Source organism: Domibacillus indicus (assembly GCF_023715895.1).
Classification (GTDB): domain Bacteria; phylum Bacillota; class Bacilli; order Bacillales; family Domibacillaceae; genus Domibacillus; species Domibacillus indicus_A.
Genome location: NZ_JAMBOO010000001.1, coordinates 461,374 through 519,044 on the forward strand (window position 1 = coordinate 461,374; position 57,671 = coordinate 519,044).

General features: G+C 44.6%; 54 protein-coding genes (2 of these 54 only partly in view). 11 read left to right on the forward strand and 43 right to left on the reverse strand.

From position 1 onward, the window contains the following. The 19 genes from M3221_RS02455 to M3221_RS02545 form a co-directional block, all read right to left on the reverse strand. Positions 1 to 1,828: the 5' portion of a bifunctional aldolase/short-chain dehydrogenase gene (locus M3221_RS02455; protein WP_251269958.1), read on the reverse strand. The gene continues 239 nt to the left of window position 1, outside the view; 1,828 of the gene's 2,067 nt are visible here — the first part of the coding sequence; its start codon is at positions 1,826 to 1,828; its stop codon lies off the left edge, out of view. Positions 1,829 to 1,977: 149 nt separating this feature from the next. Further along, positions 1,978 to 2,757 (reverse strand): SDR family oxidoreductase, encoded by a 780-nt coding sequence (locus M3221_RS02460; protein ID WP_251269959.1) that lies wholly within the window; start codon positions 2,755 to 2,757, stop codon positions 1,978 to 1,980. Between the two features lie 438 nt (positions 2,758 to 3,195). Next, complete coding sequence (locus tag M3221_RS02465; RefSeq protein WP_242231781.1) at positions 3,196 to 4,296, reverse strand: ABC transporter ATP-binding protein; 1,101 nt, start codon at positions 4,294 to 4,296, stop codon at positions 3,196 to 3,198. A 115-nt stretch (positions 4,297 to 4,411) separates the two neighbouring features. Beyond that, on the reverse strand, positions 4,412 to 5,296 hold the full coding sequence (locus tag M3221_RS02470) for a PucR family transcriptional regulator (RefSeq protein WP_251269960.1): 885 nt from the start codon (positions 5,294 to 5,296) through the stop codon (positions 4,412 to 4,414). A gap of 428 nt (positions 5,297 to 5,724) precedes the next feature. Further along, positions 5,725 to 6,693, reverse strand: a complete 969-nt coding sequence (locus M3221_RS02475) for a sugar phosphate isomerase/epimerase family protein (RefSeq protein WP_251269961.1) — start codon at positions 6,691 to 6,693, stop codon at positions 5,725 to 5,727. A 14-nt stretch (positions 6,694 to 6,707) separates the two neighbouring features. Beyond that, positions 6,708 to 7,745 (reverse strand): Gfo/Idh/MocA family protein, encoded by a 1,038-nt coding sequence (locus M3221_RS02480; protein ID WP_251269962.1) that lies wholly within the window; start codon positions 7,743 to 7,745, stop codon positions 6,708 to 6,710. Positions 7,746 to 7,762: 17 nt separating this feature from the next. After that, positions 7,763 to 8,788: a Gfo/Idh/MocA family protein gene (locus M3221_RS02485; protein WP_251269963.1), complete on the reverse strand. Its 1,026-nt coding sequence runs from the start codon at positions 8,786 to 8,788 to the stop codon at positions 7,763 to 7,765. Between the two features lie 5 nt (positions 8,789 to 8,793). Continuing rightward, entirely contained in the window at positions 8,794 to 9,513 is a 720-nt protein-coding gene (locus M3221_RS02490) for a ThuA domain-containing protein (protein ID WP_251269964.1), read from the reverse strand. Next, on the reverse strand, positions 9,510 to 10,544 hold the full coding sequence (locus M3221_RS02495) for a LacI family DNA-binding transcriptional regulator (protein ID WP_251269965.1): 1,035 nt from the start codon (positions 10,542 to 10,544) through the stop codon (positions 9,510 to 9,512). Before M3221_RS02495 ends, M3221_RS02490 begins: the two co-directional genes overlap by 4 nt. 179 nt (positions 10,545 to 10,723) lie before the next feature. After that, on the reverse strand, positions 10,724 to 11,542 hold the full coding sequence (locus tag M3221_RS02500; RefSeq protein ID WP_251269966.1) for a carbohydrate ABC transporter permease: 819 nt from the start codon (positions 11,540 to 11,542) through the stop codon (positions 10,724 to 10,726). Continuing rightward, positions 11,542 to 12,402 carry a carbohydrate ABC transporter permease gene (locus tag M3221_RS02505; protein ID WP_251269967.1) on the reverse strand — a complete coding sequence of 287 codons (861 nt, stop codon included), beginning with the start codon at positions 12,400 to 12,402 and terminating at the stop codon, positions 11,542 to 11,544. Before M3221_RS02505 ends, M3221_RS02500 begins: the two co-directional genes overlap by 1 nt. Positions 12,403 to 12,489: 87 nt before the next feature. After that, positions 12,490 to 13,782, reverse strand: coding sequence for an ABC transporter substrate-binding protein (locus M3221_RS02510; protein WP_251269968.1), 1,293 nt, complete (start codon positions 13,780 to 13,782; stop codon positions 12,490 to 12,492). 258 nt (positions 13,783 to 14,040) lie between these two features. Further along, positions 14,041 to 14,592, reverse strand: coding sequence for a 6-phospho-3-hexuloisomerase (gene hxlB / locus M3221_RS02515; protein WP_251269969.1), 552 nt, complete (start codon positions 14,590 to 14,592; stop codon positions 14,041 to 14,043). After that, positions 14,589 to 15,209: a 3-hexulose-6-phosphate synthase gene (gene hxlA, locus M3221_RS02520; RefSeq protein ID WP_251269970.1), complete on the reverse strand. Its 621-nt coding sequence runs from the start codon at positions 15,207 to 15,209 to the stop codon at positions 14,589 to 14,591. Before hxlA ends, hxlB begins: the two co-directional genes overlap by 4 nt. A gap of 64 nt (positions 15,210 to 15,273) precedes the next feature. Next, entirely contained in the window at positions 15,274 to 16,266 is a 993-nt protein-coding gene (locus tag M3221_RS02525; protein WP_251269971.1) for a LacI family DNA-binding transcriptional regulator, read from the reverse strand. A gap of 41 nt (positions 16,267 to 16,307) precedes the next feature. Next, positions 16,308 to 17,606, reverse strand: a complete 1,299-nt coding sequence (locus M3221_RS02530) for an MFS transporter (protein ID WP_251269972.1) — start codon at positions 17,604 to 17,606, stop codon at positions 16,308 to 16,310. Further along, positions 17,587 to 18,567 carry a sugar kinase gene (locus M3221_RS02535; RefSeq protein WP_251269973.1) on the reverse strand — a complete coding sequence of 327 codons (981 nt, stop codon included), beginning with the start codon at positions 18,565 to 18,567 and terminating at the stop codon, positions 17,587 to 17,589. Before M3221_RS02535 ends, M3221_RS02530 begins: the two co-directional genes overlap by 20 nt. After that, a complete protein-coding gene (locus tag M3221_RS02540) occupies positions 18,564 to 19,307 on the reverse strand; it encodes a hypothetical protein (protein ID WP_251269974.1) in 744 nt (247 codons plus the stop codon). The genes M3221_RS02535 and M3221_RS02540 overlap by 4 nt, the downstream gene beginning before the upstream one ends. A gap of 706 nt (positions 19,308 to 20,013) precedes the next feature. Then, positions 20,014 to 21,042 (reverse strand): oxidoreductase, encoded by a 1,029-nt coding sequence (locus M3221_RS02545; protein ID WP_251269975.1) that lies wholly within the window; start codon positions 21,040 to 21,042, stop codon positions 20,014 to 20,016. A gap of 159 nt (positions 21,043 to 21,201) precedes the next feature. On the opposite strand from M3221_RS02545, the gene M3221_RS02550 reads away from it, so the two are divergent. The 4 genes from M3221_RS02550 to M3221_RS02565 are packed head-to-tail and all read left to right on the forward strand — an operon-like array spanning position 21,202 to position 25,633. Further along, positions 21,202 to 22,818, forward strand: a complete 1,617-nt coding sequence (locus M3221_RS02550) for a diguanylate cyclase (protein ID WP_251269976.1) — start codon at positions 21,202 to 21,204, stop codon at positions 22,816 to 22,818. Then, complete coding sequence (locus M3221_RS02555) at positions 22,815 to 23,861, forward strand: HEAT repeat domain-containing protein (protein ID WP_251269977.1); 1,047 nt, start codon at positions 22,815 to 22,817, stop codon at positions 23,859 to 23,861. The genes M3221_RS02550 and M3221_RS02555 overlap by 4 nt, the downstream gene beginning before the upstream one ends. Further along, positions 23,861 to 25,258, forward strand: coding sequence for a glycosyltransferase family 2 protein (locus tag M3221_RS02560; RefSeq protein ID WP_251269978.1), 1,398 nt, complete (start codon positions 23,861 to 23,863; stop codon positions 25,256 to 25,258). The genes M3221_RS02555 and M3221_RS02560 overlap by 1 nt, the downstream gene beginning before the upstream one ends. 21 nt (positions 25,259 to 25,279) lie before the next feature. Beyond that, positions 25,280 to 25,633 (forward strand): response regulator transcription factor, encoded by a 354-nt coding sequence (locus tag M3221_RS02565; protein ID WP_251269979.1) that lies wholly within the window; start codon positions 25,280 to 25,282, stop codon positions 25,631 to 25,633. 30 nt (positions 25,634 to 25,663) lie between these two features. On the opposite strand, the gene M3221_RS02570 is transcribed toward M3221_RS02565, so the two are convergent. The 3 genes from M3221_RS02570 to M3221_RS02580 form a co-directional block, all read right to left on the reverse strand. Further along, complete coding sequence (locus tag M3221_RS02570) at positions 25,664 to 28,783, reverse strand: hypothetical protein (RefSeq protein WP_251269980.1); 3,120 nt, start codon at positions 28,781 to 28,783, stop codon at positions 25,664 to 25,666. Then, entirely contained in the window at positions 28,770 to 31,535 is a 2,766-nt protein-coding gene (locus tag M3221_RS02575) for an ATP-binding protein (protein ID WP_251269981.1), read from the reverse strand. Before M3221_RS02575 ends, M3221_RS02570 begins: the two co-directional genes overlap by 14 nt. Before the next feature lie 189 nt (positions 31,536 to 31,724). Further along, positions 31,725 to 32,894: an FtsW/RodA/SpoVE family cell cycle protein gene (locus tag M3221_RS02580; protein WP_251269982.1), complete on the reverse strand. Its 1,170-nt coding sequence runs from the start codon at positions 32,892 to 32,894 to the stop codon at positions 31,725 to 31,727. Between the two features lie 205 nt (positions 32,895 to 33,099). On the opposite strand from M3221_RS02580, the gene M3221_RS02585 reads away from it, so the two are divergent. Further along, on the forward strand, positions 33,100 to 33,420 hold the full coding sequence (locus tag M3221_RS02585) for a thioredoxin family protein (protein ID WP_251269983.1): 321 nt from the start codon (positions 33,100 to 33,102) through the stop codon (positions 33,418 to 33,420). Between the two features lie 36 nt (positions 33,421 to 33,456). Here M3221_RS02585 and M3221_RS02590 read toward each other — a convergent pair whose 3' ends face one another. From M3221_RS02590 to M3221_RS02595, 3 genes are all read right to left on the reverse strand, one after another. Next, on the reverse strand, positions 33,457 to 34,362 hold the full coding sequence (locus M3221_RS02590; RefSeq protein ID WP_251269984.1) for a CobW family GTP-binding protein: 906 nt from the start codon (positions 34,360 to 34,362) through the stop codon (positions 33,457 to 33,459). Between the two features lie 108 nt (positions 34,363 to 34,470). Beyond that, on the reverse strand, positions 34,471 to 34,605 hold the full coding sequence (locus M3221_RS26210) for a hypothetical protein (protein WP_285878672.1): 135 nt from the start codon (positions 34,603 to 34,605) through the stop codon (positions 34,471 to 34,473). A gap of 81 nt (positions 34,606 to 34,686) precedes the next feature. Then, positions 34,687 to 35,001, reverse strand: a complete 315-nt coding sequence (locus M3221_RS02595) for a winged helix-turn-helix transcriptional regulator (RefSeq protein WP_242231801.1) — start codon at positions 34,999 to 35,001, stop codon at positions 34,687 to 34,689. Positions 35,002 to 35,162: 161 nt separating this feature from the next. On the opposite strand from M3221_RS02595, the gene M3221_RS02600 reads away from it, so the two are divergent. Then, positions 35,163 to 35,777, forward strand: a complete 615-nt coding sequence (locus M3221_RS02600; RefSeq protein ID WP_251269985.1) for a nitroreductase family protein — start codon at positions 35,163 to 35,165, stop codon at positions 35,775 to 35,777. A 59-nt stretch (positions 35,778 to 35,836) separates the two neighbouring features. On the opposite strand, the gene M3221_RS02605 is transcribed toward M3221_RS02600, so the two are convergent. The 4 genes from M3221_RS02605 to M3221_RS02620 form a co-directional block, all read right to left on the reverse strand. Beyond that, entirely contained in the window at positions 35,837 to 36,865 is a 1,029-nt protein-coding gene (locus M3221_RS02605) for a LacI family DNA-binding transcriptional regulator (RefSeq protein WP_251269986.1), read from the reverse strand. Positions 36,866 to 36,965: 100 nt separating this feature from the next. Next, complete coding sequence (locus M3221_RS02610; protein WP_396120231.1) at positions 36,966 to 37,958, reverse strand: ABC transporter permease; 993 nt, start codon at positions 37,956 to 37,958, stop codon at positions 36,966 to 36,968. A 19-nt stretch (positions 37,959 to 37,977) separates the two neighbouring features. Continuing rightward, a complete protein-coding gene (locus M3221_RS02615; protein WP_251269987.1) occupies positions 37,978 to 39,498 on the reverse strand; it encodes a sugar ABC transporter ATP-binding protein in 1,521 nt (506 codons plus the stop codon). Positions 39,499 to 39,727: 229 nt separating this feature from the next. Then, on the reverse strand, positions 39,728 to 40,681 hold the full coding sequence (locus tag M3221_RS02620) for a sugar ABC transporter substrate-binding protein (protein WP_251269988.1): 954 nt from the start codon (positions 40,679 to 40,681) through the stop codon (positions 39,728 to 39,730). A gap of 440 nt (positions 40,682 to 41,121) precedes the next feature. Here M3221_RS02620 and M3221_RS02625 point away from each other — a divergent pair, with 440 nt between their 5' ends. The 3 genes from M3221_RS02625 to M3221_RS02635 are packed head-to-tail and all read left to right on the forward strand — an operon-like array spanning position 41,122 to position 43,744. Then, positions 41,122 to 41,580, forward strand: coding sequence for a hypothetical protein (locus tag M3221_RS02625; protein WP_251269989.1), 459 nt, complete (start codon positions 41,122 to 41,124; stop codon positions 41,578 to 41,580). 60 nt (positions 41,581 to 41,640) lie between these two features. Continuing rightward, positions 41,641 to 42,324: a response regulator transcription factor gene (locus M3221_RS02630; protein ID WP_251269990.1), complete on the forward strand. Its 684-nt coding sequence runs from the start codon at positions 41,641 to 41,643 to the stop codon at positions 42,322 to 42,324. Beyond that, entirely contained in the window at positions 42,308 to 43,744 is a 1,437-nt protein-coding gene (locus tag M3221_RS02635; protein WP_251269991.1) for a sensor histidine kinase, read from the forward strand. Before M3221_RS02630 ends, M3221_RS02635 begins: the two co-directional genes overlap by 17 nt. A 27-nt stretch (positions 43,745 to 43,771) precedes the next feature. On the opposite strand, the gene M3221_RS02640 is transcribed toward M3221_RS02635, so the two are convergent. The 6 genes from M3221_RS02640 to M3221_RS02665 all read right to left on the reverse strand — a co-directional run bounded on the left by M3221_RS02640 (position 43,772) and on the right by M3221_RS02665 (position 48,314). Further along, positions 43,772 to 44,734: a siderophore ABC transporter substrate-binding protein gene (locus tag M3221_RS02640; RefSeq protein ID WP_251269992.1), complete on the reverse strand. Its 963-nt coding sequence runs from the start codon at positions 44,732 to 44,734 to the stop codon at positions 43,772 to 43,774. A gap of 15 nt (positions 44,735 to 44,749) precedes the next feature. Further along, positions 44,750 to 45,508, reverse strand: coding sequence for an iron ABC transporter ATP-binding protein (locus M3221_RS02645; protein WP_251269993.1), 759 nt, complete (start codon positions 45,506 to 45,508; stop codon positions 44,750 to 44,752). Continuing rightward, positions 45,508 to 46,455: an iron chelate uptake ABC transporter family permease subunit gene (locus tag M3221_RS02650; protein ID WP_251269994.1), complete on the reverse strand. Its 948-nt coding sequence runs from the start codon at positions 46,453 to 46,455 to the stop codon at positions 45,508 to 45,510. The genes M3221_RS02645 and M3221_RS02650 overlap by 1 nt, the downstream gene beginning before the upstream one ends. Next, positions 46,448 to 47,398 (reverse strand): ABC transporter permease, encoded by a 951-nt coding sequence (locus M3221_RS02655; protein ID WP_242231811.1) that lies wholly within the window; start codon positions 47,396 to 47,398, stop codon positions 46,448 to 46,450. Before M3221_RS02655 ends, M3221_RS02650 begins: the two co-directional genes overlap by 8 nt. A 103-nt stretch (positions 47,399 to 47,501) precedes the next feature. Then, positions 47,502 to 47,930 carry a MarR family winged helix-turn-helix transcriptional regulator gene (locus tag M3221_RS02660; RefSeq protein ID WP_242231812.1) on the reverse strand — a complete coding sequence of 143 codons (429 nt, stop codon included), beginning with the start codon at positions 47,928 to 47,930 and terminating at the stop codon, positions 47,502 to 47,504. 72 nt (positions 47,931 to 48,002) lie between these two features. Next, positions 48,003 to 48,314 (reverse strand): antibiotic biosynthesis monooxygenase family protein, encoded by a 312-nt coding sequence (locus M3221_RS02665; protein WP_251269995.1) that lies wholly within the window; start codon positions 48,312 to 48,314, stop codon positions 48,003 to 48,005. 159 nt (positions 48,315 to 48,473) lie between these two features. Between M3221_RS02665 and M3221_RS02670 the strand changes: the two genes are divergently transcribed. Further along, complete coding sequence (locus M3221_RS02670) at positions 48,474 to 50,621, forward strand: MMPL family transporter (protein ID WP_251269996.1); 2,148 nt, start codon at positions 48,474 to 48,476, stop codon at positions 50,619 to 50,621. Between the two features lie 29 nt (positions 50,622 to 50,650). On the opposite strand, the gene M3221_RS02675 is transcribed toward M3221_RS02670, so the two are convergent. After that, a complete protein-coding gene (locus tag M3221_RS02675; RefSeq protein ID WP_251269997.1) occupies positions 50,651 to 51,490 on the reverse strand; it encodes a DUF2268 domain-containing putative Zn-dependent protease in 840 nt (279 codons plus the stop codon). Between the two features lie 162 nt (positions 51,491 to 51,652). Between M3221_RS02675 and M3221_RS02680 the strand changes: the two genes are divergently transcribed. Beyond that, the gene (locus M3221_RS02680; RefSeq protein ID WP_242231816.1) at positions 51,653 to 51,907 is read left to right on the forward strand and encodes a S1 domain-containing protein; all 255 of its coding nucleotides are present in this window, start codon (positions 51,653 to 51,655) and stop codon (positions 51,905 to 51,907) included. Between the two features lie 51 nt (positions 51,908 to 51,958). Here the strand turns inward: M3221_RS02680 and hflX are convergent, their stop codons facing one another. From hflX to nirB, 7 genes are all read right to left on the reverse strand, one after another. Continuing rightward, a complete protein-coding gene (gene hflX / locus M3221_RS02685) occupies positions 51,959 to 53,227 on the reverse strand; it encodes a GTPase HflX (protein WP_251269998.1) in 1,269 nt (422 codons plus the stop codon). A gap of 138 nt (positions 53,228 to 53,365) precedes the next feature. Continuing rightward, positions 53,366 to 54,199: an undecaprenyl-diphosphate phosphatase gene (locus tag M3221_RS02690; protein ID WP_251269999.1), complete on the reverse strand. Its 834-nt coding sequence runs from the start codon at positions 54,197 to 54,199 to the stop codon at positions 53,366 to 53,368. A gap of 65 nt (positions 54,200 to 54,264) precedes the next feature. Then, complete coding sequence (locus tag M3221_RS02695; protein ID WP_251270000.1) at positions 54,265 to 54,549, reverse strand: AbrB/MazE/SpoVT family DNA-binding domain-containing protein; 285 nt, start codon at positions 54,547 to 54,549, stop codon at positions 54,265 to 54,267. A 521-nt stretch (positions 54,550 to 55,070) separates the two neighbouring features. After that, positions 55,071 to 55,673 (reverse strand): alpha/beta hydrolase, encoded by a 603-nt coding sequence (locus M3221_RS02700; protein WP_251270001.1) that lies wholly within the window; start codon positions 55,671 to 55,673, stop codon positions 55,071 to 55,073. An 84-nt stretch (positions 55,674 to 55,757) separates the two neighbouring features. Continuing rightward, positions 55,758 to 56,507, reverse strand: coding sequence for a uroporphyrinogen-III C-methyltransferase (gene cobA, locus M3221_RS02705; protein ID WP_251270002.1), 750 nt, complete (start codon positions 56,505 to 56,507; stop codon positions 55,758 to 55,760). Positions 56,508 to 56,525: 18 nt separating this feature from the next. Then, the gene (nirD, locus tag M3221_RS02710) at positions 56,526 to 56,843 is read right to left on the reverse strand and encodes a nitrite reductase small subunit NirD (protein WP_251270003.1); all 318 of its coding nucleotides are present in this window, start codon (positions 56,841 to 56,843) and stop codon (positions 56,526 to 56,528) included. Positions 56,844 to 56,858: 15 nt separating this feature from the next. After that, positions 56,859 to 57,671 carry the 3' portion of a nitrite reductase large subunit NirB gene (nirB, locus tag M3221_RS02715; RefSeq protein WP_251270004.1) on the reverse strand. 1,599 nt of this gene lie beyond the right edge of the window, so the window shows 813 of its 2,412 coding nt (coding positions 1,600-2,412); its start codon lies beyond the right edge, outside the window — the gene reads right to left on this strand; the stop codon is at positions 56,859 to 56,861.

The following is a 57,671-nucleotide window of genomic DNA, read 5'->3' on the forward strand; positions in this document are numbered from 1 at the left end:
CATCCGGCAGCACCGAGTTTACACGAATGCCAAACTCGCCGCCTTCTGCTGCAATACAGCGGGCCAGGTGTGTTTCAAGTGCTTTTACGGCACTGTAAGCCGAAGCATTTTTCCCCGCGTACACAGAGTTTTTCGAACCGACAAATACCATGTTGCCGCCAATGCTCTGCTGTTTCATTTGCTTGAACGCTTCACGCGCCACAAGGAAATAGCCTGTGCCAAGTACATTCATATTTAAATTCCATTCTTTCAAAGATGTTTCATCAAACGGGCTGGATGTCGCCAGGCCTGCATTATTCACGATTGAATCCACACCGCCAAACGTAAGGGCTGCTTTGGCAAAGGCCGCCTGCACCTGCTCTTCGCTGGTCACATCCATTTTCACGGCAGCCGCGCGTTGTTCCTTGTACTGCTCATTAATTTCGGCCGCTACTTTTTCCGCTCCTTCAAGATTCAAGTCAGCCAGCACCACATGAGCGCCCTCTGACACTAAACGGCGGGCTGTCGCGCTGCCAATCCCGCCGGCACCGCCTGTAATAAACGCGACTTTGCGGGAAAATTCTGCTTCAGCCGGCGCCAGAGACAATTTGTACAGCTCGAGCGGCCAGTATTCTACGTTATAGGACTCGTTTTCACTTAAGGATACAAATTCACCAAGAGCCGTTGAGCCTTTCATAACCGCAATCGCACGATGGTAAAGGGCGCCGCTCACATTCGCCATGGTGATGTTTTTGCCGGAGTTTACCATCCCGACACCCGGAATAAGGGTTACACGCGGTGCTGCCTCAAACATCACATCGCCTTCGTTTTTGTTTCGTTCGAAGTACTCTTTATATTCGGCTTTAAACTGTTCTACACCTGCTTTTACTTTCTCGATCAGCTCTTCTGTCGTACCGTTCTGTGGATCCCAATCAATATAAAGCGGCTTCATTTTTGTGTGAACAAGATGATCCGGGCAGGCTGCACCTATTTGTGAAAGCGTGGCGGCATTTCTGCTGTTGACAAATTGAAGCACATCTTCTCCATCATCATAAGTAAGAATCATTTTCTTTTCATCGCTGACTGCACCGCGGATCACTGGCATCACAGCCGCCAATACGTTTTGGCGCTCCTCTTCCGTTAATGACTCGTAAACCTGGCCGTCAAATGCTTCTGTTTGTTTTTGTTTGTTTTGGATATAGCTTTCTGCTTCGTTAATGATATTGATGGTTTGGCTGTATGCCTCTTCGGATGTTTCTCCCCATGTAACCAGTCCGTGTTTTTCCATAAGGACAAGCTCTGCATTTGGGTTGTTTTTTACCCCTTCTGCAATCATTTTTGATAAGGTAAAGCCCGGGCGCACATAAGGAACCCATACAAAACGGTCGCCGTAAATTTCTTTGGCAATCTCTTTCCCATTGTCCGCGCAGCAAAGGCTGATAATAGCGTCTGGATGTGTATGGTCAACGTGTTTAAATGGCAGGAACGCATGTAAGAGCGTTTCAATCGACATACGCGGATGCTTGCTGTCGATCATGCAATGCGTCAAGTACTCTACCATTTCTGCATCCGGCATTTCATCGCGCTCAATAAGCGGACGGATATCTTCCAGGTTTAAGCCGGTAAAATTCTCTGCTTTCATTGTGGCTAAATCGGAACCGCTTCCTTTTACCCACATCACTTCAATATCGCGGCCCCGAAAATCTTTTTCGGTTGTTTTCATAGATGTATTGCCGCCGCCCCAGTTGCATACGGCGCGGTCAGAACCGATTAAATTGGAACGGTAAACCAGTTCTTCTACACCTGACTTTGCTGTCGCTTCATTGGACTCCCACAAGTTTTTGACCATTTTGTTTTCCTCCACCCTTAACCTTTATTTATGTTTGTTTTATTGTACAATATATTTGTTTATTTTTGAATATATTTTTTGTTTTTTGTTTTTTTTCTTTTCCCCACACAAAAAACCCCTCTCAGCTGTTTAAGCTGAAAGGGGTTGAGTTATCCCTTTAAAAGCGTCTCCGCCCCGTCTACATACACTTCTGTTCCTGTGATATGGGAAGCGTCATCGGAAACTAGAAAAGCAAACAAGCTGGCAACCTGCTCTGGCTGGCCCGGTTTTTTCGTAAGCGGAATGGCATTTTTCGGGATATCGAGTGGAAAATGAATGTCTTTGGTTCGCTCAGATTCATCCATCGACTCAAAAATATTTGTATCAATAGAGCCTGGACAGATCGCATTGACACGAATGCGATATTGAGCAAGCTCAAGCGCCGCCATTTTAGAAAAAGCGGCAATGGCAGCTTTAGATGTACTGTACGCGCTGAACCCTTCCTGAGCAAACTGGCGGCTGCCGCTGACCGAGCTTGTCAGCACGATGCTTCCGCCTCTTTCTTTCATATAAGGGATAGCCGATTTCACGATCACAAAGGTGCCAACCACATTGTTTTCAATGGTTTTTGCCCAATTTTCTTTGGTAAAATGCTCGATTGAGGAAACAGTCCCCAAAATGCCGCCATTTGCAAAAACACACTCAATGCTGCCTGCTTCTTCGGCGGTTTTTTGCATCACGCGTGCCATGCCCTGTTCATTGGTTATATCCTCGTGAAAAACAAGCACCTCTCCTCCAGCGAGCCGGATTTCTTCCGCTGTGACACTCAGGCGTTCGGCGTTCAGGTCAACAAGACTGACCAGAACGCCGTCTGCAGCAAGACGAAGGGCTGCGGCTTTTCCGATCCCGGATGCCCCGCCTGTAATCACAGCTGTTTTCTTTGTTTTCATATTTATAGCTCCTTTTGTTGGACTCTTTTTGTTTATACTCTTTTTTGTTCTGGCTACACGCCAAAATGTTCCAAAGGTGAAGCCAATATATTTGGTACATGAAAAAAGCCTGTGCCGAAAATTTGGCACAGGCTTTTTTCGTTCCCTTTTTCGGGAATATGTGTGGAGAAGATCTGCTCGTTGTTCAGCAGTCTCTCTTTTTCGTTGCAGAAACTGCTTCAAGGACTCTGACGATGGCTTTTCCATTCCGTTACCAATTGGAGCATAGCATTCACCCGATACAGTCCATACAAGGTGGAAACGACATTCATTTTTCTTTTTGTACGTCTGTCCTTTTTTAATTCCCCGTATCTATACTTCTGAAACCGCTTTTCTACTTTTACTTTAAAAAAAGCAAAAAAAACAGGAAGCCGGGGGCTGCTTCCTGCTGAAAACGTATTAAGGGCGAATTCGTACTTCTGATGTAGCATCGAAAAAGTGCGCTTTGTTCATGTCGAAAGCCAGCTGCAGTTTTTCACCTGCCGCAATATCAAGACGTGAATCAAGGCGTGCCACAAAATTCTGTCCTGCGATGTCCGAATACACCATAATTTCTGCACCGAGAAGCTCTGACACCGCTACTTTTGCTTCAAAAGCAGATTGCTGGGATGCTTCAAGGAAAATCAGTTCATCATGGATATCTTCCGGACGAACGCCAAGAATGATTTGCTTGCCTACATAGCCCTGATCACGCAGATAACGCATTTTTCCTTCTGGCACATCAAGCCTTTGTGTACCAATTCTTACATAGCCATCGCCAAGATCTGCATTAAAGAAGTTCATTGGCGGTGATCCAATAAAGCCGGCAACAAAGGCGTTTTCCGGATTTTCATATACTTCTTTCGGCGTACCGATCTGCATGATTTTTCCGGCTTTCATAACAACAATCCGGGTTGCCATCGTTAAGGCTTCAGTCTGATCATGCGTTACGTAGATCGTTGTTGTCTGCAAGCGCTGATGCAGTTTAATAATTTCAGAGCGCATTTGTACACGCAGCTTCGCATCGAGGTTGGAAAGCGGCTCATCCATTAAGAATACTTTAGCATCACGGACAATCGCACGCCCAAGTGCAACACGCTGGCGCTGACCGCCGGAAAGAGCTTTTGGCTTCCGTTTTAAATATTCTGTCAGGCCAAGAATTTGGGCGGCGTTTTCTACGCGCTGTTTGATTTCTTCTTTTGGCATTTTGCGAAGCTTTAAACCAAATGCCATATTATCGTAAACGGTCATATGCGGGTAAAGGGCATAGTTTTGGAATACCATTGCAATATCACGGTCTTTTGGGGCTACATCATTTACACGGCGGTCATCGATAAAGAAATCGCCTTTTGAAATTTCTTCAAGTCCGGCAATCATCCGCAGCGTTGTAGATTTCCCGCAGCCAGACGGACCGACAAATACGATAAATTCTTTGTCCTGAATATGAAGATTAAAATCTTCTACCGCCGTTACATTTCCATCATAGACTTTATAGATATTGTTTAGTTGAAGTTCAGCCATTTTCCAATTCCTCCTGTAACCGTTTTCTTAAATCTATTGTATTCGCTTACAAACTGAATAAAAATAGACAGGGTGCACAAAGATCGTTCGCTCTTCATTGTGCACGTTGTCCTTCTCACTTTTGCGTGCTGATTAAACACAGCATGTAAACTAACAGAGCCCCTTCGTAGGAACGGACATCAATGCTTGTCCTGTCAATGAATTTATCAATCCGATATTGCAGGCTGTTGCGGTGCAGGTGAAGCTGCTTGGCAGTCTGGCTTACATTCAGATGATTTTGAATCAATAATTGAAGAGTATGGCGCAAATCATCATCTGATTCAAACCATTTCAATTCCTCTGGAAACAGCTCCGAGAGCTCGCTGCGGCTTTGGGCCAAAAATAGATAAGGAATAACCGTTTCAATCGTTGTGACCCGCTGCTCTGGAACAAGCAGGACCGCTTTGCGCGCCGCTTCCGTTTCCCGCTTATATAGATTTTTTAATGAAGCGGCTGCTTGTGCAAACCGTCCAATAAACAGACGCCCCGTTATGTAAAAGTCCCCGGCGAGCACATCCAGAAACGTTTGCGCCTCTGTTTTTTGGATTGGATAATCAGACTCTTCTTCTATAAGAATGCATTCCCGCTCTCCCGTCCAGACAACCAGAAAAGCATGGTCAAAAAATGTATGGGCCGCTTCTAAAAAACTGCCGCGGTCATTCTCTGATAGCTTCATATATAAAAATCGGACCCGGTCTGCGTTTAAAGCGGGGTATTCCCCATCTTTCATCAGAAAGTTCCACCATGCTTGTTCTGCCGAGGAAAACTGGCTTGCTTCTCCGTCTTCACGGATTCGAACAAAAAAATGGGAAAGAAGCTGTTCTTCTCTTTCAGACACATCTTCTTTTGGAATAGAAATATAGCGGTTCTGTTGTTTGTCGTAATAATGCAGGCGGCTTTCGTCGAGTTTAGGCTGTTCTGTCATAATGGCTCTTTTGTAAATTACATCGATACTTTGCATCTCGGCTGCCTTCTTTCAATAAGCAGAAGCGATCCGCTGAAGGGAACCGTTCCCGCCCTTTTCTCCTTATTATACTGAAATTCGCTGAAAAACGCCTATCCAGTCCATTCAAAATCATACTGAAGGGAGCATGAAAATAATCGAAACAACGAGACGTGTATACTCGTTGTTTCATTCCCTTTTTCATAACTTATTTGGTCAATAAGAAAGGATGAAATCATCTTGATTTCATCCTTCAGGCTGTTGACAAACGCCCGCTTTCGGCGTCATTTTCCGGCTTTGAATGCTCATGACCCGGAGAAGGTCACTCCGCTTCCCAGCCGGCTGCATTCCTGGAAAGGCAGACGTTTTCAATCAGCCTGCTTTCTTACTTTGTCTATCCTCTCAAGGATGAAATCGGTTTGATTTTATCCTTTTCGCGTCTTCTGTTACGCCCACCACATCTCACCGGCAGATTCACGGATCAGTACATCGTTTAAATTTTTCACAGCACGGCTGAAGCCTTCGTCGATAGACATGATGGCATCTTCATGCTCGATGCTGACGACATAATCATAGTTATATAGACGGAGCGCGCTCATCATGTCAGACCACTCCTGTACACTATGACCGCAGCCAACACTGCGGAATGTCCAGGCACGTGACTGCACATCACCGTAAGGCTGCATATCTGTCAAGCCGTACATGTTGACATTATCTTGATCAATATACGTGTCTTTCGCGTGAAAATGGTGAATAGCACCTGCTTTACCGAGAATTTTAATGGCAGCTACTGGATCAATACCCTGCCACCACAAATGACTTGGATCAAGGTTTGCACCAATGGCGTCACATGTTTCCTCGCGAAGCTTAAGCATTGTATAAGGAGTATGAACCAGGAAACCGCCATGCAGCTCGAGCCCAATTTTTACATTATGGCTTTTGGCAATTTCGCCAATTTCCTTCCAATATGGAATAAGCTTTTTCTCCCACTGCCATTTTAAAATATCATGGTATTCTGCCGGCCACGGAACAACAGGCCAGTTCGGCTGCTTAGCTTCCTCGGAGTCTCCTGGAGTGCCGGAAAAACAGTTAACAACCGGCACATTCAAAAGAGAAGCGAGCTTAATCGTTTTACGAAGTACAGAATCGGATTCTTCCGCAAATGCCTTGTCCGGTGTAAGCGGATTGCCATGGCAGCTGAAGGCACTGATTGTAAGACCGCGTGACGTCACAGCTTCCAGATAATCGGCACGCTTTTTCTCATCTTCCAGCAGCTCATCAAGCGGACAATGCGCGTTGCCCGGATAACAGCCTGTACCAATTTCAACGGCGTCCAGGCCAGCTTCTTTTACATGATCCAGCATGTCCTCAAATGACTTGTTGGAGAATAATACGGTAAATACACCTAATTTCAATGGAATCGCTCCTTTTATCTGATTTTGACGCTGCGGCCAATTTTGGCGCTTTCGTAAACAGATTCAATAATACTCGATACGTACATGGATTCCTCTGGATTTGTAAGCGGCGTGCTTTCTCCAAAGCAGCAGGAAGTAAAATGTTCCGCCTGCAAAATGGCAAACGGCTTTTCTTCTGGAATCCATGCGATATCCGAGTTGATCAGCACGCCATGCTCGGCTTTGTTCAGGCGAAGCGGAAACACATCAATGCCGCCTTTTGTGCCGGAAATGCTGATCGTTTCTTCATCTTTTGGAATGTTCGCTGCCCATGAGGTTTCAAACATGACCACTGCCCCGTTTTCAAGCCGGATAAAAGCCGTGGCATGGTCTTCTACTTCAAAGGTGGCCGGGTTAATTGTACCCCATTCGTTTACCATATCTTTTTGCATACTTAAATGGTTAAAAGTAGCGCCGCTCACTTCAAATGGTTTTGAACTGCCGGTAAGCCACATTGCCAAATCAAGCAAGTGGCAGCCATAGTCGATCAGCGCGCCGCCTCCTTGAAGTTCGCGATTTGTAAATACCCCCCAGCCCGGTACTTTACGGCGCCGCATGGATTTAATGCGGATCACAAGCGGCTGGCCAATTTCGCCGCTGTCAATCAGCCGTTTGGCCGCACGTGATTCTTTTAAAAAGCGCCAGTGATAGGCAATAAGCAGTACCTTTTTTGACTTTTCAGCTGCGGCAACCATTTCCTCACACTCTTTTGTATTCAATGCCATCGGCTTTTCACACATGACATGAACACCGGCATTTAGTGCCTGTACGGCGGCTGGAGCATGAAATTTATTTGGAGTAGCGATAATCAGCGCGTCAATTTTCTCAAGCATTTCTTCCAGGCTCTTGCAGACGTGCTCAATCCCAAATTTTTCGGCTGTTTCTCTCGCCCTCTCCTCGTTTACATCCATTACGGCCGTGATTTCCGCTTCTTTCACATGTTTAAAAGCCGGAATATGCCGCTCTGTTGCAATGCCCCCTGTACCTAAAACGCCGATTCTCAGTTTTGTCATGTTTGTCACCTCTTTGATTAAATACGGACAGTTCGTTTTGTTTCACTTGATTCCAGTGCAGCTAAGATCACCTGTAATGACTTTTTGCCTTCATTCCCGCAGACAGGCGGAGTTGTATCCTCCAAAATGCTGTTAATAAATTGCTCTACCACACGAGAATTTGTTTGTTTGCCTTCTTCATTTGACTGAATTGCACCGAGGCTGTGACGTTCACTGTTGCCGTTTTTATATTGAATAATGAGTGAATAATCCGGGTCATCTTCCAAACGCATGATGCCATTTTCTGCGTAAAAAACAGTAGAATTGTCTTCGCCGCCGTTGTACGCCCAGCTTGCGGCTAATGTTCCAATCACACCGCTTTCCGATTTTAGGACACAGACAGCATTATCATCGACTGTGGAATTTTCCTTGGCCGAGCTCTCGACAAATGCTGCCACTTCTACAAATTCTTCTCCGAGCAAATAGCGAAGCAAGTCGGTTTTATGAACGCCAAGGTCACCCATTGCCCCGATAAACGCAAGCTCTTTTTTGAAAAACCAGCTGTTTGTTCCGTCCACACTCCAGCCTTCCGGCCCGCCATGGCCAAATGCCGTACGGAAGCTGTAAATCTTGCCTAAAACACCACTTTCGATAATAGACCGGGCTTTTTGATGGGAAGCAACAAAGCGCTGATTATGGGCAATCATTAATTTTTTGCCGCTTTTTTCTGCCGCTTCGATCATCGCCTCTGCTTCTTTCTTTGAAGTGGCCATTGGCTTTTCGCAAAGCACGTGCTTGCCTGCTTGAAGCGCCGCAATGGTAATAGGTGCGTGCAGTACATTCGGTGTACAAACGCTGATGGCATCCACATCTCCATCTTTAAGTAATTCTTCATAGCTTGTATAGGCCTTTGCGTTAAAATGCTCCGCGTATTTTTGGGCCCGTTCTTCCTTTACGTCACAAAATGCTGTTACTTGAACATGCTCGTTTGCAACGTACTCCGGAATATGACGGTGCTGGGCAATGCTTCCGCACCCAATGACGCCTACTTTAATTTTCCCCATTCTTATTATTCTCCCCTTAACTCTTCAATTGGTTGTGCGTTACCGTATACAGGCCGTTCCCGTTTCACCGGAGCTGCCCATTTTACTGCGTTTTGAATGACACGTTGGACATTTTCATTGAAGTATGTAGGATGTGTTTCATGTCCAGGACGGAAATAAAAGATTTTGCCGTTGCCCCGTTTGTAAGTGACACCGCTTCGGAACACTTCGCCGCCTTCGAACCAACTCATGAAAATGAGCTCATCCGGCGCGGGAATATCAAAATGTTCGCCATACATTTCCTCATGCTCCAGCTCAAAATATTCGCCGATTCCTTCTGCAATTGGATGTGCAGGGTCCACGACCCAAAGGCGTTCCTTTTCTCCAGCTTCACGCCACTTCAAATCGCAGGATGTGCCCATCAGTGCTTTGAAAATTTTCGAGAAATGACCCGAATGAAGCACAATCAGCCCCATGCCATCGAGTACACGCTGCTGTACTTTTTTTACAACTTCATCGCTCACTTCTTCGTGTGCAACATGCCCCCACCAAAGAAGTACATCTGTTTGATTCAATACATCCTCTGTCAACCCGTGCTCTGCTTCATCCAATGTGGCCGTTTGAACGGTCCGTCCTTCTTCTTTTAAAAAATCTGCGATTACTTGATGAATGCCTTCTGGATAAATCTCTTTGACCGCCTGCTTGTTTCGTTCATGACGAAATTCATTCCATACTGTAATATTCATAGAATCGCTCCATTCTCTGATATTTTTTTGCATGAATCCCGTACCACAACAGAAGTCGGCACTAAAATATTCCGCTTCATCATGTCCGGTTTTTCCAAAAGATCTACCAATGTTTTTGCCGCCTCATAGCCGAGCTGAAATGCATGAATATCGACTGTTGTCAGCGGCGGACTCGAAAGCTCGGAAAGCATGGAATCCGTAAAAGTGGTGACGGCTACATCATCCGGCACCCGCAAGCGCCGCTCGTATAAAGCAGACAGCAAGCTCATAGCCATCAGTTCATCCGTCGTCACAATCGCCGTTGGCCTTGGATCCATCTTCATCATCTCATCAATGGTTTCCTTAGCGCTTTCTTTTGAAATTTCTTTTCTAAAAAGAACTTCTGATTGAATATTCGCAAGTTTTAATGCCTGTTTATATCCTTCTTCACGATCTTTATGCACTTCAAACCTCGGATCGCCCCCGACATACGCAATATGTGTATGTCCGGCACGAATCAAATGGTCTGTTATATCACGTGCTGCTTTGACGTTATCGTTATCTACATACATGACCTTGTCAGTATGCTCTGACGGTTTACCGATCATAACAAACGGAAAGTTTTGCTCTAAAAGCAACTGCAGCACCGGGTCATGATCCTGTGAATAAAGCATAATCATGCCGTCGACGCTTTTGCCTTGAACCATGTTTACAACTTCCCGATAAATGTCTTCATCAGATTCACCACACGTCAATAGGATGCTGTATTCCTTTTGGTGCAGCAGGTCACTCATTCCTTGAAGCGCTGCCGGAAAAAACGGATCGGACAGTGAATGCTTCGTAGACGTTTTACGAATAATCCCAATTGTTTGGGAGGACTGCGTGACGAGCTTACGTGCAAGCAGGTTCGGATGGTAGCCGAGCTCCTGCATCACTTTTCTTACTTTTTCTTTTGTTTCCTGCGTAATTTTTGGATGGTCCGCGATAACACGGGAGACGGTCGAAGGCGCAACCTGTGCCCTCTTTGCTACATCTTTAATTGTGACAGCCATGACCGGTTCCTCCCTTTTCTAGTTTATAGTACCATTTTTCAAAAAAAATAAGAAAGTATATCGTTTCTCATAATGCCCTGCTGCAGCCCCCGCAGCGTTTTACTTTCCCAGCCGCCTGGGGGCTTCCTGTATTTCTTTGTCTCGGTTGGAGCACTTTTATACACAAGGTGCTGCTTTTTTTATTTTACAGCGCCGTCAGAAACTCCTTTGATAATTTGTTTTTGTGCAAAGAAATACGCAATGATAACAGGAATAATCGAAATCGTTAAACCAGCAAGCGCTAAATGCCACTGCTTCGTATACTGGCCGAAGAAGTTGAACAGCTTTAACGGAATCGTGTCGGTGCCGTCGCCGCTAATCACCAGTGATGGAAGAAGGAAATCGTTCCAAATCCAAATCACGTTCAAAATCCCAACTGTAATAGAGATCGGTTTTAGGAGCGGGAAGATAATGTACCAAAATACTTGAAGCCGGTTGCAACCATCAATCGTTGCCGCCTCATCAAGTGATTTGGAAATGCCTTTAAGAGCTCCGTGATAAAGAAAGATCGACAAGCTGCATCCGAAGCCAAGGTACATAAAAATCAGCCCGTAAAAGTTCAGCGCATTGGCTTTTCCGAAAATCGTAACGAGCGGAATCATAACGGATTGGAAGGGAATCAGCATGGCCGCTACAAACACAAAGAAAATGATACTGCTCAGCCGGCTTCCATTGCGGGATAATGCATAAGCAGCCATAGCGGAGAAAAAGAGAATAATCGCTACGCTCAAAAGGGTTACAAGCATTGAATTCACAAATGTCTGCAAAAATGTTAATTCTTCAAAAGCCTGCGTAAAGTTATCAAAAGTAAACTCTTCCGGCAATTTTAGCGTATTGGTAAAAATCTCGCGTTTTGTTTTAAAAGCATTGGCAATCATTAAGTAGAAAGGAGAGATCCAAAGAAGAGCCAATAAAACACCAATAATTTCAAGCGTCCAGCGTTTTCCTGACTTTTTCATTACATCTCCACCTCCTTTTTCTTGTTAATGTATACTTGTGTTAATGAAATGATCGCCACAATGATAAAGAAGATAACGGCTTTCGCCTGTGCTTCTGCCATTTGGTTTAATTGGAAGGCCGTTTGAACAATATCCATGGCAACCATTTTCGTCGAGTCAAATGGTCCGCCGTTTGTGAGCGATAAGTTCTGATCATAAATTTTAAAAGCATTGGACAGCGTTAAAAACAAGCTGACCGTAAAGGCAGGCATGACAAGAGGGAACGTAATATTCCGGAAGCGTTGCCATGCATTTGCGCCGTCGATCTCTGCTGCTTCAAGCAAATCTTTCGGCACGTTTTCCAAGTACGCAATGTAAATAATCATGATATAGCCGGCCATCTGCCAGCTCATCAAAATAACCATTCCCCAGAAACCTGTCTGGGAGTCGGAAAGCCAGCCCTGCAGCCATTCAATGCCGGTTGCCCGTCCAATAGCATCAAACACTTTTGTGAAAATAAACTGCCAGATAAAGCCGAGAATCAACCCGCCGATTAAGTTTGGCATAAAAAAGATAGTGCGAAGAACGTTTTTAGATTTAATGTAGGATGTAACAAGCATGGCGAGGCCAAGCCCCATAATGTTGATAACGATAACGGAAGCAACGGAGAATTTAAACGTAAACCACAACGATCTTAAAAAGCCCTCGTCGCTGAACAGCTCAATATAATTTTTCACACCGATAAATTCAGCTGCATTTACCCCATCCCAGTCTGTGAAAGAGTAAATAATCCCGTAAATAAGCGGAAGCAGGACGACGATGCCAAGCGCAAATAAAACCGGCGCTAAAAAAAGCCAAAACATAAAGTCTTTGTTTCTCATGCTGCCTAAACCTCATTTCCGTTGAATTTTGGGAAAGAAAAAGATAACAGCTGAAACGTGCCTGTTATCTTTTTTCTTTTCATGGAATTACTGACGCGCTTTTTTCCAATCATTTTTCGCGGCTTGAATCGCTTCTTCCCAAGACGCTTCACCTGCAAGATACTTTTGAAGATGCGCTCCTAAAATATCACTCCATCCGACTGGATAGCCAAGGAATACCCATCCTTGCGTGTTTCCTTCTTCGGCATATTGATAGATCGTTTTAGAAAGCGGGTCGGCAATTTTATCTGCATCGTAGCCTTCATAAGCCGGGATAAATTTAAATTGTGTTAAAACCGCTTCTTTTCCTTCATCAGATGTATACAGCCAATCTAAAAATTCTTTTGCTGCTTTTTGAGCTTCTTCATCTGCGTTTTTGTTTACAGCCCAGTATTGTGGAACACCAACCGGCATTTTCATTTCGCCGTCAACCGGGATTGGGAAGATGCCGACATTTTCAGCAAGCTCTGGATCCATCTGTTCGATTGTCGGGTATACCCAGTTTCCTTGCTTAATCATGGCTACGCGGCCTGTTGAAAACAATTCTTCTACCTGCTGTGAATAATCAAGACTTAAAACCGGCTGTACGGAATATTTGTTTTGAAGGTCAATATACTCCTTGTACTGTTCTGCTTTTGTAAATGGAAGTTCTTTCGCCTGGAATGCTTCCATTACGCTGCCATTAAAATCGTCTGCGATAAAAGAGTTTGAGCCGTGGTTTCCTTCTGTCCATTTTTCTTTTCCGGCAAAAGCAAACACAGCGTCAATGCCAAGCTCGTCCTTTTTGCTGTCCAGTGTTTGAACCGCTTTCGTTAAGTCTTCCATCGATTTAATCGAATCTGCATCCACTCCGGCTTTTTCAAAAATCTCTTTGTTATAAACAAATCCGTATCCTTCCTGGTTGTATGGAAGGCCCAGCACTTTCCCGTCTTCTGTCACACTTTCGAGCGTGCCTTCCAGCGCTGATTCAGCCGCTTTCGTATCACTTACATCTATCAATCTATCACGGTACTGCTGCACATCAACGGCTCCGTTAATATTAAAAATAGCCGGCTCGTCTCCTGAGGCAAATTTGGATTTCAGCGCCGAAGCGTAATCGTTCCCGCCCCCTACTGTTTGAACATTTATATCAACTTCCGGATGTTCTTCTTCATATTGCTTCGCGAGTTCCTCAAACTGGTTTTTAAACTCCACTTTAAACTGGAAAATATCTACGACCGTTTGATCGCCGCCCCCTCCGCCTGAACTGCCAGATGATTCTTCTTTTTTCTCAGCTGTTGAGCAGCCAGCAAGACCTAGAAACAATGCCGATGAAAGTACGAATGCTTTTTTTGTTAACACGTCATCTACCCCTTTGCAGTCTTTTTATTCGGCCGAAAACGGTAAACGCTTTCAACTTCTGAAACCACTATACCACCGTCACTATGAAAGCGTCAACATTTTTCGAGAAATCGTTTGCATATTTTTTGTAAAGCCTTTCAATGTTAATTTAATAGGTTTTCAATTCTTGTATATACAAAGAAAATCTGAAATACTTGATGCAAACGATTGCTCTTCTTTTCACAATAAAGTGAAATAAAAAAACAGCCTTGACGGCTGTTATTCTACATTGCTATGAAGCTTAAAGATTTGTTCATGTGTCCGATTTTGTTTTTCTGCATAGTCCAGGCAAAGTACATCAAACAGTACATGGGTGCTTTGATCAAAAAGTGAGCCGAGCGGCTGAATGCTTTTTCTTTCTCCTTCGTTCCGATACTTCGTAGCGGCCGGTACGTGAAGAATGGAAGAAGCATGGGAGGCAAGCGGAGACGCTGGATCCGTTGTGACGGCTATTGTTACACATCCTAATTCAGCCGCCCTTTCTGCTGTCCAGCATACACTTTTTGTTTTTCCAGATCCCGACACAAGCACGATGACATCCCCTTTTTGAATAGATGGCGTTGTGGTTTCGCCAATGACAAATGACTGGGCACCAAGATGCATTAACCGCATCGCAAACGACTTTGCCATAAATCCAGACCGCCCTTCGCCGAATACAAAGATTCGTTCAGCTGATGTTAAATAGTCCGCCGTCCTTTCCAATTGTTCCTCTTGAACGTGACTGGTTACATCTTCAATTTCCGCCAGAACGGCTTTTATTTTTTCCTTCATTTTGATTCCTCCATATTTAACTGTTGTTTGAATGCAGCTGCCGCCCGGGCAGGATCCTCTGCTTTTGTAATGGCGGAGCCGATAATAAAAACAAGTGGGTTCATTTTTTTGTACGCTGGCAGGCTTTCTAATGTAATTCCGCCCGCTACCGCTCTTTTTAAGCCAGCCTGCAGGCCTGTTTCACGGTTTTGTTTCGTGCCAAGCTCCTGCTCGTCTTTGCTTGTATGCAGACAAAGAATCGCATTATACCGGCTTAACATTTCCTGCTGGGCAGGTGTTGTATGAAGCAGATCGATCATCATTTGCTTACCTCTTTTTTCCGCTTCTGCTATACAGGCTTCAATCGTCACAAGCGGTGAGGTTCCCATTACCGTCGCGATATCTGCTCCCGCTTCAAAACAAAGCCGGCATTCGTACTGCGCATTGTCATTCGTTTTCATATCGGCAACAATCACTTTATTCGGAAACGCTTTTTTCATCGCCCGGACACTGTCCATACCAAACTCCTTAATAAGAGAGGTGCCGACTTCCAGCCAGTCGACATACTCTTCTGCCGCTGCTGCCATTCCAATGGCTTCTTCAATGGCCATACGGTCTAATGCCAGTTGTATGTTCACCGTAATCCTCCTAACTAAACCGGTTTATTAATCAAAGAAAAAGAAAGAGCTTTTGTAAAAAGCTCTATTGGGCCGAATCCCGAATCAGCAGGCTTGTTTCTAAAACATGCGTCTCTGGGGTAACCGGCTTTTTCATAATTTGCTGAATCAACAGTTCCGCTGCTCTTGTTCCCATTTCGTAAGCCGGCTGTGAAATCGTTGTAATAGCCGGTTCGTAAATATCAGCAAATTTAATATTATCAAAAACAATCAGCGCTAAATCCTGGCCAATCTTCAAGTTGTTTTCTTTAGCAAACTTCATGACTTCCATAAAAGATAGATCATTGGCCGCTATGAGTGCTGTCGGAGGATGCTGCTGAAACATTTCTTTCATAGATGGCACAATGGCCTCATATGGAACGGATTTTACATATTGATCCTGAAACGGCAATCCCCTTGCTTCTATCGCTTCCTTATAGCCTTCAAGCCGTTCTCTCCGTGTATACGTCGTCATTGGCGGCGTCACAAGCGCGATACGGTCATGCTTTTTTTCAACTAAATATTCTACTGCCTGGCGGACAGCTCTTCGATTATCGACTACAATCGTGCTTACTTCTACACCTTCTATCTTGCGGTCAACAAAAACAATCGGATACTTTTCCCTTTCCAGCTGACGGTACAATTCCTGATTGCCCCCGGATGGAAAAATGATCAGCCCATCGACCTGGCGTGCGCGCAGCATATCAATATACTTTTTTTCTTTTTCCGGATCGTCATATGCATTGCATACAATTGCATGGATGTCTTTTTTTTGACAGTAATCTTCAATAGCCTGGCACACTTCTGTAGAAATGCCATGGACGATATTGGCCACAATAATACCGATCATTGATGTTCTTTTTTGCTTTAAACTGCGAGCAATTACATTCGGGCTGTACGAAAGACCTTGAACTGCCCGCTCAATTTTTTTCTTTGTGTCTTCGCTCATGTATTCAAATCGTCCGTTTAAAAATTGCGATACGGTGCTTTTCGACACACCCGCTTCTTTCGCCACATCCGCCATTGTTACCCGTTTCATATGTCCTCTTCCTTTAAAAATCATTTGAATTTTCTTTTATATTACGCTTCTTTTTGCGTAATTCCAAGAGAGGAAGCGGACTCGGGACGTTTTTTTGGCTTTGCGCCTTTTACAGCAATAATCGTCAGGATAGCTGACAGGAATAAGGATCCTGACATAAACATGTAGGAAGCCCCAAATCCGCCGGTGGCCCCGTTCAAATAGCCAACGAAATAAGAGCCTGCAAACGAACCGAGCGCACCCATACTATTGATCAGCGCCATCGCTCCTCCTGCTACGTTACGCGGCAGCACTTCCGGAATAATTGCGAAAAATGGCCCGTATGGTGCATACATGGCACCGCCAGCAATAATCAGCAGCACAAACGACAGCCAGAAGTGACTTGTGCCGATCATGTAGGATCCTAAAAATGCAAAGCCCCCAATTAAAAGAAACGGCCAGACAAACGCGGTGCGATTCTGCATTTTGTCTGAAAAATAAGAGGCACTCAGCATGCCGACAATCGCCAATACATATGGAACAGAAGCAAGCCAGCCGGTTTTGACAATATTCATGTTCGGCGCGGCATTTAAAATGGACGGCAGCCACATCACAAAACCATATACACCAATGCTCCAAAGCGCATATTGCGCACTTAACAGGATCACGGTTTTCGAACGAAATGCTTCTGCATAGTTTTTAACCGGCTTGATTCCCTGCTGCTCTTTTTCAAGCTCCACCTGCAAGTCCCGCTTTTCTCCGTCTGACAGCCATTTAGCATCTTTCGGTTCATCTACAACAAGCTTCCACCATAAGAATGCCCAAACGACAGCTGGAAGCCCTTCCAAAATAAACATCCAGCGCCAGCCGACCGATTCAATTAAGTAGCCGGACAAAATGGACATCCATAAAACGGTGGCTGGATTTCCTAAAATTAAAAACGTATTCGCCCGGGAACGCTCGGCTTTTGTAAACCAGTGGCTTAAAAACACAAGCATAGACGGCATAACGGCACTTTCGACAACGCCCAGCAAAAAGCGGATAACAATCAAAAAGCGTACGTCGCTGACCATTCCTGTTGCCGTCGCCAGCCCGCCCCATAAAATCAGCGACCAGAAAATCAGTTTTTTTGCACTTCGGTTTTCAGCATAGTGGGCACCCGGCACTTGAAAAAAGAAGTAGCCAAGGAAAAACAGAGAGCCAAGCAGCGCGGACATGGAAGCTGTAATATGTAAATCTTCCGCCATGCCTCCAGCTGCGCCGAATCCATAATTGGCTCTGTCTAAATAAGCAAGACTATACGTAATAAAAACGACTGGAATGAGACGAAGCCATCTTGATTTAGCGAGCTGTGTTTTCATTGTATGCCACCTCTTTTTCAAATTTGTTCATAAACCGTGCCAATGTCAGCCGGTCCGGATACCCTTCATGATCGCCTGCATGCCCGACGGCCATTGCACCAATTGCGTTGCCGCGCCGAGCGCACTCCTCAATCGGCAATCCTTCGAGCAGACCGCCTATCACACCAGCTGCAAAGCCATCACCAGCACCAACTGTGTCAACAATCTGTTCCACTTTATAACCTGGCACTACTGCTTCTTGAGCGGCAGTTTTTATATATGCTCCTTCACTTCCGAGCTTTACAATCACACACGGTACACCGCGCTTTCTATAAAAATCAGCAATTTTGTCGGGTTTCGTATACCCTGTCAGCTGTTCTCCTTCTTCGATTCCCGGCAGCACGATGTCCGCTTGGTATGCAGCTTCGTTTGTTACGCCAATCATTTCTTCCGCTGAAGCCCACAAGGAGGGCCGTAAATTGGGATCAAACGAAATGGTTTTGCCTGCTTTTTTCATAGTGGATAAAATCGATAAGGAAAACGCTCTCATTTTTAAAGAAAGAGCAAGCGGGATGCCTGTCATATGCAGGTGGCGCGCCTGTAAAAAGTAATCCGGATTCATTTCTTCTTCGGTTAGGCGGCTTGCTGCTGAGCCTTTTCGGTGATACTGCACATGCGGGTCGCCTTCGGTCACTTTGGACTTAAACTGAAAGCCAGTCGGATATTGTTCTTCCATCCATACATGATCTGTATTTACTCCTTCTCTTGCAAGAGCCGCTAAAATAAACGCACCAAACGCATCTTTCCCCACCTTGCTTGCCCAGCCGCTTTTAAAGCCAAGACGTGCAAGGCCGATCGCCGTGTTCGTTTCTGCGCCGGCGAGCGCCTGGGTAAACTCGGTTACTTCGTGCAGCGGGCCTGGAGTTTTCGCCATAAACATTGACATCGCTTCGCCAAATGTTACAACCTCTATGGTAGTCATTGTACAACCGCCTTCTTTTTTTCGATATAGTTTTTATAAAGAAACAGATCATTCATGGACAGCGGAAACTCAAGCGCTACTGGAACTGCGGCAGGCAAAAGCTCTAAAATGATTTCCCAGTCAGCGCTTTTCCCGAGAGGAATGGCAACGGTTTGAAGCCCTTCCGGTGTTTCGTTCACCTGCTTTACATGAAGGTAACGAATATAGCTTTTCAATACATGAAATGCTTTTTGGACCGATTCACCTGTGTACCGCCAGTTTCCAGTATCAAATGTAAGGCCGGCTTCCATTCCTTCCTTGGAACAAATTTCTAAAAAAGCAGCCAGCGGCTCGATCGTTCCGCCCTGCTTTGTTTGATCATTTTCAACAAGCCACTGCGTTCCAGCGGGAAGAGCTTTGCGAAAAAAATGGTCCATTTCTTTTACATTGGATTTTCCCTTGATAAACGATCCGAGCGGAAGCTTTAACGTATCCGCCCTTATTTCTGTCATTTCCTGAACGACTATCTGCAGGTTTTCCTTGTTAAAAGCTCCATCTGCCTGAAATAGTTCAACAGGTGCAGAATAAACCGTATAATGCTCCGTTTGAAATTGTTCCAGCGGCCTGTCCGAAGGAGTAAGAAGCTCACGCCGAATTTCGACTCCTTTGACATCGCTTTCAATAAGCTGTTTAAAAAGAAAAGCCTGGCCGTTTTTCTTTACTTCTGCTTCACCAAATGCATTCATCGGAATAACAATCATTGTTCTGCACCTCTTTTTATAAATCGATTTACTAAATCGGTTTATTAAATTATATATCCGTGTAACCGTTTTATCAAGCCTTTTTTTATCCCTTTTTTGCTTAAGAACAAACAGGGCTTTGACAACCCTATTTCAGATTGTAGACAAATAAAATCTTTTGCTAAGGTAACTCTTCGCTTCTCTTTGATGCAAGGAATGCGGCGGTTGGGATGAGAGCCGATAAGGCGGCAGGCGCACGGCTTCGCTTTCCATGGGGCAGGCGCTGAGCCCGTCTTTGCCGTCGTGCGGCCCAGCCGGTCTCAGTCGGCCCGCTTGTCCCATAGGAGTCTTCGCCGCACACCCGCCGCCTTTGCGGTTAAACAAGACTGCACAGCTTAATAGATACACTTGCCCTATCATTAAAGCGGTAAAAGAGCAGGTAGAGATGCTCTTTTTGCTGCTTTTTCGAAATATATGGGGAAGCCGGACGGACGAAGACTCCTGCGGGATGCACAGTGAGTCGGGAGACCCCGCAGGCGCGCATACGCCGAGGAGGCTCCCGCACTGCCCTAAGGGGCGCAAAGTCCAGCTGGCTTCCCCTATCGGCTCTCTTTAAGAAGCACTATTTCCTGAAAAGCCATCTGCTGTTTTTAACAGTGAAAACTTTCATAAAAAAAGATTAACGACTTTGTCGTCAATCTCAAACGAGGCTTATGCTGCCCTGTTTTTATAATTCAATTGTTCTTTTGTCACGGCTGCTTTCGAGCGCCGCTTCAATAACGCGGATTGTTCGTACGCCTTCCTCTCCCGAAACCGGGCACGGCTTTCCATCACGAATACATTGATAAATTTCTTTGTAATAACGCCGGTAATCACCTGGAAGGGTTATGATTTTTTCATCCCCTTCTTTTGTATAAAGCGTTCCATACTGGTCAAGCCGGTCCATTCCCCATTCGGGACTTTCCAGGGGCTCTCCATTTATCAATTCTTCTTCCTGAGGATCTTCCCCCCGCTTCATAAACGTTCCCTTTGTACCGTGCACTTTATACTTGGCGCCTTGCTCCACTGTAATCATGCCGCTGTGTAAAATCACTCGTTTCGTTCCGTATGTTAAAACAAGATGGAAATAATCTTCTACGAGTGCATGAGGGCGCTGCTTTTGAATATCTGCCGTTACACTATCAGGCATCCCAAACAGTGACAGAGCCTGGTCAATCAAATGAGCCCCCAGATCATATAAAACACCGGAAGCTGGTTTTTTCTCTTCGCGCCAGCCTCTGGCAATCACCGGCTCAAAACGGTCATAGTGTGCTTCATACACGTAAACATCACCCAGCCGGCCCTCTTCTATCATTTTCTTGACAGTCAGGAAATTTCCGTCATACCGGCGGTTTTGAAAAACACTAAGCATCACGTTATGTTTTTTTGCGCAGTCAGCAAGCGTTTCTGCTTCTTGAAGGGTCGGTACCATCGGCTTTTCGACAATGACGTGTTTTCCTGCCTCAAGCGCCTGCTTCGTAATATCAAAGTGAAGACTGCTCGGTGTGGTTACGACCACAAGCTCTACCTGAGCGTTATTTAAAACGTCGTCCATTTGTTGGACAACGTCTGTAGATGGAAAACTCTCTTTTAGTTTCTCTTTTTTAGAAGACAAAATACTGACAAGCTGAAACTCCTCCATTTTGTTTAAAAATGGAGCGTGAAAGGTTGAGCCTGAAAATCCGTATCCAATTAACGCTGTGCCGATTGCCTTCAAAACGCCATCTCCTTTATTCTCGTTTTTTTACACTCATTCCCTTTCTATTCTTTATTCAAACGAAAGACGCTTAATGTGCTCGATAGAGTGGTACATATAGTATAATAAGGCAGAATATGAACAGAACCTTTTCACTACTTTTGAGAGGATTGACTTATTATGGCCCGCAACGATTACCAGGCAATGCTTTCTAAGCGGATGGAAAAGGAGTTTTCCAGCTGGTTTGAACAAGATCACATCCAGGAACGGGATTTATACCGTTTTTTACATACGATGAAAGGCACAGCAGGCACAATTGGTATGGAAGAAATGTCTGCTTTTTGTGCATCACAGTTGGAGACACTTTCTGAAGCAAGCGAGGCGACTATTCCGGTTCGTTCATTAAAAAACTTTATTTTTTTAATGAGAAGTTTTTTTAACAAGAAAGAATTAACGGCCCAGCCTGAAGTGAAACAGCCTGAAAGTACACTTCACTCCATCGAAGAAAACAGCGGCTTTATTTTATTGATTGATGAGGACGCAGAATCCGCTTCTTTTATTAAAGAAACACTAGAAGAAAATGGCATACAAGTGGTAATTGCTTTGAATGGAAAACGAGGAGTTGAACTTTTTTATACCCTTCAGCCCCATATGGTTGTCGCCGATGTTCACCTTCCCGATATGAGCGGATTTGACGTACTGGCGCAAATTGGCGATATCGCTCGAAGCCGCTATGTTCCTATTACATTGGTAAGTACGAACAATCCGGTCGAAAACACCCTTCGCGCTTATAAAATGGGTGCGATGGATTTTATTCAGAAACCGCTTAATATGAGCTTATTTGTCCCTTATATTTCTAACCGATTAAGAAACAAATCGGCTGTTTCACAGTCTGCACTGACCGATGAGCTGACAGGCGCAGGCAACCGGCGCCAGTTCACCCAAACGCTTACGCAAATGTCTGCTTTAGCGGAACGAAAACGACATACATTTACGCTTGTGATGCTGGATTTGGATTACTTTAAAAAAGTAAACGATCAATATGGGCATCCTGCAGGCGATGAAGTGCTTCGCCGCTTCAGCTCTATCGTGCTGACACTCAAGCGGGAAACCGACTATTTCTTTCGTTATGGCGGGGAAGAATTCGCCTTAATTTTAGCAGATACGACTCCTGAGGAAGGGACAGTCTTAATTGAACGGATTCGTGCTAAAATGGCCGAAACTGAATTTACCGTCCCGGGCTTTGATCCTTTTCATGTGACGTTTTCTGCTGGTGCAGCTGAATACAGAATCAATGAATCTACCGTTTTGGCAGAAGCGGACCAGGCGTTATATAAAGCAAAACGAAGCGGCCGAAACCAAACGGTTATTTATGAAATTGACAGCGGTGATGTTAAGCGCCATTTGAATATTATGATTATCGATGATGACCTTCTTGTGCGAAAAATGTTGTCGAAGCAGTTTTCTGGCTGGAAGCCAAATGAAATCGATGTGGTTGTCCACGAATATCCGGATGGCATTACATTCCTAGAGTCAGACTGGTACAAGGCTGATGAGAATTATATGATTCTCTTAGACGGTATTATGCCGAAAATGGATGGCCTTGAAGTGCTGTCAAATGTCCGCAAACGGTTCCCGGATGACAACATTGTCATATCGATGCTGACAGCCCGGACAAATGAAGCAGATATTGTTTTAGCACTAAAAAGTGGAGCGGATGACTACATTGTAAAACCATTTCACCCGCAGGAAGTGGTCGCGCGTGTACAGCGCCTGACAAAAAGGATGTTTAAATGACCCTCTCTTTTTTTCTTCTCTTGACGGTGCTCTTACTTCTATTTCAAATGGGACTGCTCCTTTATTTAGTCATCCGCAAACGTAAAAGGCAGCGTCTGGAAGAAGAAATAGAAAGCCAGTATACGCATTCAACAGAGCCGTTTGCTTCCTATATGATGGATCCATCAGACGCGCGTTTTCTTTATGCCGTCAAATCGATTCCTCATCAACAGGTTGTACTGGAACGGCTGTTAAACGGCTACGTGGCATTTACAAAAGGAGGCAGTGCCTCTCCTTTAGTGCAACAGCTGTCAGAGGAATTTTTAACAGAACCCTATACACGCGTGCTAAATCAACGCAACTGGGCGCGGAGAGTGAACACCCTTCATTACATTGAAGATTTTCACATGCGCTCTTTAGCACCTATCCTGCGTGAACGGCTGAAGCAAGCTGGGAAACTGGACGTGGAAACCCAGCAGCTCATTCGGACACTGGCTTCTCTAAATGAAGATGTTGTCATTGAGGAGTTAAACCGTTTTCCGAATGCGCCTGTTCGACTGTTTGTAGATGTATTTCACCGATTAAATAAAACGAATGCTGAAAAGCATGTGAAAGCCGCGCTCGAAGGTGAAAACGAGACGATCAAACACGCTGCCTTCACTTATATTGCTCATTCAGGGGCGATGACTTTTTTGCCGCAGGTAGAAAAAGAACTGGCCAGCTCTCAAGTCGAAACAAGAATCCAGGCACTCAAAACGATCTTTCGGCTGGAGTATTTGTCGGAACCGGATTTGCTGGCTCCCTTTTTTGATTCTCCCTTCTGGACAGAGCGAATGTTTGCGGCACGAATTGCAGGTATTATGCAGTTTTCCCGCTATAAACAGACTTTAAGTACATTGCTTGGCGATTCAGTTTGGTGGGTGCGCTATTCAGCGGCAGAAGCATATACTCATTTTTCAGATGGAGATGTGATTTTAGCACATTTATCTGAGAATCACCCTGACCGCTATGGCCGGGATATGGCTGCCCAGTGGCAGACATTTCGACCTGGAGGTGCCCGATAATGCATACATTTTTTCTTGTTCTTTCGTACGCTATTATTGCTTATATGCTTTTTTCGAGTTTAAGCTATATTCTTTTGTTTGGGCTGGCTTTTCGAAAAGTATACAGAGAAAGTGAATTAGATCCGCGGGAAACGACGGAGGACATTGCCGGAAATGAACGGACCTTTCCGGTTTCTATTTTAGTTCCCGCCTACAATGAAGAAGTCGGCGTAGTCAGCACGGTCCGCTCACTCCTGGCGCTTGAATACCCGGAAAAAGAGATTATCGTCATCGATGATGGTTCAAAGGACCAAACTTCAGCCCGCATGATTGAAGAATTTCAAATGACGGAGGTATCTTTTGCAGTCCGTGCTTATTTGGAAACGGCTGAAATTAAAACGATTTATCAATCTTCTATTTTTCCATACATTCGCTTAATCAAAAAAGCCAATGGAGGAAAAGCAGATGCCCTCAATGCCGGCATTAACCTGGCATCTTATCCGTACTTCTGTGCCATTGACGGCGATTCGGTTTTAGAAAACGATGCACTGCTGAAAACAATGAAGCCGATTATTGAGTCGGACGGCCAAATCATTGTAACCGGCGGCTCGGTCCGGATTGCCAATGGCTCAACTATTTCAAGAAGTAAAGTTGAAACTATTAATCTGCCGAGCCACCCGGTTGTACTGATGCAAATCATTGAATACTTCCGTGCTTTTTTAATCGGCCGCCTTGCGCTGAGCCGGATGAATATCCTGCTGATTGTCTCCGGAGCATTTGGTGTTTTTCATAAAGAACGGGTTATCCGCGCAGGAGGATACAACAGGAAAACAGTCGGAGAAGACATGGAGCTTGTCGTCAGGCTGCACCGGCTGCTTCGGGAAGAAAAGTCCAAGCAGCGGATTGAATATATCCCAGATCCTGTATGCTGGACAGAAGCACCAGAATCCCTTGAAGTATTGCGTTCTCAGCGGATTCGGTGGCAGCGCGGGTTATGGGAAACACTTTGGACACATAAAAAAATGATTTTTAACCCTGCCTACGGTTCAATCGGACTTCTGTCTATGCCTTATTTCTTACTTGTAGAGCTATTAGGTGCTGTTTTTGAACTGGGTGGATACTTTATGATTTTCGGCGGATTCTTTTTTTCCTTAATTGATCCCAAAACAGCCGGCATCCTGTTTTTAGTGACCATTTTTTATGGGTCATTTATTTCTGCGCTGGCTGTACTGCTGGAGGAAATGACACTCCATAAATATCCAAAGATTTCCCACTTGGTTCGGCTTTATTTCTGGGCGCTGACAGAAACGTTTTGGTATCGGCCTTTTATGGTTATTTGGCGCATCCAAGGAATCTTTGCCGCTTTCCGTAAAAAGCACAATTGGGGCAATATGAAACGAAAAGGAATTTCCACATAACTCAGATGGAGGCGGGAAAATGTGAAAAAGATTTTAGTAGCAGATGATGAAGATATTTTGCGTATGTTAATTGTCGATACGCTTGAAGATGACTTTGAGATTACCGAGGCAGAAGACGGTCAGGAAGCACTGGACAGCATTCGGTCCGGCACATATGATTTAATTGTTTTAGATTATATGATGCCGCATTTAACAGGCATGGAGGTGCTGGAGCAAATCCGTAAGGACGGCGTTCAAACACCTGTTATGATGCTTACCGCAAAAGCCCAGGAAGCAGACCGGGAACTGGCCATGTCCTACGGGGCTGATTATTTTATGGCAAAGCCATTCAGCCCCATTGAACTTTTATCGCTTATCGAAAGCATTCTGGATTAAAAAAGACAGCCCGCTATTGGGCTGTCTTTTTTATTCGTCTTTCTGGGCAAATCGTTTTTGAACAATGTTATAGGATTCCTTTAGCCGTTCTTTTGATTCGGTATCCTGGTCCCAGCCCTCCCATTTATATATATTCATCTTGGAAGCTGCTTTTTCAGGCACCGTTGTTTTTTGATCAAATGACTCGGCAATCCCAATACCTTTGATCTTTTGCTCTGCTTCTATTCCTTCTTTAAAAACATCTCCTGTTGCCTGCAGGCTGCTTGGGTCTTTTACATTCAACAGCAGCCACGGAATACGAATTTCAACCTCTCCTGTTTCTTTATTTACATAGTAGTCAGATAAAGAGTCATAATCAGGCGATTCCGGGTTGCCGTTGCCAAACCGCATCACGCCTGTTTCATAGTAATCAAACGGCAGTACTTCCCCTGTATCCGGCCGGGTGATTTCCTTATTGAGCGCAAGCCGGATTGGGTTAAAGACACCACTGTTGTTTACCGGTTTTTTCGACGCAGGCTTTAACATAGGAACGTCAAATCCATACTGATACAAAAATGTGTCGTAGTACGCATCTACTTTCAGCTTCCCTTCCTTTGTTCCTTCAAATGAAAGAACAAAATCCGGATCATTTTCTTTGAACGTGACAGTTTCCGCCTTGTTGCTTCCGATGCTTGGATGTACGTCAAAATAAAGCGTCGGCATCTTGCCGTTTAACAGCTTAGACCGGATATACAAGTAACGTTCATCGTGTGTGACATACAAATCATCGTTTTCTTTATAAAACGGCTCAATGCCTTGCCAGTCTTTTGTATTTCCGTCTGTTTGGATAAGCTGGCGATCAAAGCTGAGAAGACCGAATTGCTGCTCATTCGTCTGGGCGTTCGACCAGTACGGACGGCGTTCCGGATCATCTAAGTCCATCGTGTTCCACGTCCGCTTAAACCATTCATCCTGCCACGTAAAGACAAGTCCGCCCATCATTCCTTCAGCTAAAAGATCATCATACAGATGAACTAAACCATCGCCCTGCTGCTCCTCACTCATAAAGCCCTGATTCAGGCCAAAAGCATTTCGGTGTGTCATGCCGCGCGAAGATGGAATGCCGAATTCGGCAATCAGAACCGGCATATCGTGCGCGGTCCGCAAATCATGCAGGTAGCCGGCGTAGCTGTTATTTTCACCTCGTGAATCCTTATACGTTAAATATTTTTCCTCTAAATTTAAAAAGTCAGGATAGTAAGGGTAAGCATGATAGGACGCAAACATTTGTATATTCTGTTTCGGTTTAATGTTATTCGGGTTTACCGAAACCAAATCTTCCTGCTCCTGCGGTTCAGCCGGATGGTCAAGCAGATCGGTTGTAACCCAGTTGGTAAAGCTCATCGGCCGTGTCCACTTATACTGGTCCGCCTCATATTTCATCATCGTATCCATTTGCTCAGCCAGCCAAATTTCCATCGGCTCAGCGTCCTCTGTCCGGATAAACTCTCCATCATACTGCGCAAGATCTGTGTATTTCGTTTTCATATTGTCAACCATAAACGGGTACCATTCGATTCCAAGCACCCAGCCGATTACGTACGGTGAAATATCCGCCCGATACGTTCCTGATGCGTGACCGGTCCGTTTTGCAATATCGGCATTACCGTGAATGACATCCGCAACCCGTTTCATTTCCGCCTGGAATTCTTGTGTGATTTCCGGTGTAAACACATCTAGGGTTTCTTCTAACGGTCCTTCATCAATCCAGACGCCATGCAGGAGATAAATCGGCTTGTCCGCATGCTCTTCGTTATACCGCTTTAGAGCGTTGTAAAAGCCCGGTGGATGAAGGGTGTAGACGCGAATGGTATTCGCGTTTAACTTTCCAATATCCGTGAGCCATTCATAGTATTCATTTTCAGAAATAGCGGCTTCTCCCGGGAAAGCGCCCGGTTTCCCCATTCCAATATTAACCCCTTTTACCGTCATCGTTTTCCATGTGCCGTTTTGAAACACTTCAAACCGGTCTCCGTTTAAACGGGATGTATAAGAGAGGCCATCCTTCTCTTCCACTGGTACAGTCACTGCTTCTTTTTCCGGTTTTTTCTCCATTGAGAGAACACCTTTCATAAGCGGTACATATGTTTTCCAGAAAAAGGCCTGCTCCGGATAAAGCGTGGACGGTGTAATAAGCGCCCGCATGGAGGCAAAACCGGCATACCGATAAACGAAAGAAACGTCTTCTGTGTCAGCAAAATCTCCAGCGAAGTAAAAGAGATCCGATTGTTCATACGAATGGTGAGTAACGGCAGGAAATGAAAGCGGAATTCCTTCTTTTTCTAACACCGTTTTCCCCTTGTCCGACAAATTCCATTGATAGTTTGCTAGAATACCTTCTTTATTGTCCGGCACGGTTATATCGAACCAGTACGTATACGGCGCTCCTTTATCAAGGCCTGTAACTCGTTTTCCCTCTTCTGTAAAGCGCATCGTTAGCCGCTCGTTCTCTATTTCTCCCTCTTCATCAGAGAGCACGATTACTTTTTGTTTATCTTCATTCACAAGTACAAAGCCGGCCCCTTCGAATGCCCACTTTTTACCGCCTGCTTCATAAAGTGAGAGAATTCCATCGGTCAGCTCTTCATTTTCTCTGCTCAAATCGCTGAACGCCCGACCGGTCCATCCGGTTGGGCTTGTATGAAGAAAAGACGCCACATCTTTTTTCACATCGGCTTTTGTTGGAGAAGCAAATGTATTAAACTCCATAATCAAAGTGGTCGGATGGTCAGCCGTTTGCTGTTTGATCGTTTCCCATTCATCCATTTCGAGACCGCCATAGACTAAGTCATTTTCGTTATCATACACGCCGTATGTATCGGCCGCATAAATGACATCTGCATCCTCCAGTTTCTCTGGAAGCGCTCGTTCCTTTGTTTTTCTTTCAGGAAAGTATCCATAATAGTCATCTTCTCCGCCAAACGTTTCAAAACGAAAGTGCTTCAGTACCCATGTAAGAGCCCGATGCTCCCGTTTATTATCGGTCGGAACAGTTTTGTCTAGAATGACAACTTTTTCTTCTCTCGTGCTGCCAAGCTCCCATATAATCCAGGGCAGCAACAACAGCAAAAGAACGAATGGAAGGACAATCCATTTTTTATTTACTTTCATCTTGTTCAGAACCTCTCTCCGGGTAGAAAATAACTCCTTGCTGTATTGGTTCGGTTAAAAATCTAAGTATGGCTTTTGACAGCTGTGTCGGCGGGTACGGTTTTGTTAAGTAATGATTGATTTGGTGTAATTTCCCCTTTCCTTCCGCCTGGTCAAGAGCAGAAGAAATGATAATCGGGATATTTTTGGTTTTTTCTTCTTTCTTTAACAAATCCACCAAATCCCAGCCATTCAGATCGTCGCCAAGCATCAGATCAATCACAATTCCAACAAGCGGTGTCCGCTTCGCTTCTTCAAAAGCTTCCGATGGTTTCATGTGATAGATCACTGTAAATCCGCTCATTTTTAATTCTTCCGATAATAAAAGAGCAAGGCTCATATCATCTTCTACTATCATAACGGAAGGACTGTTTTCATCGCCTTCTGGGCGCGCAATTCGATGTCTGCCTGTTGAAAGAAGCGGCAATGAAAAACGGACTATTGTTCCTTCTCCCTCTTCTGACTCGATTGTAATCGTCCCATTATGCTTTTCGATAATTTCTCTGCAAATCGCCAGTCCAAGGCCCGTACCGCCAATTTTGCGGCGGGCGCTGTTGTCAATCCGCTGAAATTTATTAAACAGCTTCGGTATATCTTCAGCCGGAATTCCGATTCCTTCATCTTGAATGGCGATAATTACGTTATTTTCATCGTTCGAAAGCGTCAGCGTTACATGTCCGCCGTCCGGTGAAAACTTAATGGCATTCCCTATCACGTTTGTTAATACTTGAGCGAGACGCTCTTTATCCCCTTCTACCTGCACATTAGCCGCTTCATCCACCACAACGAGCGGATGACCGCTTTCGGTACGGAAGCGGGCGATCGCTTCTACCGCCAGTTCATTGATTTGTAATGGCTCCATTTGATACACCTGGCTGCCCGATTCCATGCGCTGTAAATCCAAAAAATCATTAATTAAGTTTGTCAGCCTTTTCGCTTCCTTGTAAATTGTTTCTAAATATTTCTTTTGCTTTTCCGGCTTCAGCTGTTTATGAAGCAGAAGCTCTGTAAATCCAAGCACACTTGAAAGCGGCGTTCGAAGCTCATGGCTGACTGTGCTGACGAGCTCTGTTTTCATTTGATCGACTTCATATTCTCTTGTAATATCACGATGAACAAGAATGGTGCCTATTTTTTCTTCATTTACTAAAACCGGAGCACTATACACTTCTATCACGCGTTCTGCCGGCTCTAAAATATGGTACCGGTACTCCTGCACATGATGCGCCCCGCTATCAATACAGCCTTCTAGAAATTCTCTCATTTGATCCGGGTCATCTGTTTGATTAGCAAGGTGATCGATCCATCGCGCTCTTTCAATGGTTTCATCAATCGGTACTCCGCAATTGATAATCTCACAAACAGCTTCGTTTCGTTGGAGCATAGACCCGTCGTGGCCAACAAATTGAATGCCTTCATTAATGTTGCTAATAATACGTTCGTTTAAAATCCGCTCTTTGACATTACGGTCGTACAGCTGAATACGTTCAATCGCTAAAGCAACCCGATTTAGTAAGCCCCGCAATTCTTTTTGTTCTTCCTCAGAAAAAGCGCGGCCAATCCGTGAAGCGCCAAAAAGAGCGACCATGTCTCCTTCCGGATTGTTTACGCCGGAAAAATAATCATGCACCAAAACAGAATCGGCAGCGAGCCCTTTTTCATGGGACGCTTCTCTTGTTACCATGAAGAAATCATCCTCTTTTAACCGCTGATCAATATAATCCGTTCGGTTCATTGAAAACTCCTCGAACAGGGCATCTGTCATCCCTTTCAGCGCCCGCTCTCCGCTTTCCCGGATCCAAAACATGCCTAGATCCAATTCATAAATCGAATCCAAATACTCTAGTATACTATCAGCCAGCTCCTGCTTATTTAAAGTAAAAGAAAGAACATGGTTCAAGTCGTTATATCGTTCCAGCCGTTCTTTTGTTTGTTTCGTTTCATAGAGTGATTCTTCGATTCTATGCTGGTGCTCCTGCAGTTCTTCCTGCTGCATAATCAGCTCTTCATTTTGAGCCGTTAATTCTTCTTCTTTTTCTTGAATGGTTCGAATCATGGAACCAAACGAAGAAAACAGTACACCGATTTCATCATTCCGCTTCACCGGCAGCAGCGAAAAGTTTTTGCCGGACGCAAAATCATCCGTCGCCTGTCTCATTTGCTCAAGCGGCCGGACAATATCTTTCATCATGCGCCAGATTAAATAAGCAATAAATACAAATAGTAAAAATAAAAAAATGACCATTACGAATGTAAACTGATTGGCCTGTTCGATCATTTCCTTTGATAACGCCTCAAGGTCATCATCAATATCCACCTTATATTGCTTTACGTATTCCATAAATTGGTTTACGGAATTAACAATATCGCTGCTAGAATAATAGTTTTGAAGACCTGCGTAATCATTTGCTTCCACAAATCGAATCAATGTAGGCAGTGTATTTGATTGGTATGTGCTTAAAAAATCTGTCAGCTCTTCCGTCATCTGCTGCTCTTTTGAATTTAAGCGAACGCCTTCTAACTCTTCAAGTGCGCCTTCTACTTCGTTAAGGTCTTCGTATACACGCTTCAATTCCTCATTATCTCGAAACGCTATATAACCCCGCGCCCGAAAAAAAAGATCATTTAAAGAATCGCGCAGTGTTTCCAATTTCACCTGCTTATCGTACAATCTTTCTCGCTCTACCCGTAATTCATCCTGTGAATGCTTCATATAAAGAAAGGCGCCGGTTCCTGCAGCTGTCAATACTAGCAGAATAGACAGCGATAAAAGCAGATAACGGCGCCGAATACCTGACGTGACCGCTTTATTGATGTTCCATCCTCTCCCTTCTATTCCTATGATTTCATTATAGATTATAGACTGTAAAAGTTCATAAAAAAAACCCGCTTTAAAAGCGGGTTATGATCGATCTGATGAAAACATATAGTGACGCTCGTTATAGGTGATGGAGAAAATAAGCGCCAGAGCCATCATATTTCCCATCATTGCACTGCCTCCATAGCTGATAAATGGCAGCGGAATTCCTGTAATCGGCAGCAGGCCGATCGTCATGCCGATATTTTGGAACGCGTGAAACGTAATCATCGCGATAACGCCCGCGCACATGTAAGAATAATAAGGAGTTTTTGTGGTCAATGCGAGTTTTGTAATGTGATAGATGAGCACAAAAAACAAACTTACAACAACCGACGCACCGATAAATCCATATTCTTCTCCAATAATACTAAAGATAAAGTCAGTATGGCTTTCCGGCAGATAGACTTCCCGGTAGCCAAACCCTTTGCCCATCGTCTGGCCTGAGCCAATCGCAAGCAGCGACCGGGTCAGGTGGAAACCGATCGAGCTCTCATAGTTATACGGATCAAGCCATGAATAAATCCGATCGAACTGGTACTGCCTGACACCAAGATATTTTTCTAACACTGCCGGCTGCCAGAGTACCATATAAAACACAAGGCCGATCAGAGTAGCAGCGCTGCCAAAGAGAGGAAGGAGTATTTTCCACGTGATACCTGAAACGAAAATCATGCCAAGCAAAATGGAAATAATAACCAGAGACGTTCCAAGGTCCTGCCGCACCACAAGCGCAAGTGGCAAAGCAGTAATAGCGCCTAATTTAAGCAAAAGCATCCAATCACTGTTGATCGTTTTAATAGGGTTTTTAGAATGGTGATTCACCATTACCCGGGATAATGTTAAAATCAGAAATACTTTCATAAATTCTGACGGCTGAATGGTTCCTAAGCCCGGAAGCTTGTACCAGTTTTTCGCTCCGTTGATCGTTGGAGCAATAGATGATGGTGCTACGATCAAAAACAACAGCAGCAAAATGCCAAAACCGTACAAATACCAGGCCATGCCGTGAAATTGGTCTGAATCCAGCCGGATAAATACCAGGATAATTCCGATCCCAATCGCGTACCAGATAACTTGCCGGACGACAAAGTTTGTTCCATATTGACCTGTTGTCTGTGCACTGTAAATCGCTGCACAGCTTACAACAAACAGCATAAGCAAGATTAAAATCAATCCGTAGTCAATCCGGCTTGATTGTTGTTGAGAATTCATGTAAACTCCTCTTTCTCGTAAAAATAGACCAATTCTTATTATAACGTTATTGTTCCATTCTACAACAGCCAAACGATTCAGATAGGAGAAATCTAAGCGGGACCGTGATACAATAACTTGAACAAAATGTTCCGGCTTCTGCGTCTCATACTTAAATACGCTGAGTGCAAAAGTCGATGAACCAATTAGAAAGGAAGTTAGCAGAATGGAAGCAATTCAAACACAAGAGCAATTCGAAGAAATTATTGCCGGCAGTGAGCCGGTCATCATTAAATTTTACGCCGGCTGGTGCCCGGACTGCACAAGAATGGATATGTTTATTGATGAAATTATAGCGGACTACAGCCAATACCGCTGGTTTGAACTGAATCGGGATGATTTTCCCGAAGCTGCACAAAAATACGATGTAATGGGCATCCCAAGCCTGCTTCTTTTTCAAGACGGCGAAAAATTAGCTCATTTGCACAGTGCAAATGCTAAGTCTCCGGAGCAAGTACGTGAGTACCTGCAAAACCTTCCTGCTTAATGAACAGCCAAAACCGGCCCGTATACGGGCCGGTTTTTAAAATACGCCTTCGAGTTTATTTAACTCTTTACGCATTTCCTCTTCCGGAAGCTCTTCCCCAATCACAACAATGACCGTCGGCCGCTTGATCGGCTGCGGCTGAAAAAACGGAACGCCATACGCATACTGAAACAGCTCCGGCTGATCTCCTGAATCCTCAAACTTGATGAATCCTTTGATGCGCAGCACCGAATCCGGCAGATGTTCTACCCACTTTCTAAAAGCAGCACGCGGTACGTGATTCACAAATTCATAAGCAAATGTTCGAACATGCAGATGATGGCGGGCGTGATGCTGTTCTTGTGACTGGCTTCCGCTGCCAAAAACAACTTCTCCTTCTCCATGCGTTATTTCAATTAACTGAACCTTCTGATTGAGTGAGCGGATATCTCTGCGAACGACTGCCAAGGTTTCCTCGGCGACCAAATCTGTTTTAGTGAGTGCAACAATATCACTCCAGCGTGCTTGATCCTCCATCAGCTTCCGATGGGCAATCGGCAGCCGGTTCCGCTCCACCCACCGGGCACAGTCTACAAGCGTTAAAATGCCTTTTACATCAATTTTCATCGCGATGGATGGAGACATGCAGGCATCGAGCACTTCCATCGGATGAGCAGCACCGGTCGTTTCAATATAAACGACATCCGGCTGGTGTTCCCGGTAAAGCGCCAGTAATTCCACTTCTATTTCATCTTTAATCGTACAGCAAATACAGCCGTTCAACATATCCCGTACAGCCGTTTTTTCTCCGATAAGCGCCGAATCAACCGAAAGCGCACCGATTTCATTCATCAGAACAGCGACTTTTCTGCCTGCTTCTTTTTCTTTTTGAAGCAGTTTCAACAGCAGTGTGGTTTTCCCGCTGCCAAGAAAGCCTCCAATTATATAAAGTTCTGTTTTCATAGGCCAATCCTTTCTCAAATCCACATAGTTCCGATTTAATACACGTTATCTATTGTACATGCTCCTTCACTTTTTGCCAAAACAAAAAGCAGGAGCGAACCCCCTGCTTTACTTTGGTTTGATCACCAGTTCAAGTTTTTCGATAATCAGCGTCATGACGGCATCCACACTCGCATCCTGCCGCTCACTCTGGGAGTAGGCTTCCTGCATGGCTTCAAGCAGGGCCTGCTGTTCATGGGACATGTTTTTTCTCCTTTTATCATGTTACATGTCCCATTCCCGCTGGAATGCGCGATCAAACAGGGCGAAAGCCTTAAATTTGATTTATACGTGTTCTTCTAATTCAACCCAGTCATGCGCCCAATTCTCTATTTCTGTAATAGCCGCTTTTAAGGCGCGTCCTTTTTCCGTTAATGTATATTCAACCCGAACCGGCACTTCTGCATACACTTTTCGAGTGACCATGCCTTCCTCTTCCAGCTCTTTCAGCCGCTCTGTCAGCAGCTTTCCGCTGATCGGAAATCCAGCTTTAATTTCAGAGAACCGCTGCGGCCGATCCAAAAGCTGTTTAATCACAAGGCCCGTCCATCGTTTGCCTAATAACTGCATTGCTTTTTCTACTTTTGGACAAAGCTCCATTATTCTTTCACCTCTTTTATGTACTCTTAGTATACACCATTTTAAAGAAAGATGATATCTTTCCACTTTTCAATATCTAGTTACTTGACTAATTTAATTTATTTTTTTAAACTATGTTTCTAAAGGTAACAAAATTTTATTTGAAAGAAGGTACATAAACCATGTCAAACACTTCTACCCAAACAGATTTTTACACAGCTGTTCAAAATCGCCGCTCTCATTATGCTATTTCAAAAGAGTCTGTCGCTTCAGATGAAAGAATCCAAGAAATCATTGAATTTGCAGTTAAGCATGTGCCAACAGCTTTTAATTCGCAAACAGGGCGTGTTGTCGTTCTTCTTGGCGAACAGCATGATACATTGTGGGATATTACAACACAAACGTTAAAAAATGTGGTTCCAGAAGAAAGCTTCGCTTCTACACAAGAGAAAATGGATATGTTCCAGGCAGGCTACGGAACAGTTTTATTCTTTGAAGATCAATCGATCGTCCGCAGCCTTCAGGAGCAGTTTGCCCTTTATGCGGACAACTTCCCTGTTTGGTCTAACCAGGCATCTGGTATGCTTCAATTTACCGTTTGGACAGCGCTTGAAAACGAAGGCTTCGGTGCAACCCTGCAGCACTACAATCCACTGATTGATGAAAAAGTAGCAGCCCAGTGGAATATTCCAGCAGACTGGAAGCTCATTGCTCAAATGCCATTCGGCAAACCAACAGCGCCAGCCGGCGACAAAGAATTTGCGCCGCTTGATGAGCGTGTAAAAGTGTACAAATAATGTACCCCTTTTTTGAATAAAAAAGCGCGGACTTTTCAATATTGAAAAGTCCGCGCTTTTTAATTTTCATTGGATGAAGATCCACCATCGATGATTTTTCGAACCGATCCTCTTTCAATTAAAGATGGCGCCAGCATAATCCGATGTCCAATTTGATCCGGCTGCTTGATGAGCTGTAACAGCTGGTCAAATGAATAATGAGCAAGATCTGTAATAGGCTGTGCAATCGTCGTAAGTCCAGGATCGGCAATTTCCGCATAAATGGTATTATCAAAGCCGATGACCGACATATCCTCGGGTACCCGCACACCCGCTCCTCTCGCTTCGTTGATCAACACAATAGCGATCAAGTCCGTTGCTGCAAACACAGCGGTTGGCTTTTTTGGGAGACGAAGCAGCTTTTGCGCGGCTTTTTTCGCTTCCAAAATATCAGAGCGGGTATCAATAATGTACGGTTCTTCAACCATCACATCTGCTTCTGATAACGCCTGCTGAAAACCAATCAAGCGGGAACGCCCCGATTGGCGCTGCTTTTCGTACATAATGGCTAATTCATGGTGTCCTTTCGACAGCAAATATTTACCGGCTACGTACCCTCCGCGCACATTGTCTGTCATGACCACACTGGCTGAAGCGTCTAAGTGATTCACAGACAGCATTACGCTCGGTACGCCGCGCTCATTAAATTTTTTGAAATGATCCATTTCTTCCGGCTCAATGGCTACCATCACACCGTCAACCTGCTTTTTAGAAAAAAGCTCTAAATATTCCCGTTCCCTCTGCTGCTTATAATCCGTGCTGCACAGCATCAGTGTATAACCAGATTCCCGTGCCCGGTTTTCCAGTGCCCGGGCCACTTCCGCAAAAAACGGGTTGGCAATATCAGGAACAAGCACGCCGACGGTATATGTTTTTTTGCCTGTCAGTGCCGCTGCGACACTGCTCGGCTGGTAGTCAAGAACCCGCATAATCTCTGTTACACGCTTACGGGTTTTTTCGCTGATCCGCCCTGTATTGTTCACGACCTTGGATACGGTAGCAATAGAAACTCCCGCTTTTTCCGCCACGTCATAAATCGTCGGTTTCATATCATCGTTTCTCCTCGTGTCATTCTATTCTTAGAGTAACACGAAACGCCGTGAATCACTTCATGTGACGCTGAAATTTTTCAGTCAGCATCCCGCTTTATTATTTTTTCTTGTGCTTGCGTGCATCGATATAAACTGCGACTGTAATGATGACGCCTTTTAGAATTTGCTGCCAGTATGAAGAAACGTTCATTAAATCAAGACCATTATTCATTACCCCGATGATAAGAGCACCGATAATCGTTCCGCCAATGGTACCAATGCCGCCTGTTAAGCTTGTTCCGCCTATAACAGTCGCCGCAATCGCATCCAGCTCATACATTGTACCAGCTGTCGGCTGCCCTGACGCAATACGGGCTGTTAGAATAAGGCCGGCAATTCCGACTAGAAGACCGTTCAATGTGTAAACCAAGATTTTTACTTTTGTTACGTTTACACCGGCAATCATCGCCGCCTGCTCATTGCCGCCAATCGCATAAACATATTTACCGAATCTTGTTTTATTTAAAAGAATATAAGAAATCACACCGATAATGGCAAAAATGATGACAGGTACCGGGATGCCGGCAATCATGCCCTGTCCAAGAAACAGCAATGAATCTGATAAGCCGCCAATTGGGCGTCCGCCGCTATAAAGAAGCGCAAGTCCGCGTGCTGCAGTCATCATACCAAGCGTTACAATAAAGGGAGCAATATTTCCTTTTGTGATTAAAAAACCGTTAAAAAGGCCTGTGCCAGCTCCAACTGCAATTGCCACGAGAACAGCTACAATAAGTGGATATGTTCCTTCCTGTGCAACTGCGGCAACGAGTACAGACGTCAAGGCCACGACAGAACCAGAAGATAAATCAATTCCGCTTGTAATGATAATGAAGGTTACGCCGATTGCGATGATTCCGATGACCGCCATCTGTCTTACAATGTTAATAATGTTGTTGGAATTGATAAAGTTCGGTTCAAGTGCCGTCATAAGCCCGATTAATGCAACTAAAATAATGAGCATTCCATATTTTTTGAATATTGTTCCTGCTTTTGACTCTTTTTGAACGCCTACACCTGGATTGTTATTCGTAACGGTTGATAAGTTACTCATCCCTTTTGCCTCCCTGTTCTTACGATGTTTTTTGTTTCATTAATTCCCCGCGCGTTGCCAGCTCCATAATGGCTTCCTGTGAAGCTTCCGATCGGTCAAGCTCCCCTGTCTGGTATCCTTCACTCATGACGACAATACGGTCACTCAGCCCGATCACTTCCGGCATTTCCGAAGATACGACAATAATGGCTTTGCCCTGCTTGGCCAGCTCAAAGATCAAGCTGTAAATTTCACTTTTCGCACCGATATCGATGCCGCGAGTCGGCTCGTCCAGAAAGAGAATATCCGGGTTGTGAAGGAGCCAGCGTCCGATAAGCACCTTTTGCTGGTTGCCTCCGCTTAAATTGCTGATCAGCTGGTCCATATTCGGCGTTTTAATATTCATTTTTGCCTTTTGGTCCGCACAGTCGCTCTCAATTTTCTTCCGGTCAAGCAGTCCGCCTTTTTTATACTTGTTGATATTCACCATGATCATGTTATCCCGCACACTGAGCGGCAGGAAGCAGCCGGTTAACTTCCGGTCTTCTGTCAAAAGGCCGATGCCAGCGCTGATCGCATCTTTCGGCGAACGCATTTTTTTGGACTGGCCGCCAACAAGAATTTCTCCTGAATCTGCCTGCATCGCACCGAAAATGGTTTCCAGGATCTCACTGCGTCCAGAGCCCATTAAACCGGCGATGCCGAGTACCTCTCCTTTACGGACCTGGAAATTCACATCGTAAAACTTTCCTTCTTTTGTTAAGTTTTTGACTTCAAGCGCTACTTCCCCAATGTCTGCATGCTCTTTATTAAATACCTGGGAAAGCTCGCGGCCGACCATCATTTCAATCAGGCGTTCACGGGACATATTGTCAATAGAATCTGTGCCGACATACTGGCCATCACGGAAAACAGTTAATGTATTGGCAATTTGCTTGAGTTCTTCCATCTTGTGCGTAATGTAAATGATGCCGACGTTTTTCTTTTGCAGCGAGCGGATAATGTCAAATAAATGGGCAACTTCTTTGTCGGTAATGGCGGATGTGGGTTCGTCCATGATGATAAGCTTTGAATCGTAGGAAACCGCTTTGGCGATTTCGACCAGCTGCATTTTTGCTACCGTTAAATCAACCATTTTGGCTTTTGGATCGATCGTTGTAATGTTCAGGCGTTCAAAAAGCTCTCTCGTGTTGGCCACAAGCTGCTTTTGGTTAACCAGACCTGTTTTGCCGTAGGTCGGCTCGCGGCCGAGGAAGATATTTTCTGCCACAGTCATTTCCGGCACGGGGTTTAATTCCTGGTGAATCATTGAAATGCCTTTATCAAGCGCTTCACTGACATTGTTAATCTTCAATTCTTCACCGTCGAATAGGACGCTTCCCGTGTCAGCAGTATAAATGCCGATCAGGATTTTCATCAGCGTGGATTTACCCGCGCCATTTTCACCCATCAAGGCATGTACTTCGCCTTTTTTTACATCCAGACGAACGTTTTGGAGTGCTTTAACACCCGGAAAGCTTTTTGATATCCCTGACATTTGCAAAATATATGGAGATGTCATTTTTTTCACCTCGAAATGGTTTTAATAGAAGGCGGGCAGCCATTGCTGCCCGGTCTTCTTAATTGTCGCGCTTGAAGCTGACGTACTTTAGGCTTGATTCTCCAGACTGTGTCTAGCTTCAAGCGCCATCGGCTCGAGGTCATAAGTCAAGCCCTTCTGGAGGTATAAAGCACCTCCAGGAGGGCTCACCTTATACTTGTCGCCGATAAGCAGGCGCTTTATGCTTTTCTTATTGCCATTTTTTGATATATGTTTCCACGTTTTCCGGTATGATCAATTCAAATGGAATGTAGTTCATTTTTTCAACTTCTTCGCCTTTTGCTGCTTTTGCTGCAATTTCAAGCCCTTTTGATCCTTGGCCAGCTGCATCCTGGAATACAGAAACTTTCAGCTTTCCTGATTTTACATATTCAAGTGCATCCGGTGTACCGTCAATGCCTGCTACAGTTACTTCTTCAAGTTTGCCGGCTGCTTCAAGTGCCATGATCGCGCCAATGGCCATTTCATCGTTATTTGCTACAACAGCGTCAATTTTCTCTCCTGATTGCAGCCAGTTTTCCATCAACGTCATCCCTTTTGCGCGATCCCAGTCTGCATTCTTTTCTTTTACTAGTTTCATGCCTGGATTTTTCTCGATTACTTGCTTGTTTCCTTCCGTGCGCTTGATTTCCGCCTCCTGTCCAGATTGGCCATTCATGATTGCCACGTTCCCTTTACCGCCAAGAAGTTTTGCGACTTGTTCCATTTGCATAATGCCTGAATCAATTGAGTTTCCGCCAACGAATGCTGTTGCATCTTCAATTTCTTTATACGTACGGTTCACGACCACAATTGGAATTTCTGCTGCATTTGCCATGTCTACGATTGTGCCTACAGATTCTGTATCAACGGGTACGATTGCAATTGCGTCTACACCTTGGGAAATAAACGTTTCAACCTGAGACATTTGCTTCGCTGCGTCATTCATTGCATCTACATAAACACCTTCAATATCGCCAGCTTTTTTCTCGTAATCCGTCATACCGTCCTGCAGGTAGCTGAGCCATTTATCATCAAAGTCTGGGAGTGCCACACCGATTTTTAATTTTTCCTCCCCATCTGCACCTTCCCCGCCTCTACATCCTGCCAATACAGCTGTTAGTGCTACCATCAATGCCATGAACAGAAAAAACTTTTTCTTCATTTTTTTCTTCCTCCCCCAGGTTGTTCATATATGGAAACGACATGAAATCGTTTTCAAAAAAGTAAGGTGTTAAACTGCTTGTCCTTGCAGCTCCAGTACATTTCTTTTATGGAGCACATAGCTCTTTTCTTCAAAATCAGGTTAAGCGTTTTCCCAATTGGCACTATGTGTCCCTTTTTTCTGCGATTGCAGTAATTTCATTCTTTCTTCCTACCTTCATGCCACTATACGTGAAAGTGATTACTTTTCTGAATTTTCTTGATTAAGTAAGCGCTTAACTAGATATTAATCGATGTGTTTTTAAAGATCAAGAAGAATTTTGCAAAAAAATAGATGTGAACGTGAACAAAATTAAAAAGTTTTCAATTTGACATGTACTTGACTTAATTATCGGGTAAACTAAAAGCATCTAGTAAAGGAAATGCACAGGAGGAAGAATCATGAAGAAGAAAACAATGTCATATGTTATGACGGGCGCGCTATCCATTACAATTTTAAGCGGTGTTCCCTCTTCTCCAGCTCAGGCGGCTTCCCCGCAGCTTATAAAAGAACAAACGGCCTCGTCCGTTGCTCGTACAGGCACAAGAAATTTTGCCGATATCATTGCAGATCAAGCAATGGCACTCGGTGTTTATAATGAACATGATGATTTGGAAACAGCTGCTAAAAAAGTCCGTCTGGCAAAATTGCAGCGTCAGGCCGAAGCTCTCCATCTTGATACAGCTGGTAAAGATGAAAAAACACTTCGTCTTCAGGTGAAAAAAGCCCATGAAGCCTATGTACATAATGTGGCGGATCAATTCGGCATCCAAACAGAAGGACAGCGCACAAAAGAAATCATTGCGGCCATTGCGGAAGTAAATGAAACGGCGGCTGAACAATTAAATGGATTTTATTAAAACCGGCCAAGCAAGGCCGGTTTTTTGTCGAACCCTTTAACAAAGGAAAGGAAGATGGACATGCAGACAGTTTTAATTGCAGAAGATGAACCGGCAATCAGCCAGGTATTAAAGGTATATGTGGCGAAAGCCGGCTTTGATGTTGTACAAGCTTTTAATGGAACGGAAGCGGTTGAAAAATTTCATACGATTTCTCCTTCTCTTGTTCTGCTTGATGTGATGATGCCAGAAAAAGATGGCTGGGCAGTATTAAAAGAAATTCGGGAAAGCAGCAGCTGCCCTGTGATTATGCTGACGGCTTTAAATGATGTGAACTACCGGCTGGACGGCTTAAACGGCGGGGCAGACGATTATATCTCTAAACCATTTATCGCCGACGAAGTCGTTGCACGCATACGAGCTGTGCTTCGCCGGTCCGATTCAAAACGCACCGATGAGAATGTACAGCACTTCGGCAGCCTGACGATCGACTTTACCGCGCATCGTATTTCTCTAGGAAGTAAAGATATTACCTTAACACCGCGGGACTTGTCTTTGCTGCTGTTTTTAGCAGCGGCTCCCAACCGGACCTTTACGCGGGATCAACTTTTAGATGAAGTATGGGGGCATGATTACGATGGAAGCGATCGTGCGGTTGATTTATCTGTGAAAAGAATCCGGAAAGCACTGGCAAAGTGGCCGTCATCTGAGGGGGAAATCAAAACATTGCGCGGCTTAGGGTATCAATTTGTTACGGCGGAATAGAACACGGCGCATCTCACTGCTTCGTTATTGGACAACCCGTTATGCCATTACCCTTGCTCTCGGCCTGCTTGTCCTGGCTATGCTGTCGGTCGTCTGGATTCAGCACACGACTCTTCAAAACCGGCTCGATGTATCCGAGTTTTTAGCAGCGGAGCTTGCCGGCCGCATTGCCGGCAGCCAGCAGGCTGGCGATGACTCTGAGGCATCTTCTTACCTTGACCGGGACATGCTCGATGTGCGGGATGAACTGAGAAAAATGGAATCCCCCCCTTCCATTTTTATTACGGATGCGAATGGTGTGATCATATCCGCTGGTGACGATAACTTATACAAAGAAAGTTCTTTTCCGACCGCTGTGCTGGAGAAAAACAGTGCAGTACAGACCTTTTCCGCCTTAAACGATGACGCCATTGTTTACTTGATTAAAAAACCAATCATGGTAAATGATATCACATTCGGATGGGTCGTCATGCTGCAGCCGGAAGATAAATTTGCTGATTTAAACGATGAATACCGTCTGCTTGCGATGCTTATTATCGGCAGCGGCCTGCTTGGCTGGGCAGCGATTTACATTTTATCGCGCCGGCTTGCACGGCCAATCAGTGCAGCAGCTGCCGCGGCCAAAGAAATTCGCAACGGTAACTATGGAGTGCTCCTTAAGCCTTCGAGGGCGAAAGAACAGGAAGTATACGACCTCGTCACGTCTTTTAACGATATGGCTGTCCGCCTTGAACAGCTTGAATCTATTCGTGCTGAACTGCTTGCGGGTGTCACCCACGAGTTAAAAACACCTGTTACCTCAATCAGCGGTCTGCTTCAAGCTGTCAAAGACGACGTTGTTACCGGGGAAGAAGCGAAAGAATTTCTTACGATTTCTTTAAAAGAAACGGAACGAATGCAGAATATGATCAATGACCTGCTCGAATTCAACACGTTTGCAGCCAATGCTCTGCCGGTTTCAACCGCGCCGCATGAACTCAATGAACTAACAGGGGACATTGTTCATGAATGGAACTTAGCCCGTAACCCGGACGGCATCCCTATTCATTTTTATCCGTATGAGCGGGACTTGATGGTGCTGACGGATCCTGACCGCCTGCAGCAGATTATGATGAACCTGCTCAACAACGCGGCTCATGCTATTGAAACAAAAGGCCAGCTTTCTGTTACGATTCGCACTGATGAATCGTACGCCCTCATTGACGTAGCCGATACGGGAATTGGTATTCCGGATGCTGAAAGAGCCTTGATTTTTGAACGGTTTTACCGTGGAGAAAATAAAAAATATAAAGTCCGCGGCCTCGGTCTCGGTCTCCCGTTCAGCCAGCTGCTTGCCCGGGCCATGGATGGCGACCTGGAGCTGAAGGAAACATCACCTCTTGGCACAACCTTTACGATTAAATTAAAAAAACAGGACTGATGCCTCCGCATCAGTCCTGTTTTTGAATTACTTGCTAATCGCTTTTTCAATTTCATCAGCCTGCTTTAAAACAGACTGCAAGCCTCCGCCTGATAAGTACCAAACGTTTGCATCAAGGTAAACGACATGATCGTTTTTCACAGCTTTTGTGCTCTTTACAAGATCGTTTTCTACAACCTGTTTTACAGAAGACTCTCCGTCTACTACAGCCGCGCCGCGGTCTACAACAAACAAGTAGTCTGGATCTGTTTCCACTAAATATTCAAATGAAACGCTTTGTCCATGGGTAGATACTTCAATGTTTTCATCAGCTGGTTTTACACCGAATACGTCATGAATAATACCGAAGCGTGACGCAGGTCCGTACGCGCTTATTTTGCCTTCATTCGCCAAAATAATAAGTCCATTTTCGTTCATTGATGATGCTTTTTCGTTTAGTGCCGCTACTTTTTCATCAATAGCTGTTAATTTTTCTTTTACTTCTGCTTCTTTATCAAAAATTTGACCGATTGTTGTTGCATTTTTCTTGAATGATTCCATGTAGTTCGACTCATCAACAGCAAGATAAACAGTCGGCGCAATCTCCGCAAATTGGTCGTATAAGTCCATTTGACGGCCTGAAATAATGATTAAATCTGGTGCAAGTTCATTAATTTTTTCAAAATCCGGCTCTTTTAAGCTGCCTGTATTTTCATACTTTTCATCTTCAAACTTTGAAAGGTAATCCGGAATATTTTCTTTTGGAAGGCCGACTGGCTCAATGCCAAGCTCTGCCATTGTATCAAGTGAACCAAAATCAAATACAACTACTTTTTCCGGGTTAACCGGCACTGTTGTTTCGCCAAGCTCATGTGTTACGGTTACTTCTTTTGGTGTTTCATTGCCCTCTGCCGGCTCTGTTTCGGCTTTCTCTCCAGAAGTTGATGAACTGCATGCCGCTGCGATTACCGCAAAAACAGCCATAACGATAAATAACAAATATTTTTTCATAATGCTCTCCTTTTATCAGCTAAAATACACGCATATTTTTTGATTGTTAATTTCCTGAATAGACATATCCATGCCATATACCTGTTTGAGTGTCAACGTGGTAATAATCTCATTGACCGTTCCCTGTGCTTCAATTTTGCCGTCTTTTAGGGCCACAATATAATCGGAATACACAGAAGCAAAATTGATATCATGGATGACAATCAGAACCGTTTTACCGAGTTCATCTGCAAGGCGGCGCAGCACTTTCATAATTTGAACAGAGTGCTTCATATCCAAATTGTTCAGCGGTTCGTCTAATAGAATATACTCGGTATCCTGAGCGATGGTCATCGCGATAAACGCCCGCTGCTTTTGCCCGCCGGACAACTGGTCTAAGTAGCGGTCCTGCAGTTCCTCGAGCTCCATGTAACGAAGCGCTTCGTCAATGTGAACGTGGTCTTCTTTTGTTAATTTCCCTTGTGAGTAAGGGAAACGCCCGAAGGCAACAAGGTCACGGACCGACAAACGCAGGTTTAGATGATTAGACTGCTTTAAAATAGCCATTTTTTTGGCTAAATCTCTGCTTTTTGTTTCGTTTACTTTTTGCCCGTCGATCAGCACTTCACCAGTATCCGCACTCATCAAGCGGCTGATAATGGATAAAAGCGTACTTTTCCCGGCACCGTTCGGACCAATAAACGATGTGATTTTTCCCTTTTGAATATTGACTGACACATCATCAACAACTGCTTTTAATCCGTATGATTTCGAGATAGACTGCACTTCTACCATTATTTTTTACTCTCCCTTAACAATAAGTATATAAAGTAAATGCCGCCGACAAAGTTAATGATCACGCTAAGCTGCGTAGAAAAAGTAAACACATGTTCAACGATCATTTGACCGCCGGCAAGTGCCGCAATCGACACAAGTATCGAAGCAAAAATAAGAACGGAATGTTTATAGGTTTTAAACATTTCATAGGCCACATTCACAACGAGCAGTCCAAGAAACGTAATCGGACCAACCAGCGCCGTAGCAACGGAAATAAGAACAGCAATAATAACAAGCAGCCGTTTGACCGTGTAATCGTACTCAACTCCAAGGTTAATCGCTGTTTCTTTTCCGAGTGAAAGAACATCAAGATACTTAAAAAATTTCATTAAATACAGCAGCATAGCGGCAGTAATCACGGCTGCCATCATCAAAACCTCTGTCTGGACATTGTTAAAGCTCGCAAACATCCGGTCTTGAATAATCTGAAATTCATTTGGATCAATCAATACCTGCATAAATGAGGTAAAGCTGCCGAAAAACGTACCGAAAATAAGGCCAAGCAGAAGCAAGAAGTAAATGCTCTGCCCTTCTCTGCGAAAAAGCAGCCGGTACAGCACAAGTGCAAACAGTACCATAAAGCCGATCGAAATCGCAAAGTTCACCTGCTTGTTCATGACTGTCAGGCTGGTCGAGCCAAGGAAAAACACAAGCGTTGTCTGCACAAGCATATACAAGGAGTCAAGCCCGATAATGCTTGGCGTTAAGATCCGGTTGTTCGTTACCGTTTGAAACAGCAGTGTAGCGACTGCAATAACTGTTCCTGTCAGCACAATCGCTGCAATTTTTTCTGCCCGCCTTGGCAGAGCATAGTCCCAATTAGGTCCAAGCTCAATAAACATATAGCCGGCTATCGAAGCTGCCGCCAGCACAATTAGTATGATCAGTTTGCCCTTTTCACGCATAATCCCGTCTCCTCATCAGCAAGTAAATAAAAATCCCGCTCCCAATAACGCCAACCGTTAAACCGATTGGAATTTCATATGGGAAAATGATGATTCGCCCGAGAATATCGCAGAACAAAATGAATACGGCTCCTAAAAGCGCGGTATCAAACAAGCTGTTTTTTAAATTGTCCCCCCGGTAAATCGACACAATATTCGGAACAACGAGACCAAGAAACGGAATAAGCCCGACTGTCAGCACAACGAGTGTGGTTGACAGCGCCACAATAACGAGCCCGACGTTTACAGCCTGCTTATAATTCAAGCCGAGATTTTTTGCAAAATCCTCTCCCATTCCGGCGATCGTAAACCGGTCGGCGAAGAAGTAAGCAATCACAACAAGCGGAATACTTATGTACAGCATTTCATAGCGCCCGGCTGTAATCATGGAAAAGTCTCCCTGCAGCCAAGCTGACATGTTTTGAATCAAATCGTGCTTATACGCAAAAAATGTTGTGATGGAACTGATAATATTTCCGAACATAAGCCCGACAAGTGGAATAAAAATAGGATCTTTCATTTTAATCCGGTCAAGGATCTTCATAAATAGAAACGTGCCGGCAAGAGAAAATAAAAACGCGATAACCATTTTTTCAAATGGACCAGCCGACGTAAAGACAATCAGCGCAATAAGGATACCAAATCGGGCGGAATCCATCGTTCCTGCCGTAGTTGGCGAAACAAATTTATTGCGGCTCAGCTGCTGCATAATAAAGCCGCTGATACTGAGCGTTACTCCGGCAATTAAAATACTGATCAGCCGTGGAACCCGGCTCTGCCAAAAAATCTGCGTCTGGTGATCGCTAAATCGAAACAAATCCAACGGCGAAATAGTGGTAACGCCGATAAACAGTGAAGCAAAAGATAATAAAATAAGCAATAATACTAAGTAACGTTTTTTCATTCATTTGCCCTACCCTTTATATTGCTGTCAGGCAGTTAGTGATAGAGAGATTCATTCTCAATTGAAGTGAAAGATAAAAGCCGATTGGAAACCGGCATCCTTTCTACGACAAATTGCGTCGGATACGATCCAGCGTGCGCAGGCACTGTTCAAATTCAGCCGGATCAATTCCGTTTGATGCATCTTGTATGGTTTGAAAAGCGATCGCTGTATAATCGTCCTTCATCCGCTTGCTTTCTTCCGTTAAAAAAACAAGATTTACCCGTTTATCCGTCGGATGCGGACGCCGTTCAACGAGCCCATTTCGTTCCATATTTGCAACAAGACGCGACACACTTGGCTCATCCCGTTCATTTAACACAGCAAGAGATTGCTGCGTTTGACCGTCCCTTTCAAACAAGCGGCTTAACAATTGCCATTGTTCATGGGTAATCGGATAGCCATTGGATCGAAAATGCTGATTCAACCTGTTCGTCATCAGACGCGAGCTTTGAAACAGCTTATATCCGAGTGAATCATCCAGCTTATACATAGCTCTTCACCTCTAACAGCTTATCTCCATCATTGTAATAGAAATAACTTGTCTGTGCAAGTATATGTCGTATTAAACGGATGCGGGCAATGATGCTTCTACAAACGTTTCATTTTTAAAATCCAGGATGTAATCCGGTTTTTCCTGTTTTGTGCGGTGGCCGGCAATGTGAATCGGACTTTTCTTCCACCCTTTATAGGCTTCTTCTGATTCCCACTGGATCGCTACAATCACTTTTTCATCTTCTTTGCTGCGTGAACGGACCCAAATTTTTTTATCGATAAAGCCATCCATTTCCGCCATGGCATTTTTCCCTTGAAAGTTCTCAACGACTAAGTGGGATGTGCCCGGTTTTACCGTAATGGTTTTCATTTCAACAAACATATTTTACCTCCTTTTTACCAAAATGAAATTGTTTTTTTACTCTATCATTATATTGATAATGATTTTCAGTGTCAACGAGAAGTTTACTAAATGAATTGTTTTCCCGTTTGGCAGATTTTCCTTTATCATGAAACAAGAAAGAAAAAAGGAGCTGCTTCCATGAAAAAACAATCGTTTGCAATTCAATTCTGGAAACCGATTCTTATTCTTTGGCTGATTGCGGCGGCTGTTTTTGGATTCTTTGCTGCTAAGCTTCCTGCCAAGCTTGAAGGAGACGGTTTTCGGACAGATGGTGACTATGAAGTGGTTCAGCAGGAGCTGCATGATACATTTCATTTTCCAGAACAGACCCTGCTTGTTTTATTTGAAAAGAGGAATCATGAATCCTCTAAGGCCTTTCAAACAAACATTAGCTCTGTCTTAGATGAAATTGACCAGACTGTATCGCCATCTGCCATCGATTCACCTCTTGAAAAAAAAGAATGGCTGAAAGAGGACATCGCTTATGCCGCTATTCATTTTGATGATCCGTCAAAGCCAATGGATCCTGTGATTGATGACGTGCGGGCTATTTTGGCAAAAGAAGACGGCATCTCGCTGACAGGCGGACCTGTTATCTCAAAAGATATTAATCAAGCGAGCCAGGATGACTTAAAACGAGCCGAACTGATTGGACTGCCTGTAGCGCTTATCGTGCTCCTGCTTGCTCTTGGAACCGTGGTCGCTTCAATTCTTCCGCTTGTGATTGGCGGAATGACGATTATTGTCGGCTTCGGGATTTTATCCTTTATAGCCGACTCAGTTGATTTGGCTATTTTCATTTTAAACATCGCTCCAATGCTTGGACTGGCACTGTCGATTGACTTTTCACTTTTGTTTATTAATCGTTATAAAGAAGAGCGCTCCCGTGGCCGGTCGGTGGATGAAGCAATCCGGATTACACAAGCAAAAGCCGGCCACTCCATTCTTTTTTCCGCTTTATGCGTATTTATCGGACTTGGCTCAGTGCTGCTGATCGACATTGATATTTTTAAAAATGTGGCCATTGGCGGCATGACTGTTATTGCGGTCGCGGTGATCGCGTCCATGACACTGCTTCCGGCGCTTCTAAAGCTTCTTGGCAGCCGTATTTACAAAGGACGGATTTTGCGCGTCTCCGGAAACTCTGCCAGCCGGTGGCGCTTATTTGCCCGATTCGTGATGAAGCACCCTGTTTTAGTCGCGCTGCTTGCTCTTTTTCTGCTCGGCACAGCGGTGATTCCAGTGAAAAACATGCACCTGGCCATTCCAGCAGCAGATTCATTGCCGCCTACGTTCGAATCCCGCACGGCTTACGATAAAATTGAAGAGAACTTCATGAAAGATACGGCTTCAACGGTGTATGCAGTCGCTGAACGAAAAAACGGCTGGCTTGATGAAGACGGATTAACGGTTATGAAAGAACTGGAACAGAAATTAAAGCGGAGCGAAACCATGAGCGGTGTAGAAACCTTGTTTTCCATAAGCGGCCAGCGTGATCCGGCTGTACTTGCGGCTTCCCTTGAAAATCCGCAAACAGCCGCAAAGCTTGAGCCGGCAATTGAAGGCTTTATTCAGGGAGACAAGCTCTTGCTTCCCATTTCTCTTAACGCAGAAGCCGCCTCTGACGAAGCTCAGACAGTGGTTCGGAACTGGAGCGAAGACGACTGGCCAGTAAAGATTACATTTGGCGGCCAGCCTAAATTTAACCAGGAGCTGTATGATGAAATTTTTGATAAAGCAGCCCCTGTGCTGGCGGTTATCTTGATTTCTACCTTTTTTATTTTAATGATCGCGTTCCGGTCGGTTCTGATTCCGCTCAAAGCGATTATCATGAATGTTCTCAGCCTTGCTGCTACGTTTGGCATTCTTGTCTGGCTGTTTCAAGGAGGGCAGCTTGGAATGGAACCGGCTTCTGTTTCTCTTATTCTGCCGGTGCTCGTTTTCAGTCTCGTGTTTGGCTTAAGCATGGACTATGAAGTGTTTCTCATCTCCCGCATTCGTGAATTTTATATGGACACATATGACAATGCATATGCGACTGTAGAAGGGCTTGCAAGCACAAGTAAAATTATTACTTCCGCTGCTGCCATTATGATCGCCATTACCGGCGCTTTTGCTTTTACCGGCGTTGTGCCAGTAAAACAAATTGGAATCGGTATTGCGATTGCCATTGCGATCGATGCGACGATTGTGCGCCTGCTGCTTGTGCCCAGCTTAATGAAACTGCTTGGCGCAGCCAACTGGTGGATGCCGTTTCAAAAAAAATCAAAAAAGCAGTCTTCTTAAACAGAAGACTGCTTTTTGCGAGCCTGCATTCAGCTATGAAATATCGAGCCGGCGACGATTTCATCAGCGCTCTTTTGCAATAGCTCTTCTACTTTAAATGGGCCGGATCGCTCTGAAAAAGACTGGACAATATGATAGCCGATACAATACCCAATCCACTTGGGAAGGCGGCGATCTTTTTTTCCATATAAAAAATCATGCTGTAGTTCTTTATCTGTACTCTCCAACGCAGAAACAAACGTTTTTTTCCATAGTTTCATTGCCGTTTCAAGTGAATACAGACCTACCCAGGGAGCGAGCTGCTTTTCCCCATACAGTTCTTTTACCGCAAACTCAGCTATTCCTTCTAAAACAAGGGCCTCTTTTAAACGCAAAGAATGATCCTCTTTTTTGAAATGATCTAACCAGCATACATGATTGTACTCATGTGCCAGCAGGGCTTTTACCTCTTCTCTTGGTAAATCAGGTGTCAAAAACAAAAAAATAACTTTCCCGACAGCAGCTCCATTTTTCTTAGGGATAGACGCTTTGCCTCTCCAGCGTGCTTTTCGTATCGGAAAAAGAACAATATGTGCTTCAGGTCCATTCCACTTTTGCTGCAGCTCTTTGTATTCCTGTGCCGCCAGCTCCCACATACGACTTTTATCCATTTCCTCCACAGTGTTCCATGTTTTTTCCCATTCGGATGGATCAAACAATCCGGCGGCAAGCAGGTGATAGTGAAGTTCCTCTGGGCTGAACGCTGGAAAAAAAGAGACCAGCGGGGCACACAGCGTCTCACATTGAATAAAATACACTTCCTTTTTTCCTTTTCTTTCACACTCTCTTATAAACTCATCCAGCCATGCTCTACTGTTTAATACCGGCATGATGCTGCCTCCTTTTTCACTGCCTTTCTTATATATATATGAATAAGTTTATTTTGGAGCAGCCGTACTGTTTTTATAGAAAAAAGTATGTTTCATAGACTTTTCGTTTATCCATCTCTTTTTTTCCTGCATAAACTATGAAACAAAGAAAGGAGGAATATCATGTCTCGAGCACACTTTTATCATCTTTGCTCACAGCACACAGGAAAAAAAGTGAAAATTACCTGCCGTGATGGCAAAGTTCATACAGGAAGAATTACCCGCGTAACGAGAGACCATGTTTGGATTCGTCCTGCCGGCTTTTTAGGAGGGTTTGGCTACGGATTTTATGGCTGGTATGGCTACGGATACGGCTATCCGGTTGCCCTGGCGGCTATTGCCGGTTTTGCCCTCGCATCTGCCTTTTTCTTATGGTGAAAAAATAAAAAAACGGTCATCTTATATAAGATGACCGTTTTTAAAAGCGGGTTAGCCGGTAACAAAGGACTTGAATTTTTCATAATCTTTTCGATGACATTCAACCGTCAGCTTTGTTCCATTCTCTTCATATTCTGTTTCGAGCACAGCCGCGTGCTCATTAAAGTACGATACGACTTCCCCTTCGTCGAATGGGATAAGCAGGGTGCAGCGGACATAGTCTTTAAACAAGTACTCTTTCAGCTTATTCGTCAGCTCGCTGATACCGGCTCTTTCTTTGGCGGATATATATACCGAATCACCGGCTGTCTGCGGGTATTCGATACCGGCCCGGTCTGCTTTATTGTATACATAGACGACCGGCATGTTTTCTGCCCCAATATCTGCGAGCGTTTTTTCCGTAATATCTATCATTGTTTCAAACTGCGGGCTTGATACATCAATGACATGAACAAGCACATCGGCAAATGCCGCTTCCTCCAGTGTTGAGCGAAACGCTTTTACAAGATGGTGCGGCAGCTTGTTTACAAATCCGACCGTATCAGCGAGCAAAAACTCTTTTTTATCCGGAAGCTCAATGCTGCGCACAGATGTATCCAGCGTAGCAAAAAGCATGTCTTTCTCAAAAACCTCTCCCCCGTCTCCGCCGTACGTTCCGAGCATTGCGTTCATAACAGTTGACTTGCCGGCATTTGTATAGCCGACAAGCGCAGCAACAGGCAGGTTATTTTTTTGGCGCTGTCTGCGCTGTACAGTCCGCTGCTCCGAAATTTTCGCCAGTTCTTTGCGTAAATAAGAAATTTTCGATTCAATTTTCCGGCGGTCAAGCTCGAGCTTCGTTTCCCCGGCACCACGGTTCTTAAAGCCTGAGCCGCCCCCCTGACGCCCAAGTGCCACATACGTGCCGACCAGGCGCGGCAGCATATACTGAAGACGGGCCATCTCCACCTGGAGCTGTGCTTCTTTCGTTTTGGCGCGCCGGCCGAAGATGTCTAAAATAAGCATGGTTCGGTCGATTACTTCGCAATCAAGCTCTTTTTCGAGATTTCGAATTTGCGATGGCGACAGCTCACTGTCAAAAATCACGACATCTGCTTCCATCTGTTCGACAAGATGCTGCAGCTCTTCTACTTTTCCCGTTCCCATATACAGAGCGGGATGTGTACGAGGCAGATTTTGCGTCAGCTCCCCCTTTACTTCAATGCCGCACGCTTCGGCCAGATTTTTGAGCTCTTCCATTGAGTACAGAAAATCTCCCTCGCTATCCGTATTTACACCCGCTGTAATGCCCTTGAGTTGTTCGGTTTTTGTTTCGTTCATAGGGACCTCCGTTCTGAAAAAACCGCAGACATCGGCCTGCGGTTCGGTTTCGTGCTGTTAGTTTACCACGCCCGCGTCTTTTAAATCAAACGCTGTGAACGCTTATTTCCATATAAAAAAGCGGGGTATGCACCCCGCTTACAAAAAGACGAAATAAATGACCGCTGCCAGAATGATACGATAAATGGCAAACGGAGTTAATTTGATACGGTTAATTAATTTCAAGAAGAACTTAATGGAAATTAAAGCGAAAATAAAAGCACTGATAAAACCGACCGCATAAAAAGGAAGATCGGAGCTTGAAATATACTCAAGGTTTTTCAACAGTGAAATAGAGCTGGCCCCGGCCATAATCGGCACGGCCATAATAAACGTAAAATCCGCTGCAGCACGATAGCTCATGCCAACAAGAACCCCGCCGGAAATGGTAGATCCAGAACGTGAAAAACCGGGAAGCAGAACAGAAAGACATTGGAAAATACCAACAAGAAATGCCTGCTTATACGTTATTTGATCAACAGTCTCAGCTATATTAGCCGTCTGCTTTCTGCCCCTGTAAAGGTCTGCAATCATCATCAGGACAGCACCAGCCACAAGTCCGATCAACACAGTCTCGGTTGTAAACAAATACTTATCAATCGTATCTTCAAACAAAACACCTAAAACCCCGGCCGGAACCAATCCAACAAGCACCTGGCCAAGACGAAGCCGATTTTCTTTGCCGCGTGTTTCTTTGTTTAAGCCAAGCAAATCAATAAACCGCTGCCTGAATACAACAACCACCGCTAAAATAGAACCAAGCTGGATGACAACCTTGAACGTATTAGCTGCATATTTTCCCAAAAATTCTTTAGAGTGAAGCCACATATCATCGACAATAATCATATGCCCTGTTGAAGAAACCGGGGCAAATTCGGTCATTCCTTCTACAAGCCCGAGAATAACCGCTTTTAATAGAGTGATAAAATCCATTCCTATTCTCCTTTGTCAGATTTCCACTCTCTAAAGTAGCATACTTTTCACTATACGCCAATTGATTACTGTTTAGACTTCCATTCTGCCAGAATCTTGAGAGCCGCTTCTTTACTTAAATGAATACCTCCGCTGAATGAACGGCAGTCAGGCGATGCAGCGCCCGTTATATAACACATTTGCGTTTCCTCCACCTGCTGCTCTGTGTATTTCTCAATCGTAATTTCATCCTGCTGTCCTATTATCCGTACCCGGTCTTCCGGAGAAATACCCAGTTCCTTCCGCACCGATTTGGGCAGAACCACCCGCCCCTGCGCATCCATAATTCGCTTTGATTTCACCGCAATCATGCATTTCACCTCTTTTAGTAAGATAAGACTACTATTTCAGCCTTCCTTTTTTTAGTCAAAACAAGATAAATAAGGAAAAAGACAGAAAAAATGCTTCTCACAAGATCCTATTACCTAATTGACTAGCTTTAAAATAAATCTTATAGCATGTTTTCTACGGGAATTAGGTCCAAAGATCTAAACAAACCGAATGTAGAATGTAAATTTGTCATTTTTACAATTAATGTTAAAAAAAGATGGTTTTAGATGATACAAAAGCTTCTATGTATATTTTGCTTTGAGAAAAGGAGAACAAAATGAACGCCTTATGAAAACTGAGTTTTAGAATTTTAACAGCGGCTTTATCAGCTCTTCTTGTTTCCTATATCCCTATTTTTTCAACTCTAATTTACGGATGTAGAGAAAATGCTTGAACAGCTTAACGATTTTTCTCAATCCTCCGCCGGTCAAAAGAAACCAGATCACAATAATATAAAACAAAAAACGCCTTGCGAACAAGGCGTTTTTTCTTATCAGAACAATTAAGCGAGATGGGTTTTGAACCACTGTGCTGCTGCCCGCACTTCTGTAGCTGTCAGCATATGGCCATTCATTTCCCAGTGAACGTCTGTTTCTGCGCCGGCACCAGCCAGCAGCGCCGCTAAATCATCTGTTTCTTTTGCCGGACAAATAGGATCGTTTTTTCCAGCTGTAATAAAAACAGGGGTGCCTGTTAAATCCGGAAGTTCAATCCCTCTTCTCGGCACCATTGGATGATGAAGGATCGCACCTTTTAAAGAATCTTTCAAATGAAATAATAGACTTGCAGCAATGTTTGCACCATTCGAGTAGCCGATCGCCACTACTTTATTCCGGTTAAACCCGTAGTCGCGTGCCGCCTGGGCTAAAAATTCATTTAATTCATTTGTGCGGAACACTAAATCTTCCTCATCAAATACTCCTTCTGCCAGCCGTCTGAAAAAGCGCGGCATACCATTTTCAAGCACATTTCCCCGCACGCTCAATACAGATGCATCCGGATCAATACTGTCAGCGAGCGGCAGCAGGTCATGCTCGGTGCCTCCTGTTCCATGTAAGAGAAGCAGGACACGGTCGTTTGATCCTTTTTGAAATACATGTTTCATGGCGCTTCCACCTTTTCTGTTTTTATTATCTCGAATTAAAGATAATAGTACAGGAGGAAGAGAAGTGCGTCAATTCCTTTTCCCTTAATACGCAGCCGCCAGAGCCATTTCACGTTCCAGCTGCTCCCGGCAGTTGACGACGTCGCCAATGACAATCACAGCCGGATTGCCTATTTCCTGCTTCTGCGTTTCTTCTGCAATACGGCATAGCGGTGCTGTTACAACGCGCTGTGCATTTGTCGTGCCCTGCTCAATCACCGCGGCCATCATTGCCCCATTGCGCCCATGGTGAATGAGCTGCTTCGTAATATGATCCAAGTGTTTCATGCCCATATAAATCACAAGCGTGTCTACAGACGTGGCAAGCTTCGACCAATCTGTTTCCCCTTTGCCTTCCATTTGATGCCCGGTGACAATGGCGAATGAATTGCCATATTCCCGGTGTGTGACGGGAATATTTGCATAAGCCGGTGCAGCAATGCCCGCTGTAATACCCGGAATAATTTCAACCGGGATGCCAAAACTTCTCGCATAAGCAGCTTCTTCGCCGCCGCGTCCGAACACAAACGGATCACCGCCTTTTAAACGCACCACACTTTTTCCGTCAGAAGCGAACTTTACCATCAGCCGATTAATACGGTCCTGAGTCATCACATGATTGCCTGGAAACTTTCCGCAGAAGACGCGGACAGCTGATGGTTTTGACTCCTTCAACAGCTCTTTGTTTACAAGCCGGTCATATAAAATAACATCGGCCGTTTGAATGGCTTTTAATGCTTTAACGGTAATGAGTTCCGGATCGCCCGGCCCTGCTCCTACAATCGATACACCCATCTTCGTCCGCCTCCCCCTTTAAATAAATAAGTATACGTCGTCGTCTTCAATAACGGCTTTATAAGTGGACACACAGCCCACATCCGGCGCCTGCACTTTCCCATCAGTTGTGCAAATTTTCCAGTCATGCATCGGGCAGAAAACGTGCTCGCCGCTGACAATCCCTTCTGCGAGCACCCCGCCTTTATGCGGGCAGCGATTTTCAATCGCTCTGACCGTGCCATTTCCAAGTTTAAACACAGCCAGTTCCACCTCTCCCACCCGGACGGTTTTTCCCATTTTCTCCGGCAAATCCGCAATGGATGCGATCCGCACCTTCTCCAATGTTTTTTCCATGTTCACAGCCCCCTTTTATTTTGTTGTGCTCACAAGCTCTGTTTCATATAGTTCTTTTCGGATTTTTTCACTTTCGATTACTTCTTTCCACGGCTCTTTTGTGACAGACAGCGCTTCGTCGATCCGGGCGTTCAGCGCATCACGCGTTGCTTTATCGGACAGAACTTCTTTAATATGGTCAAGGCCGACACGCTCTACCCAGGCCGCCGTCCGTTCAAGATATACCGCATCCTCCCGGTAATACTGCATAAATGCGCCTGTCATTTCCATTACTTCTTCGTTCGTTTTTACTTTGCAGAAAAGATCAGCTGCCCGCAGATGGGTTCCGCCATTTCCGCCAACGTATATTTCCCAGCCGCCGTCTACACCCACGACTCCAATATCCTTGATGCCAGATTCTGCACAGTTGCGCGGGCAGGCAGATACAGCCATTTTCACTTTATGCGGTGTTCCGATCCGCTCGAATTTCTTTTCCATCTGGATTCCCATGCTCATGGAATCCTGGGTGCCGAAGCGGCAGAAACTTTCACCGACACAGGTTTTAACCGTTCGTAATGTTTTTCCGTACGCATAGCCGGACGGCATATCCAAATCCGCCCACATACCCGGCAGATCCTCTTTTTTTACGCCGAATAAATCAATCCGCTGGCCGCCTGTTACTTTGATGAGCGGCACATTATATTTATCTGCTACATCAGCAATTTTCCTCAGGTCATCTGCTGACGTTACACCGCCATACATCCGCGGTACAACTGAATATGTGCCATCTTTTTGAATGTTGCCGTGCATCCGCTCATTCACAAATTTAGAGGCTTTTTCATCTTCGTA

What these genes read in the sequence shown, in the direction of transcription:
- M3221_RS02610 (WP_396120231.1), bottom strand. Translation starts at nt 37,958, where the DNA reads ATGAGTAACTTATCAACCGTTACGAATAACAATCCAGGTGTAGGCGTT.
- M3221_RS02630 (WP_251269990.1), top strand. Translation starts at nt 41,641, where the DNA reads ATGCAGACAGTTTTAATTGCAGAAGATGAACCGGCAATCAGCCAGGTA.
- nirD (WP_251270003.1), bottom strand. Translation starts at nt 56,843, where the DNA reads ATGGAAAAAACATTGGAGAAGGTGCGGATCGCATCCATTGCGGATTTG.
- M3221_RS02575 (WP_251269981.1), bottom strand. Translation starts at nt 31,535, where the DNA reads ATGAAGCATTCACAGGATGAATTACGGGTAGAGCGAGAAAGATTGTAC.
- M3221_RS02570 (WP_251269980.1), bottom strand. Translation starts at nt 28,783, where the DNA reads ATGAAAGTAAATAAAAAATGGATTGTCCTTCCATTCGTTCTTTTGCTG.
- M3221_RS02660 (WP_242231812.1), bottom strand. Translation starts at nt 47,930, where the DNA reads ATGTATAAGCTGGATGATTCACTCGGATATAAGCTGTTTCAAAGCTCG.
- M3221_RS02700 (WP_251270001.1), bottom strand. Translation starts at nt 55,673, where the DNA reads ATGAAACATGTATTTCAAAAAGGATCAAACGACCGTGTCCTGCTTCTC.
- M3221_RS02620 (WP_251269988.1), bottom strand. Translation starts at nt 40,681, where the DNA reads ATGAAGAAAAAGTTTTTTCTGTTCATGGCATTGATGGTAGCACTAACA.
- M3221_RS02680 (WP_242231816.1), top strand. Translation starts at nt 51,653, where the DNA reads ATGTCTCGAGCACACTTTTATCATCTTTGCTCACAGCACACAGGAAAA.
- M3221_RS02500 (WP_251269966.1), bottom strand. Translation starts at nt 11,542, where the DNA reads ATGAAAAAGTCAGGAAAACGCTGGACGCTTGAAATTATTGGTGTTTTA.
- hflX (WP_251269998.1), bottom strand. Translation starts at nt 53,227, where the DNA reads ATGAACGAAACAAAAACCGAACAACTCAAGGGCATTACAGCGGGTGTA.
- M3221_RS02555 (WP_251269977.1), top strand. Translation starts at nt 22,815, where the DNA reads ATGACCCTCTCTTTTTTTCTTCTCTTGACGGTGCTCTTACTTCTATTT.
- M3221_RS02645 (WP_251269993.1), bottom strand. Translation starts at nt 45,508, where the DNA reads ATGGTAGAAGTGCAGTCTATCTCGAAATCATACGGATTAAAAGCAGTT.
- M3221_RS02690 (WP_251269999.1), bottom strand. Translation starts at nt 54,199, where the DNA reads ATGGATTTTATCACTCTATTAAAAGCGGTTATTCTCGGGCTTGTAGAA.
- M3221_RS02640 (WP_251269992.1), bottom strand. Translation starts at nt 44,734, where the DNA reads ATGAAAAAATATTTGTTATTTATCGTTATGGCTGTTTTTGCGGTAATC.
- M3221_RS02485 (WP_251269963.1), bottom strand. Translation starts at nt 8,788, where the DNA reads ATGGGGAAAATTAAAGTAGGCGTCATTGGGTGCGGAAGCATTGCCCAG.
- M3221_RS02590 (WP_251269984.1), bottom strand. Translation starts at nt 34,362, where the DNA reads ATGAAAACAGAACTTTATATAATTGGAGGCTTTCTTGGCAGCGGGAAA.
- M3221_RS02600 (WP_251269985.1), top strand. Translation starts at nt 35,163, where the DNA reads ATGTCAAACACTTCTACCCAAACAGATTTTTACACAGCTGTTCAAAAT.
- M3221_RS26210 (WP_285878672.1), bottom strand. Translation starts at nt 34,605, where the DNA reads ATGTCCCATGAACAGCAGGCCCTGCTTGAAGCCATGCAGGAAGCCTAC.
- M3221_RS02530 (WP_251269972.1), bottom strand. Translation starts at nt 17,606, where the DNA reads ATGAAAACACAGCTCGCTAAATCAAGATGGCTTCGTCTCATTCCAGTC.
- M3221_RS02490 (WP_251269964.1), bottom strand. Translation starts at nt 9,513, where the DNA reads ATGAATATTACAGTATGGAATGAATTTCGTCATGAACGAAACAAGCAG.
- M3221_RS02615 (WP_251269987.1), bottom strand. Translation starts at nt 39,498, where the DNA reads ATGACATCTCCATATATTTTGCAAATGTCAGGGATATCAAAAAGCTTT.
- M3221_RS02560 (WP_251269978.1), top strand. Translation starts at nt 23,861, where the DNA reads ATGCATACATTTTTTCTTGTTCTTTCGTACGCTATTATTGCTTATATG.
- M3221_RS02535 (WP_251269973.1), bottom strand. Translation starts at nt 18,567, where the DNA reads ATGACTACCATAGAGGTTGTAACATTTGGCGAAGCGATGTCAATGTTT.
- M3221_RS02580 (WP_251269982.1), bottom strand. Translation starts at nt 32,894, where the DNA reads ATGAATTCTCAACAACAATCAAGCCGGATTGACTACGGATTGATTTTA.
- M3221_RS02655 (WP_242231811.1), bottom strand. Translation starts at nt 47,398, where the DNA reads ATGAAAAAACGTTACTTAGTATTATTGCTTATTTTATTATCTTTTGCT.
- M3221_RS02465 (WP_242231781.1), bottom strand. Translation starts at nt 4,296, where the DNA reads ATGGCTGAACTTCAACTAAACAATATCTATAAAGTCTATGATGGAAAT.
- cobA (WP_251270002.1), bottom strand. Translation starts at nt 56,507, where the DNA reads ATGGGTGTATCGATTGTAGGAGCAGGGCCGGGCGATCCGGAACTCATT.
- M3221_RS02540 (WP_251269974.1), bottom strand. Translation starts at nt 19,307, where the DNA reads ATGATTGTTATTCCGATGAATGCATTTGGTGAAGCAGAAGTAAAGAAA.
- hxlB (WP_251269969.1), bottom strand. Translation starts at nt 14,592, where the DNA reads ATGAAGGAAAAAATAAAAGCCGTTCTGGCGGAAATTGAAGATGTAACC.
- M3221_RS02460 (WP_251269959.1), bottom strand. Translation starts at nt 2,757, where the DNA reads ATGAAAACAAAGAAAACAGCTGTGATTACAGGCGGGGCATCCGGGATC.
- M3221_RS02670 (WP_251269996.1), top strand. Translation starts at nt 48,474, where the DNA reads ATGAAAAAACAATCGTTTGCAATTCAATTCTGGAAACCGATTCTTATT.
- M3221_RS02675 (WP_251269997.1), bottom strand. Translation starts at nt 51,490, where the DNA reads ATGCCGGTATTAAACAGTAGAGCATGGCTGGATGAGTTTATAAGAGAG.
- M3221_RS02605 (WP_251269986.1), bottom strand. Translation starts at nt 36,865, where the DNA reads ATGAAACCGACGATTTATGACGTGGCGGAAAAAGCGGGAGTTTCTATT.
- M3221_RS02585 (WP_251269983.1), top strand. Translation starts at nt 33,100, where the DNA reads ATGGAAGCAATTCAAACACAAGAGCAATTCGAAGAAATTATTGCCGGC.
- M3221_RS02550 (WP_251269976.1), top strand. Translation starts at nt 21,202, where the DNA reads ATGGCCCGCAACGATTACCAGGCAATGCTTTCTAAGCGGATGGAAAAG.
- M3221_RS02480 (WP_251269962.1), bottom strand. Translation starts at nt 7,745, where the DNA reads ATGACAAAACTGAGAATCGGCGTTTTAGGTACAGGGGGCATTGCAACA.
- M3221_RS02505 (WP_251269967.1), bottom strand. Translation starts at nt 12,402, where the DNA reads ATGAGAAACAAAGACTTTATGTTTTGGCTTTTTTTAGCGCCGGTTTTA.
- M3221_RS02695 (WP_251270000.1), bottom strand. Translation starts at nt 54,549, where the DNA reads ATGATTGCGGTGAAATCAAAGCGAATTATGGATGCGCAGGGGCGGGTG.
- M3221_RS02495 (WP_251269965.1), bottom strand. Translation starts at nt 10,544, where the DNA reads ATGGCTGTCACAATTAAAGATGTAGCAAAGAGGGCACAGGTTGCGCCT.
- M3221_RS02650 (WP_251269994.1), bottom strand. Translation starts at nt 46,455, where the DNA reads ATGCGTGAAAAGGGCAAACTGATCATACTAATTGTGCTGGCGGCAGCT.
- M3221_RS02665 (WP_251269995.1), bottom strand. Translation starts at nt 48,314, where the DNA reads ATGTTTGTTGAAATGAAAACCATTACGGTAAAACCGGGCACATCCCAC.
- M3221_RS02625 (WP_251269989.1), top strand. Translation starts at nt 41,122, where the DNA reads ATGAAGAAGAAAACAATGTCATATGTTATGACGGGCGCGCTATCCATT.
- M3221_RS02470 (WP_251269960.1), bottom strand. Translation starts at nt 5,296, where the DNA reads ATGCAAAGTATCGATGTAATTTACAAAAGAGCCATTATGACAGAACAG.
- M3221_RS02525 (WP_251269971.1), bottom strand. Translation starts at nt 16,266, where the DNA reads ATGAAACGGGTAACAATGGCGGATGTGGCGAAAGAAGCGGGTGTGTCG.
- M3221_RS02595 (WP_242231801.1), bottom strand. Translation starts at nt 35,001, where the DNA reads ATGGAGCTTTGTCCAAAAGTAGAAAAAGCAATGCAGTTATTAGGCAAA.